This is a genomic window from Microbulbifer maximicatervae (SeqCode) (assembly GCF_052467955.1).
Map to the genome: position 1 here is coordinate 5087843 of NZ_CP174329.1, position 57671 is coordinate 5145513.

Below are 57671 nucleotides of genomic sequence, written 5' to 3' on the forward strand. Positions count from 1 at the left end.
ATAACCCGGCGCGATCTTTATCGCCTTCACCCATTCCCACAATGCCACCAGCACAGACCTTCATTCCCGCTGAACGCACTCGCCCCAAGGTTTCCAGGCGATCCTGGTAAGTGCGAGTGGTAATAATCTCACCGTAATATTCCGGCGAAGTATCCAAATTGTGGTTGTAGTAATCGAGGCCTGCATCCGCCAACTCCTGGGCCTGATCATCATTTAGCATGCCCAGGGTCATACAGGTTTCCATACCCAACGCCTTTACTTCTCGTACCATCTGGGTCACGTAAGGCATATCTTTTTTCTTGGGAGAGCGCCAAGCGGCCCCCATGCAGAAGCGGGTAGCACCACCGGCCTTAGCCGCCCTTGCCTCCTGCAACACCTTTTCAACCTTCATCAGTTTTTCCCGCTCCAGCCCGGTGTCATAGCGGGCGCTTTGGGGACAGTAGGCACAGTCCTCAGGGCAAGCACCGGTCTTGATAGAGCAAAGGGTACTGACCTGTACCCGATTGGCATCAAAATAAGCTCTGTGCACTTGCTGCGCGGTAAACATCAAGTCGCTAAACGGCATGGCGAAGAGGTCCAGTACCTGCTGGCGGGTCCAGTCGTGGCGGATCTCTGCGGCGGGCATTTGCTGGGCGGCAGTCACAGGGCGTACTCTCTCTGTTGCTTATTAAAATCGGATACTCACAGCCTGTTAGCAGGCTCTAGCGGCATCGATCAGCGAGCTCTAATTCGGCATCTGCCGTTCAATCCACCAGACTGGCCAGTTTAGCCACGGCCAAACCGCTGTCAACTCAGAAGAGACGATATGGTTTACAAGCTTTTCAGTAGAAAACTTGCCCAAAGTCTGGCCCGCTGCCTGCTGTGCGGCGGAGCATCGGGAGAGGTTGGAATCTGTTCTGCCTGCACTCAGGAACTACCGGCGCTAGGCCGTGGTTGCCGCTACTGCGCCCTACCCTTGGCGGCGGCAAAAGATAATATTTGCGCGGCTTGTTTACAGAGGCCACCCGCCTTAAAGAAGATCAGCGCTGCCTGGCAATACGCTTACCCAATCAACCACTTAATCCAACATTTCAAATACCACCGGAACCTGGCCGCCGGACACAGCCTTATACAGCTAGCTGCCCGCCAATTGGGGCTTCCAGAGGATATGCCTGACATACTTACCCCGGTTCCTCTGCACTGGCGTCGCTATTGGCAACGCGGTTACAACCAGGCTCAACTTATTGCCAGTGGGCTGGGGCAATACTGGTGCCTGCCAGTAGATCTGCAACTACTGCGCAAAACAACATCCACCAAAACCCAGTCTCAACTCAGCCGCAACCAACGGCTGAAAAACCTGTCTGACAGCTTTACCGTGCGCGGAGAAATATCGGGTGCCCATATCGGCCTGGTAGACGATGTTGTAACCACGGGAGCGACCCTTGAAATCATCACTCGCCAGCTACTCAAAGCCGGGGCAAAACAGGTCAGCGCCTTCGTTTTGGCCAGAACGCCATGACTGTTCGGCGCGACTACAAATAGACCCATAGTCACCCCAACGTCACAATAGCTTACCTTGCCGTTCTGGCGCCTCAGTCCCTCATCTGCCAGCACTGCTAAGGTTCTAACAGCGACTAAATTGCCCGCATTTCTGTTGTCGCGGGCCAGGAATTCAGCGATGAGTGAATACAAGTTGCCACGGGGCATTGTCATCAGCGGCACAGGCCTGTGGACCCCACCGGAATCTATTAGCAATGAAGAGTTGGTAGATGCCTATAACACCCATGCCCAGCAGTACAATCTTGAGCATGCTCAAGAGATTGAGGCCGGTGAGCGCGCGGCAAAACCTTTCTCTTCTGCAGAATTTATCGAGAAGGCCTCGGGCATCAAGAGCCGCTATGTGGTGACCCGCGATGGCATCCTTGATCCGAAGCGCATGCGCCCCCTTATTCCCGAGCGCGCAGATGACGAGCTAAGTGTACAAGCCGAAATGGGCTTAAAGGCCGCCAGACTAGCCCTGGAGAAAGCCGGTAAGCAGGCGTCTGACATTGATTTGGTCATTGTCGGTGCCTCCTATATGCAGCGCGCCTACCCCGCTATTGCTATTGAAATCCAAGGTGCACTGGGTATCGATGGTTTTGCCTTTGATATGGAAGTGGCCTGCTCCTCAGCCACCTTCTCACTTCAGCGTGCGGTGGATGCGATCTGCTCAGGCTCAGCCAAAACTGTACTGGTCATCAATGCCGAGCTGGCCTCACCACAAGTGGATTACACCGACCGAGACAGCCACTTTATCTTTGGCGATGTAGCCGTAGCCAGCATTATCGAGCGCAGAGAAACCTGTACTGTCGAAAGCGCCTGGGAAATTCTCGGCACCAAAGCGAAAACCGTTTTCTCCAACAATATCCGTTCGAACTTTGGCTACACCGCTCGCGCCGCCGATGTGGACCCTTTTGGCCCCGGTAAGTTGTTCCGCCAGAATGGCCGAAAGGTATTTAAAGAAGTTTGCCCCATGGCGGCGTCTCATATTGAGGCCCACCTGCAAGAGACAGACACCGATCCTCACAGCGTGCGCCGCTACTGGCTCCATCAGGCCAATATCAATATGAACAACCTGATCGCCAAGAAGCTAATGGGTGACAATGCAAGCGTTGAACGCGCGCCCATCGTTCTGGACCGCTACGCCAACACGGCAAGTGCCGGCTCAGTTATCGCATTTAATTTGCACAGCGATGACTTGCAGGTCGGTGACCGGGGAATTATCTGTTCCTTTGGCGCAGGCTATTCTATTGGCAGCTTGGTATTGGAAAAAATCTCCATTTAATTTTGAAATATTTTCGGAGTTCGGGAATAAATACTGAACTCCGAAACAAGCACCAAAAAGACCGGTGGTTCTCACTACCACTGACACCAGGATTTTATTAACCGGCGACCTGGCCTTCACAAATATCTATTAAAACTATGCGCGATCCAGCCGCAGCGCATAGCAACCATAAGCAGCGAAGCGCAGCAGAGCGAAATCAATCTCATCCTGCATAAAATATTCACTCACTTCTGTTTTTATTTGTTCAGGGCCCACCAATTTCGCAGACACGATGTGCTCTTCAGCGCTATAGGCGCGAAGCACTAGTGGCACACTACTCTTGAAATAATCTTCCGCATTATTATTTAGCGGGGGGAAGCTATTCTGTGCTCTGAAGTCTTGTTCCGGCTGCGCCAGTACAAATACAGGCCCGTATTCCCGGTAAGGACCGGCAAAAGAGAAAGGGCAGTAGCTCGCCAAGAGGATTTTCTCCCCCGGCCGTGCGCGCCGTCGCACATCACGACATGGCTCACCGCCCTGGGCGCTCAGCTGCCGTACCGGCTGCCCTAGATCATCTAGACCTGCTTGACGAACCTTTTCTAAAAAATCTTCGCGGATAGGTGTTACAGTAAAAGTCATGGCTAAGGTCACCCCACTTGCTAAAATAGCGAGGTTACTGAACACCAAACAGCATCGCTGGCCAGATTCGGGCACGTCATTCCAAGCGAGTAGCGGTTATTTTTTTACAGACTCTTGAAGCTCACTCAGCAGACCTTCCGCCCAACTGATCCAGGTCTTTTCCGCCTCAATACCCAAAAGCAGGGTTTGATGTGCCAACCAGTAGCGCTCCTGGAGCGCTGTATCACTCTTTAATACCCGCTCATTTTGCTCCTGGTAACTTTCCAGGGAGCTGCGATGTTGGCGCAGTTGGGCCTCCAGAGCATCTCGCATTTCATCCTTGCTCAGGTTGTGACCGGCGAACATACGCACCAGGAAAGGCTCGCGAATCTTCTGCGGCGCACTGGGCTGAATGACCCAGTCACGCAGCTCGGCGCGGCCTAGATCCGTGAGGCTATAGACCTTCTTGTCCGGCTTGCCTTCTTGGGCTTGCTCTTCACAGTCCAGCAGGCCCTCCTCATGTAACTTGTGCAGCTCGCGATACATTTGCTGATGGCTGGCACTCCAGAAGTGGGAGACGCTGCGTTCAAAGCGCCGCTTAAGGTCATAACCACTGCCGGGCTCAATATCCAGCAAGGTGAGAACGGCAAAGCGCAAGGACATGAAAACTCCAACTCATCTTATGCAAAGAGTTGCATATTAACCGGTGCCAGCTATTCGTGACCAGCAGTCAGATTTCCATAACAAGATAATTAGATTAAAGAAACATTAAAAAATAGGACAAATGTATCGAGAGAAACTGGCAGTCGAGATGTAAGGCTAGCTTTTATGCAAATTGGAGATATAATCGCCGGCCTGTCGCCAAAGTCGTTTAGGCGGCCACTGTCTACGAGGTTGTTTGCCCAATGTCCGCGCCCGCACTATCCCCATCCAGTCCAGATGCCCCAGATGAAAAGGCTTCTGGTGCGCGCCGCTGGGACTTTATGCTGGACATCTTCGCCATGAATAGCTTCTCTTGGGCTGTAGCGATCCCCATCGAGCTGGTTCTGGCGGGTATGAGTTGGAATGAACACCTGAAAGTTCGCCTGATGGCCCTGGTATTCAATACCCTCATCGCCCGTCCATTCAGTATGTATCGCAACTGGATTGTGAACCGTTTTGGGGGCGGCGGCTTTATCAATGCCTATCTGGTAGACACCTTTGTATTCCTCAGCTTCCAGTTCCCGCTATATATGGCCAATATGCGCCTCGGTGGGGCCAGCTGGGACGAAATTGCCACCGCCAGTATTACTTTTATGCTCATCGCGGGAGCTCTTGGCCGTCCCTACGGAATTTATCTCGACTGGGTGCGCCGAGTGTGGATTAATACGCTTGTCCCCCTGTGGAGCAAACGCGCTGCCTGAGGGGTCACCGATACTCGATTAGGCATTACGAGAGAGGAACATGACTGTGTTGACCGATAACGCCATTGAAAACAGTTCCATGACCGTTGGCGTGGTCGCCGGCACCCCCACAGATACCCGCTTCGGGTTGGACTTCCTCGCCGCGCGCCAACTTCGTGGCGTGGGCCTGTCCCTATCTTCCTCTCCCCAGGCCCAGACTCAATTGCAGGCGCTGGAGCGCGACGCCCTTACCCAACAATTGATCGAAGCCATTGAGCAGCTGTACCAGGCCGGTGCAGAAGCGGCCATGATCTATTGCAACTCACTTTCCGGTGCTGTGGATATGACGGCGGTAAAAGCTGCCTCCCCCATTGAGGTGGTATCCCCTCTCGAGGTCTACGCTGAGCTTACCCAGCGCTATCGCAACTTTGGACTGCTGGCCGCCAACTGCCAGAGCTGCGCCAATATCGAGCGGGAAATACTCGAGCGCAATACAACCGCCAAAGTCATCGGTATTGGCAACTTGCAAATTGTGGAAGATATCGAGGACGGCCTCGCCGCAGAAATGATCGTTCGCCAACACGCCCTTGATGACTTGGTCGCGGCATTGGTGAAAAGTGGCGTACAGATCCTGATTTTGGGCTGCACCCATTTCGATTATTTTTATCGGGAACTGCTCGCACACTGCGATGGCATTCGCCTTTTCCTTCCCTCAGAGCGTATGTTGCAATTGCTGCAAGAGCGCATTCCCCAGGCTGCCTGAATACTATTTCCTCACGACAGCTCCGGCGTAATTTGTTCAGGAGCTGTCGCTAATCTACCCATATAATCTAGTAAATTGCTGCTAGATCCCTCTATGTAATCAGATGCAATCTGCTGATTAACTTCACGCCCAACAACCCGGCCGCTCAACCTCAAGGCAGAACAGACGGGGCCAGCCGGCAACTCTTCTATCGGCAAGTTAACTGAAGCGCCTCTGCTCCCCCCACAGCAGAAGCAAAATTTTTCTTGTACCAAAAGCGGGCTTATTGCAGTATCAAAAATCTCCGGTGTGCCTGGGTATTCATTACAACAAGTCGTATAAACCCTTTTTGGACTGCAGGATTTAGTCCAATTTAAATAACGTTGGTTACAAGGATGATAGAAACCACTTTGTCTGGGGGAATTCCCTCTCGTCACGTATTCTTGCGTGCCATATGCCTCGGCCTATTGGTCTCGGGTTCGGTATTTTTATCGAGTACTGCACAGGCCGATGTTATTACCACACTAAAAAGTCAGGTCCCGCTCTTTTGGATGGGAATACCTGCTGTGCTTCTACTGCTAATTTGTGCGTTTGCAATAAATAGGCAAGTTAAATTACGCCAATTAACTCTCGATACCAATGCTCGGCTTAAAAATTTGAGCAAGGAAAATAGCAATCTTTTCCAACAGGTACACAGTCGTAACAGCGAATTTATCGCACTGGAAAAACAACTTGCCGATGCTCTCAGTGAGCTGGAACAATTGCGCCAGGAGAAATCTGATCTCCTCACCATAACCCGGCACCACTTACAGCATCCCCTGGATACACTTCTCGGCACTTTGAATTTATTGGCTCGCAGCGAAGACAACAATACGCGCGCCCTGGTAGAAATCGGGAAAAGACAATTAAACAGCGCCCTTAAATCCCTGGAGAACTTACATCAGTGCGGTAATGTTGAAACAGTAGAATTAAAACTCCCCACTGAAAGCCATCGTGCACCCGGCAAACAGCTCTCTGTATTACTCGTTGAAAACAGTAAGCATGACTCCCTTCAGCCCACCCTGGAGACCATGGGCCATAACGTGCAACGGGAGTGCAATGGGATCGATGGGAGCAGCGCGGCACTGCAAAAAAATTTCGATCTTATTTTGGCAGATACCCATCTTCCGTTGATGGATGGTGTTGAAGCAGTGCGGGAAATCCGCAGGGAGAGAGGTGCAGAACTACCTATTTTTGCCCTTTTACAAAATGCCAGCTCTGGCGATAAGGAGCGCTACCAAGCCAGAGGCTTTACCGGGGTATTGACCCACCCGATCGGCGACCGACAGCTGATGCAATTATTGAGTTGGGCTGTTCGCCGAAGCCAGGGCATTGCAGGCCCCCAGGGAGCAAAGCCCACTCGACTCCTTAATACCAATACCCTATTTCGCCTGCGGGATACATTGGATCACCATACGTTTGCCGAATTACTCAGCGAGCGCACCGCCACCCTGCCAAAACAAATAACGTCATTAACCAGCGCTATTACTGGACGCCACTGGCTTGATGCAGAACAGCAGGCACAAAGACTGGCTCGCTCAGCTATTGAGGTCGGCCTCGAAACAATAGCTTCTCGCTTGCGTACCCTGGCCGCAAACCTCTCTATCGATAGTGAAAGAGAACATTGTCGCCAACAGCGCACAGAGCTTTTACAGCTTATGCGCGAATCTGTACGCCAGCTAAAGGCCTGGCGCGAACGCAATGTTCACACCGAGTGGGCATTAAAATGAACTACCCTACTGTGACCCAATTTCGAGCCACAGTACTCTTACTGGGAAACAATAGGGCGGAAAAAGCGTCTGCAATCCACCGCGCAAATAACACATCCCAGCGCAGCTAAGTTGAAATGCACTATTTGCACCACACTATATTGGAGTGAATAGTAAAGAGAACAAGTTATGTCAGAGCAGTATCCCGAACGCAGTCAGGAAGCCCGAGAACAAAGCGGGCGCGACCTGGCCATCATGGTTTACCTGATCCAGGCGATCAGCTTATTTACTGCAGTACCATTTTTTATCGGGGTATTAATCAACTATTTTAAGCGCAGCGATGTTCGCGGCACCCTGGCCGAATCCCATTTCCGCTGGCAGATTCGCACCTTCTGGTTCTGGCTGCTGTGGACCATTGTTGGCTCATTAACCATCTGGGTACTGGGGCTAGGCTACCTAATCCTTGCGATTAACTGGATATGGGTAATTTATCGGGTTATTCGCGGCTGGCTGACACTGGTCGACCGGCGCCCAGCTTATTAATGGCAAATATTTCATTTTATGGGCCCAGTATCTTGGGCCCATTTACTTCTCAGTAAGAAATGAACCCAAGATTCCCTGACTGAAATTACCGACTTTCACACCTCGTAAAAGACAAAAGCAGATTGACTAGCCAAAAGGCTGTACCAACTTTTCCTCATTTACTTTCTCAAGCCCTTATTCGCCAAAAGTTGCAGCTGCAACATTGCATGCTTCATCACAAAGTGTGCGAATATGCCTATCCGATTGACTTTCACCGCGTTGTTAACAGGGAGAAATAGATTCGTGAACCAGGACCAGAATGCCCCCTTGCGGGAAGATGTACGCCTGCTGGGTGAAGAGCTCGGCGCAGTATTGCGAAACCAAGTTGGCGAGCCACTATTTGATACCGTTGAGAATATTCGTCAGGCGGCCGTTGAAAGCCGCAGCAAAGGGGCGATGCAGGCCGATCACTTGCGAGAGCTACTCGACCCCCTGGATGATGCGACCCTATTGGAAGTTGCCCGGGCATTCAGCCAGTTTCTAAACCTGGCCAATATTGCCGAACAGCGCCATCGCGAGAGACTGCACCGCCAGCACCAGCGCTTTCCCGGAGATCCCGATACAGACCGCGGCCTGCGACAGGTACTGGCAGAGTTAAGCAAAGCGGGGAAGTCTCCCGAGGAAATCCACGGGACACTAAAAGAGTTATCCGTAGAACTGGTCCTAACCGCTCATCCCACCGAAGTGACACGCCGTACCCTAATTCGCAAATACGATCGAGTTGCAGACCTGCTCAACACACTGGACAGGCCCGACCTGACCCTAGAAGAATCCCAGGATTTACGTCGCCACCTACAAGAGCAGATCCTTTCCGCTTGGAGCACAGACGAGATCCGTCGCTCCAGGCCCACTCCGGTTGATGAAGCCAGATGGGGCTTTGCCACTATCGAACAGTCCCTGTGGCAGGCGGTTCCCAGAAGCATGCGGGAAATAGACAGTGAATTGGCCCTGGCCAAGCTTCCCCCATTACCGGTTGATTGGGTTCCCATCCACTTTGCCTCTTGGATGGGGGGAGACCGGGACGGCAACCCCAATGTCACCGCCAGCGTCACCCGGGAAGTTCTGCACCTAGCCCGCTGGATGGCCGCCGACCTCTATCTGCGCGATGTGGAAAACCTGCTCGCAGATTTGTCCATGCATCGCGCCAGCGAAGAACTTTTACAGCGCACTGGCCCCAGCCACGAGCCCTATCGCCTGGTGCTGCGCCAGGTTCGCGACCGTCTCAAAATAACCCGGGAAAAAATGGAGGCCCGCATTGGTCGACGCGCAGAGCCTTCCGGCCTCGCGTTTACCAGCAGCGAGCAGCTGGCCGACGAGCTGCGCCTGATCGACCGCTCCCTACGCGATGTGGGCCTCTCAGCCATCGCCGATGGCCAACTTAAAGATACCCTGAGGCGACTCAACTGCTTCGGCATCACTCTATTGCGTTTGGATATACGACAGGAATCCACCCGCCACGCTGACACCCTGGATGCCATTACCCGCTATCTGGGTATGGGCAATTACAGTAGTTGGAGTGAAGAGGAGAAACAGGAGTTCCTGGTGTCCGAGCTGGACAGCCGCCGCCCACTGGTGGACGAGAGCTTTTACCGCAGTGATTTTTGTGACGAAGAGGTAAGCGAAGTCTTACAGACCTGCAAGGTCATTGCCGAACAGGGTCCCGAAGGATTAGGTGCCTACGTTATCTCAATGGCGACCACACCTTCCGATGTTCTCGCTGTAATGCTGCTGCAAAAAATTGCCGGGGTGCAGGTGCCAATGCGAGTGGTTCCCCTGTTTGAAACCCTCGACGATCTCGATGGTGCAGCTACCACTATGAGTACCCTGCTGAATATCCCCCTCTACAAGCAGCGTGTGCTCGATGGCCAGGAAGTGATGATCGGCTACTCGGACTCCGCCAAGGACGCCGGCTTCCTGGGCGCCGCCTGGGCCCAGTACCGCACACAGGAAGCTCTCACCGGAATATTCCGCAACCACGGTATCCCCCTAACTCTGTTTCACGGCCGGGGCGGCTCCATATCCCGGGGCGGCTCGCCGACTCGTATGGCCCTGCTGTCGCAGCCACCGGGATCAATAGCCGGGCGCATTCGCGTTACCGAACAGGGAGAAATGATTCGCTTCAAATACGGCCGCCCCTCTGTAGCTGCTTACAACCTGGAGCAGTATGTCGCCGCAACTCTGGAGGCGACACTGATGCCCCCGGCAGAGCCGCGTTCGGAGTGGCGCGCGGAGATGGACCGGCTCACGGAAGTCTCTGTCGGCAATTATCGGGAAGTCGTGCAGGATGATCCGGCCCTGGTGGCTTACTTGCGCACTGTCACCCCGGAAACCGAGCTGAGCCGCCTGGCCCTGGGCAGCCGCCCGGCAAGGCGTAAACCCGGTGGCGGTGTCGAATCATTGCGGGCGATTCCGTGGGTGTTTGCCTGGACCCAGATACGACTGATGCTACCGGCCTGGCTGGGCACTGGCGCCGCCTTGGAGAATGCCCTCAAACATGCAGATGAAACCGATATCTTGCGGGATATGAGTCGCCAATGGCCCTTTTTCCAGGGCGTTGTGGATATGCTAGAAATGGTACTGGCCAAGGCCGATCCCCGCGTTGCCTCCTGGTACGAAGAACGACTCACCCAGGATGCAGAACTAATCCAACTGGGTGTCAGTTTGCGAGAGCGACTGGCTCACACCGTAGAGGCCCTAAAACAGCTTACCGGGCGGGAGAGCTTGTTGGATAACAATCCCGTAATGCGCTGGTCCATCCGCGTGCGCGATCCCTACACTGACCCTTTGCACCTATTGCAGGCCGAGCTGATGGCACGTTTGCGCGAACGGGAAAGTGATGCGGTACTGGAAAGCGCACTGATGGTCACTATCGCCGGGATTGCAGCGGGCATGCGCAATACGGGTTAGAAGGAGACTCCGGCCGCTTTGTTGCACTGGGATTTGAGGCCTGCTTTTTTCACAACAGCAGGCCCCCAAGCAATCAGAATCTGCCGGTAAGTGCCATCACGAACAGGTCTGCCGGCAACTGCTCTCCATTCACCTCCAACTGGCCGCGGTTGACCTTGAGATACATTTGCAGCTCACCCTTGTCTTCGATCAGCAGGCCATAATCTCGCAGAAGCATTGCCTGACCTACCAGGGGGGACTGCAAGAGCGCCTGCTCTGCAGCGCTAACGGTCATACTACCTACCAGCGGTTTGAGCCACTGATCGATCTCACTGGCACCTCGGCGAGAGGATTTGCGCATACCCCGCCAATCGATATCAGCATCTACTAACACCGGGCCATTGCGAGATTGAATCGCCAGCTGTTGCTCCAGGCGCAGCGGGCGACTCATTTCATGGGCCCAATTCCGCTCAGGGGCCGGCAACAATACACGCAGGTAGTGTCCCAGATCCGCAGTCTTAATTCTCGGCAAGGTCATCTGCTGGCGCACAGAGGTAATCGGTGTTGCTGAGTCCACGGTGGGGAGCTTCAGGTCACTGATAATTTTCAGGGTCTGGGCAGCCAACTCTTCCAAGGTCAGGTCCAGGGTAACATCGCGCAATTGAACCGGTCCGGAATCTGATTCTGCCCTCAGCAACGACAAGCGCAGCTCCGCATTACCGCCCTCGCCAGGCATATATTCAAACTCGCCTTCAAGGGGCTCGGTAAACAGTACTTCGATACCTTCGCGAATATGGCGCAAGCTTCCCAGCTCCACGACACCGTTCAGCACAGCACCGGTGTAATCCGTAGATACGGCAATCTCCCCACCGTCAAACTCCAGCTCCCCGAGTGGGCCAGTATTTTTGAAAGGGTCTAAGCGGAGGGTATTCAGCACCCGGTTGTCGGCGGTAACCAGGGTTTCCAGAACTACCGGACTCGCCTGTAAAGCGCCATAAATGGACTCCAATTGAGCGCGCAATTCAGTCTGTAGTTGATCCAGCTCCAGCCGGGTCTCGGTATAAACCACACCCAGGCGCGGCCCCTTGGAGGTAAGCAACACCGGCCCATGATGGATCTCGGTATTGAGCTGGGTAGTGCCATCCGGCAATGCCACTTCAGTATTGGTTTCAGCACCAAACCATCCGCGTTCGTAACCCGTGGAATTCCCCCCCTGCAAGCGGCCCAATTGCTGCTTCCAAATTTCCTCTACTTTGGGGCCGATAAAACCCGGCGCAGCCAGGGCAGATATCACCATTAGGGCAAGCACAATAAATAGAAGTGAACGCAGTAGTTTCATAAAAAATCATCTAGCGAAGGGGTTTGCGCCGATGGTATCAGATTATGAGGCTATTAGTGCGACAAGAGCCTCGTTACTTGGTACGAGTGCTGAACATTCATCAACCACGGCATAAGGACCTACGACCCATTTCTAAAGAGCAGAATCTCGGCTTGTAAATTAGTAAATCTATATTTCAAAAGCTCTGATCAAGCCTAAGAAGAGGGGGTTGTAAGCGGCCATAAATTGAAATTGACCATTATCGCTAGAGATCAGCTCACAAGTCTCTTGATCTCCTGTGGCACGCCTGAGTAATTTTATGGCTCGATGACAGTTTTAAACAACAATGTAATTTTTTAAACCACTCTTTAACTTTCCCTAAATCAGAGCAATTTAAAATGGTAGGTAACAATCTATTTTTCTTGTATTTCAATCTAACCCAGATTCTTATCTCCACGATTTAGCTTTCTTACAAATACCTCCGCAAAATAAAGGTCCTGATTACTATAAGAAAACCGCTATCTAGGAAATTTTTTTGTTTTCTACCTATTCATGTAAAAAATAATTATTGAATTCATAACCGTTATCTCGATCGGATCTTAAAAGATACCTTTACAACAACCGAAACTTCCATTACCGCACGTTGGGACACTCCCCCAGTTTGAGTAGACTTGTGGCCAAACTAGGAGAAGGAGAAGACGTTATGCGATATCTTGTTTCAATGGTGCTCTTGTGTTCTCTCGCAGGTTTCAGTTATGCAGATGACCGCATGACGCGCCTCCCATCCAACGCTGAACCCGTGCAAATTCTCGGCAAGACTTATTATCAAAGTGGTAATACTTTCTATGCCTTTAATGAGCAGGGCCGTTATTTCTACAGAGTACAGCCCCCCACCTCTATTCGTAGTTATGAGAATCCCCGGGATATGTATATCCGCGGCTCACAACCTCGCCCCCAAACTTGGGGTCTGACTAGAGACCAGGTAGAAGGCTGTATGAATGCCGCTGCAGATATGGCAAATGCTAACCCTGCGGTAGGTGGTAAGATTTATATTCGCGAATATAACCGCTGTATCAGTAACTTGCGCTAGCCATTGTGGCTATATTTACTGCTACAAGGGGCCTTCGGGCCCCTTTTTTCAATCGTTATTTTTTATAGTTACTAAACTAGCAAGTCTTTCAACACACTAAAGCTATCAATCCTCTAATTTTAGAGCTGTGAAATATGCAAGCCGCTATTATCAGGTCTTATGGCAGCCCCATCGAAATTGCACAGATGCCTAAACCTTCACCGGATAAAAATAGTATTTTAGTAAAGGTACAATCGGCCAGTATCAACCCCCTCGATAACTGGGCAATATCGGGGGCTTTACAAAACGTAATGCCTGTAAAAATGCCGCATATTGTCGGGTACGATGTTACTGGGAAAGTAGTAAAAATTGGCAGCGCTGTCAGAAATTTTAAAATTGGCGATCTGATATTTGCACGCCCCGATACAAATCAAGCGGGTACGATTGCCGAATACACTTCAATCAAAGCAATGGACGCAGCTATCCGCCCCTGCAATCTTTCCAACAATGAGTGTGCCGCTTTCCCTCTCGTGGGTTTAACAGCCTGGCAATCTCTCATTGAAGTGGGAAAATTACAGAAAGGGCAAAGAGTTCTTATCCACGCTGGCTCCGGCGGAGTCGGAACTATCGCTATACAAATAGCGAAATATATTGGCGCCTTCGTAGCCACAACCACCAGTGATGCCAACTTTACATTAGTCAAACGACTCGGTGCCGACACTGTTATCAATTATAAAACCGAAAAATTTGAGGAATTACTCGAGGATTATGACCTTGTACTCGACTCTTTAGGCGGAGAAGTATTAGAAAGGTCTGCCAAAGTTCTTAACAAACATGGTCTATTAGTATCAGTCTCCGTCAAAACTAAAGGGTCAGATACCTTAATTGAAAAGATGAGGCAGCGTCTCCAACTAGTCTATTCATGGCCAAGTGGCACTACTCTCGCAGAACTTGCTTCATTACTTGAGAAAGGATTTTTGAAACCGGTTATTGATAGAGTCTACCCCATACATGAAACTCAAGCCGCACTCGACTACCTAAATAAAGGAAGAGCCAAAGGTAAAATAGTTATTGATGTGTTGCAGGGTAAATAAACGATAGTATAGGATTTCAACCTAGACTCAAAAAAACTGGAGCCCTAGTGAAACGGATATTTCTATTTTTGGGTACCCTGATTTCTGCCGCCAGTTATGCACAAAATATAACTTTGGCCGAAGCTGCTCTGGAGCGAACCTATCATAAGGTACGCTACGATCCAGCTTATGTGTCTATTCCCTATCCAAATGGAGATGTGCCGGCTGATACCGGTGTTTGTACCGACGTAGTGATTCGATCATATAGGAAGCTGGGGATCGATTTGCAAAAAGAAGTTCACGAGGATATATCGGGTCATTTTCAAGCCTACCCATCTAAACGCATTTGGGGACTTTCCAGGCCAGATAAAAATATTGATCACCGGCGAGTACCCAATCTACAGGCTTTTTTTACTCGCAAAGGACAATCACTCTCAATAAGTGACAAGGCAGCGGATTATCTACCAGGGGACATCGTTACCTGGATGCTGCCCGGTAATTTACCACATATCGGTATTGTGACTGCGAAACGCTCTCTAAAGACCAACCGGTACTTGGTCGCACACAATATCGGGGCTGGACCCGTGCTGGAAGACATGCTGTTTTCCTTTAAAATTACCGGGCATTACCGATACAACGCCGGCCAGGCAACCGAAAAGATTGAGTAGCGAAAAAACTACGCTAGTGCCAAGCGATTACGGCCTTTCTTTGACCGGGATATGGAGAAACATTTCCGCTGTCGGGCTGGTAACCTGGTATCTGGGTGGGTACAGCTCAAAGTCTGGCCTCTCAATATAGTCGTAATTGGACTTTGGCAACCAGCTTCCCCAAATATACTTCAATGTCTGTTCCAGGGTGGTAATAGATCCACGGTGAACAAATTTTGCATATAGCTGCTCCGGTAGTTCCCGCGCCACCATACCCTCGGGTACCTGAGTCAAGTCGGCAACCGGCGCACAGCAGACATACTTAAACTGAATTTCATCACCCGCTTCCTCATAACATTCATAGATACCAAAAGATTCATCGCTGATACGATTGAGGATTTTATCCCTGTAGGGCCGAAATGCAGACCAGAGCTTTGGCAAGCTGAGATTTTCATGGTCGTATTCCTGCGCTACCCCCACCAATTGCATCGCTGGCCGCGAAATAATTTGTGGCTCCATGGACAACTCATTTTGCAAGAAGTGCAGCATATGAGGGCTAAATTGATCCTTATACAACAACCGAAAAGGATCCTGCTGCTTTCGATACTGTGCCGGGGTTACGTTAAATAAAGCTTTAAACGCGCGAGTAAACGCTTCTTGGGAGTCAAATTGGCACTCCATGGCAAGCTCAAGAATACCAATATCTTCACTCAACAACCTCTTTGCGGCGACGCTCAATCGGCGCTTACGCAAATACTCTTTCGGTGAGTCCCCCACTAATGCCTTAAAAATACGGCTGAAGTGGTAGGTGGAGTAATGAGAGGCAGCAGCAATTTCGTGAACAGAAATTTTGTCATATAGATGCTGCTCTACGAAGTTAATACTTTTAAAAAATCGCTGCATGAGAGGCTCCTTTACTGCCAGTCTACGTTGGGACGGTGAAATTTTCGAACAATACCTTCCCGGTTTAGTATGCCTTTAAATTAAATTCGCTCACTAGTGATAAAAAAGCGTAAATGGGCAAATGCTTTGTCCCTCAAAGGAATAATCGCCTGGTAGGCTGGATCATTAAAGAATGCATAGATCGCCTCCCGATCCGGAAAAGATACCACAACAAAAGCCCTTGGTGACCGCCCCCCGTCCAGGGCCTCTTCCACATCATAAGAAGCAATAGGCACCCCCCCATACTGTTGCATTAATTGCGGTGCCAGACCACTATACTGCTGAAGAGCCTGCAATTCCTGTAAGTTTGGTGAAGACTCTATATGTAAAAATACTGGTAACAAAGTAATAACCTCTTAAGTGTAAATAAATTTTAGTTGCTTAACTAAGAGCTTCTAATGACTAACTTTGAGAGGCTACTCGCCTATGCCAAAAAACCAGAAGTGGAACTATCGCAAGCTCAATAATCGTAGGGGGTAAGACCTGATCATCCACCAATCCAAATTCCAGAATATTGCTTAAGCGGCCCAGACCGCCAATAAAGAGGGATAAAGCCACGAAGTAAAACAATGCTTTTGTTTTTCGATATTGCTCAGGAAATACAGTAGAACCAATCCCTGGGCAAAGAAAACACCAAAGGCAAATCGATATTGATTATCCCCAAATCCTCTCAAGGGGCTATCCGGGCCAAAAATTATAGCACCACCACTCAGGGCAGCACTGCCATTCAGCCCTCCAAATGCACTGATACCACCGGGTACAAAACAGATCACCGCTAGCGCTACCACTAACAATTGGAAAATTTTTCTTTCTATAGAACTCGCCTGATTCATAGTGTCACCTTAGTTTGCCGTATTTGGAGTGATGACCTAATCATATTGGCCAGTAAGGCCCTATTTTTGATATTTCTTGCGGTCTTGGTATCCCACTAAGACAGCAAGAAATGTCAAAAGACGAGGCGCTTAACCGCTTATCTTTCTCTCCAACAGCCGGGTATATCCATATCCGGGCACCAGTTCCCAATATCCACAGAGACAGAAAGATGATTAAGAGTGTTTTGATTACCGGAGCGAATGCAGGCTTAGGCAGGGAATGCGCCAAGCAACTGGCGGAATACCAGCAGATTAACAAGATCTATCTCGGCTGCCGCAATCTGCACAAAGCCAAGGAAGCCCAAGCCGATCTGGTGTCGGTAACAGGCAGGAATATCTTCGAAGTATTGCTGATCGATGTCGCGGATCAACAATCTGTGAAAGAGGCAGTTAAGAACCTGGACTCCCCAGTTGATGCGCTGGTTATGAATGCTGGCGGTACCGGGGGGAAAGAGTTTTACAACAAGACCCCCGAAGGAGTCACACAAATTTTCGCCGTCAACCTGCTTGGGCATGCTTTACTGACTAACGAGTTACTGAAAGCCAATAAATTAACCCAGACTGCTATCTATGCCGGCTCCGAGGCCGCTCGCGGTGTAAAAGAGATGGGTATGAAGCGACCAGAGCTGAAAAGCGCCTCTGTGGAGGAATTTATGCAGATCTGCGAAGGAGAGCTCTATGCCAGTACCAAAGACGCTACGGTACCCTATGGTCCGATAAAGTATATGGGCGCCCTATGGATGTCTTCCATGGCACGGGAATTCCCCCATATCCGCTTCGTAACCATGAGCCCCGGGGCTACTGTAGGCACAGAGGGCTTCAATACACTGTCGTTATTCAAGCAATATATGATGAAGGGCATGATGCGGATTATGCTGCTACTTGGCAAAGTCCACAAAGTAGAAATAGGCGCCAAGCGCTATATCGATGCCCTACTGGATACAAGATCCTTCCGCACAGGTGTTTTTTACGGCAGTGAACACGGATTGACTGGACCTCTTGGTGAACAGCGAAAGCTTTTCCCGGACCTGGACAACCCTACCTATCAGGACAATGCCAAAACGGCGCTCAATCGCTTTATCTAATGAAAGTTCGCATCAGGGAAGGGCCCTGTACACCCTTCCCTGCCCCCAAGTTAACGCCACCGATACCGCTTGTTTACCTATACTTGACTGTTAAATACTTACTGCTAAAAACAGCCAATGTTTCGGGTAATCTTTTCCCTGCTGTTGTTAATTCCCCTTGCCCTGACTGCTGCTGAAGATGTAGCTAAAGCAACTCCCCTGCGGCTGCTGGATCCAGCAACTGTGGATAAGTTCGTCAATGAACTGCCAATACCCGCAGAAATCCGCCCTCAGGGCTCAGCCTCGATTAAACTACCCGCCCGCCCCACTGAAGTTTGGATGGGGCTACGGGATAAGGAAGGCAATCGTTTAATGACAAAAGCCTGGGGTTTTGAATATGCAGGTCGCATCCACTCTCCTGGCCCTACTATTCGCGCCCGAGAAGGCCAACCGGTATTTGTACACTGGGCCAATGAGCTACCGGGTCCGCATCTATTTCCTGTGGATCGATCCATTCACCTCGCCGACGTAAAAGATCCAAAAGCTGTACCTATGGTTATCCACCTTCACGGCGGGCATACAGAGTGGAAAAGTGACGGCAACCCCCTCGCTTGGTACACCCGCAATTATCGTGAGACGGGACCATTATTTGAGAAAAAGGTTTACGAATACGACAACTCCCAGGATGCCGCCACTATCTGGTATCACGACCACACCCTGGGCATGACGCGCCTTAATGTTTACGCAGGTCTATTCGGTTTTTACCTGGTTGGCGATGACAATGAAGACCGTCTGATACAGGAGAAACTGCTCCCTGCAGAAGAGCGCACTTTTGTAGCCGCTATTACAGACAGCTTGTTTAGCTCCGATGGGCAGCTGTATTTTCCTGGCTGGAGGGACCAGCCTCCATCACCGGTTTCCCATGAGGTGGTTAAAGCCAATTGGCCCAATCCGTCCCATCTCGACGAATTTTTTGGCAATATTATTCTGGTAAACGGCATGACCTGGCCCAAAGTCAGTGTCACTCCACACGTCTATCGATTTCGGTTACTCAACGCATCCGATACCCGCACACTGATACTCAGGATCGACGAAAATACACCCTTTGTACAAGTCGGCGGTGACGGCGGATTTCTCGATTACCCTGTAAAATTGAACGAGTTGATATTGGCACCCGCAGAGCGAGCAGATGTTTTAGTAGATTTCAGCGGTTATGAAGGGCGTGAACAAACACTGCGAAACTTTGGACCGGATGTCCCTTTTAAAGGCTTTGTAGAGGCCAATGATCCAAAGAGTTCAATTCCACTTGTCTATAACCCGGATGGTAAACGCGTATTAAGCGATGGGCGCGGCGGCATCACACCAGCTACCGATCCAAATACTACAGGCCAGATCCTACAATTTCATATTGCTTCAACACCGATCCCCCCCCCTTCTAATAAACAGAAATCAGAGATTAAAAATACCATTGGAGATTTAAAACTCACCCTAAATACTCCCTTGCGCACCCCACTTAATAGGCTTAACCAAGCCAGTCGTACACGACAACTTGCCACCTACCGATTGGACGATCCCTACGGCCGCAATCTGCTCATGTTAGGTCCAGTAAAGGAGGGCTCCCTATTTTTTGAAGACCCTACTACAGAAATAATCCAACACAACGCCGTTGAGATCTGGGAGATATACAACCCTACAGTATCGGCTCATCCAATCCATATTCATCTGGTGGAATTCCAGGTACTGGATCGCCAGCCTTTTAAAGGAAAACTTATTGCCAAGCAGCAGAAATTTATGCATACAGATAAGATATTTCAGGGTGCACGCCTGGAAATAGAATCTCTACAGGGAAAACCCCTTCCACCACAACCAGAAGAAAGCGGCCCCAAAGATACGGTCATCGCCCTTCCTGGCCAAGTAACACGGGTAATAGCCCGCTTCGACCGCGAAGGCCTTTATGTATGGCACTGCCATCTACTCTCCCATGAGGATTACGATATGATGAGGCCGTTTAGGGTGTTGGCACCAAAACATTCTGCCAACGATTAATCTTCTTCACGAACGAAGGACACTATCTCGAAATATAAACTACGTAACAGAGGAGCTCCTTGCCATGCTAATTGGGTTCTTCTAAAGACTTAATCTTTATTAGAAGAACATCTAGAGAAGGTTGCTCGGATATTGATCATAGACAAAATCTGGATAGCTTAAGGCTCTACTGCATAAGCAATACAGCGATATATCTATACCAAGTTTGAACCGGCCACAAATTTCACGTTAATAGATTACAACAACCTAAATGTGAAGAGATAGTAAAGCTAGCCACAGCAAAGCCCAACACCGGGGCATACCTTTGTACATGCAGGCGATACGGAAAATCGAATAACCTGATGATCACTTTTATTTACCTAATCGGCAAAATTTAATAACCGTGGGGGTTTCATAATTTTGCGACTACAACGAAAATACCGTCACATAAAGTATGCTAGTAACAACCACAGATAAGCCATCCTGTCACCTTTGGCCAAAAATGACCTGCCTGTTGTTTAATAGCCTTGAGGAAGGGTTCTTTTGAAAAAGAAAAAATCATACCTGGCAGATTTTGTAAAGTTTAGTATTTTTGATTTGTACATGAGGGAAGTTAAATGAAAGGTTGCAAGAAACCTTCAAGGAGCATATTTAGCAGCAGAATTTTCTGCATTGCATTAGCACTATCCGCATGTAGCGGCGGCGGGGGATCTGGAAGTAACGACACAACAAATCAAACCACTACGGAATATAACATAACCACGAGCCTTGGCGATGGAGGGGACATTGAGCCGAAGTCTGTAAAAGTGGGGCCAGGCCGCAATGCTCAATTCAATATTACATTAGATGAAGGATATGTAATCGAGTCTGCAGCTGGCTGTGGTGGGAACTTGGTTGGAACAACTTATACCACAAGTGTTATCGCCGACGATTGTGAGATCTCTGTTATTTTTAAACAAGAGTTTTTTAGGGTGACGACCGTCGCAGGGCCTGGAGGAAAGTTTCAATCTGATTCTCTGATCGGTAAAGGATCTATATCACTACACCTAATCCCAGACTCTGGATATGTAGTTGACCAAGTTAGCGGCTGCTCCGGTACACTAGATGGCAATATTTATAAGACAGGTCAATTAATAAAAAATTGTGAAGTCTCAGCCACATTTAAACGAGGAACAACTTTAGATGTATCTGTTGAGCCAACGAAATCATTATATTTCACTTGGGTCGATACTCCTGGCGCCTCTCACTATAAATTACATGAAAATGTAGATGGACAAACAGGGTTTGTTCAAGTTGGCGAAGATATTACTCAGGGAACACAAAACTACAAGCATATTGTTCCTCTCTTCGCACGTGTTAACGCCTCATATTTCTTAGAAATTTGTTTTGGGCAGGTTTGTGAAAGTAGTAATACCGTATACGTAAGAGACTTATTAGCTAATGGTATTGGAGAAATATATCCAGAGAATTATGACCCTGTAGATGGCTACCTTTGTGACATGCAAATAAGCTCAGATCACTCAACCTTGGCAATTAGCCCATGCACCGAGAGTAGTTCTGCTGCAGGTATCAACAGTGATAGTAGTGATGAATCTTTTTCGCAAGCCGGAGCCGTGTATATCTTTTCTCTTAAAGACGGAGAATGGTTACAAGAAGCATATATAAAGCCAACTCACCCAGGTAATTATGATCACTTTGGTTACTCCATCGACCTTAGTGCAAATGGTTCTAGGTTAGTTGTTGGAGCTCCTGGTGAAAATAGCTTATCAACAGGCATCAATGGCGACAGCAGTGACGATTCAGGTTCAAGCGTAGGAGCAGTATATATATTCGAGAGGGAGCATTCAATCTGGTCACAGGTCGCATATCTTAAGCCCGATATAGCACCACCAAGTAATGAAAGAAGGTATTTTGGTAGATCAGTTTCAATCAATGATACTGGAACCCGAATTGCCGTCGGCTCTCCTTTTTCTGAAGGGCATGAGAGTGCAACAGGTAATGTTTATATTTTTGAACTAGTGAGCAAAGCTTGGGTGCAGTCTACTAAGATTTGGGCTAAAAAGAGTGACTCGCTGGATCAATTTGGTGAAAGCTTAGAGTTTGACTCATCTGGTAACATCCTGCTGATTGGTGCAATAGGAGAAGACAGCGCATCTGGTGGGGTAAACGGTGATGAGAGCAACAATTCAGAAAATAGCTCAGGAGCTGCGTATATCTTTAAATACGACGGAATAGAATGGTTGCAAAGAGCATATTTAAAACCAACTAGAGCCCGTGAATATGAGCATTTTGGAGAATACCTAACTATAAGTGGCAACGGGAAGTATATCGCCATTGGCTCTAAGGAAGAGAGCAGCCGGTATCAAAGCGCCGGAGCAACATATGTATACCATTTTGATGGAGAGACGGCTTCACAAGCTGGGCTTTTACGAGCATCCAATCCCGATGAATATGATAAATTTGGAAGCAGTGTAAGCCTGAATTACGATGGTTCAAAATTGCTTGTGAGTGCTCCCGGCGAGGATAGCTATAGCAGTGCATTTTCAGGGAATCAAAATCACAATTACTATAAACTTGATGCTGGTGCACTCTATCTCTTTTCGCGGGAGGGCAATAGTTTTACTCAATCATCTTATATAAAATCTAAAAATGTCGATGAGTTTAAGATTATAAACTCCATTATTAGCCAACATAATGAGTCGATATTTACAGATGCATATAAACTAAACCAGGAAGATAGAGGGCGGCCTCTGATCTTAGTCTATTGATTTCCCACTAGTGGCAAAAAGCTCATGAAGAGTATAGAAACGATAAACTTTAATTATCAATGATAGAACTTGATACTTATTATGTAACTGGCGTCCAGTATTTCAGCCGGTTATCCTCAGTGTTCTGTCATTACTTAATCTCTTGCCAGAAAAGAAGTACTAGATGCTATCTTCAACTGGCAGTTCTTTTCTAAGTGATTGATTAAGGTAATTCAAAACTAAATGCAGGAATTCACATCAGGACCATATATAGTCCTGATGTGAATAAATCAAAACCGCACTCAGCAGGGCACCAAAGCCTTAGCCACACGGGAGTTAGTCTCCCGCCCCAGCTGTTCAGAAATAAAGTTCCCAGCCTCTGCCAGCAACTGTAAATCCACGCCGGTTTCAATACCCATGCCATTGAGCATATAAAGTACATCCTCACTGGCAACATTACCGGAAGCGCCACGGGCATAGGGGCAGCCGCCCAGGCCGGCTACGGCGGAATCTACTACTGCGACACCCATTTGTAAGGCCGCGTAGATATTGGCCAGTGCCTGGCCGTAGGTATCGTGGAAATGCACCGCAAGTTTTTCCACAGGCACGCGGGTCATTACCTGCTCCAGCATACGCTTGGCGGATTCCGGGGTGCCGACACCGATGGTGTCGCCGAGGGAAATTTCGTAGCAACCCATTTCCAATAGAGCGGCACTAACTTCTGCCACTTTGGCCGGATCAATATCGCCTTCATAGGGGCAACCAAGTACGCAGGATACGTATCCGCGCACGGGTATACCGTCTTGCTTCGCTTTTTCCACCAGTGGACGGAAGCGCTCAAGACTCTCAGCAATACTGCAATTAATATTTTTCTGGGTGAAGGCTTCTGAGGCCGCGCCGAATACGGCGACCTCATCCGCTTTGGCTTCCACTGCGCGCTCATAGCCTTTTAAGTTTGGCGTGAGCGCGCTGTAGATAACTCTGTCTTTGCGCTGGATACCCGCCAGCACTTCCTCGCTGGCGGCCATTTGCGGTACCCACTTGGGGCTGACAAAACTGCCGGCTTCAATAACCGACAGCCCACTGGCGCTGAGCTTGTCCACCAGAGCGATTCGGGTCTCCACAGAGATAGGCTGCTTTTCATTTTGCAGCCCATCGCGGGGGCCCACTTCAACGATTTTGACCTGTTTGGGCAAAGTCATTATTGCTCCTCCCCGGCAAAATCCACCAGCAGACTACCGCCATCCACTAATTCACCTTCAGCACAGAAGAACTGCTGCACGGTGCCGGCGGCTGGAGCCCGCAGGGTGTGTTCCATTTTCATGGCTTCCATTACCAGTAGCGGCTGGTCTTTTTCCACCGTAGAGCCGGGCTCAACCAGCAGCGAAATTATGGTGCCGTTCATGGGGGCATCGAGGCCGTGGGCCTGGTCATTGCTCTCACCGATATCCGGTGACAACAGCTTGAATTCCACCTGGGTGCCATCGATAAATACAGCACCGCCATCGCGGGTATCCACGGCGGAGAAACTCATGCGGCGGCCATCCACCAACATCAAGTCACGTCCCGGGAGCAGGCGAATCTCACCGCTGTTTTGTTCCTCAGGCAAGCCATCGCAAGTCCAGCGCAGGCTATCGCCCTCCGCAACAAAGCGAATTTGAGCGTGCTGGCCACGGTAGTCCACCGTCTGGGTGCGACTGCCAGCCAGAGCATTGCGCCAGTTATCACCATTGTGCCAAGGAGAGAAAGGATCCCGCTGAGGTGCGCTATTGCGCAGATCGCGCTCTTCACGCTGCTGCAAATAACCGGCAATAGCAGCACATTTCAGCGGCGTCAGTGTCTGCTCCTGGTGCAGTACTTCCGCCTCGTAGTCCTCGATAAAGTGCGTCGAAATACAACCACTGGCAAATGCCTGGTGATTGATCACTCGGCGCAGGAATTCGATATTGTGGCGCACACCGGCAATTTGATAATCACGCAGTGCGCGATCCAATTTGGCCAGGGCTTCTTTGCGGGTGCGGCCGTGGCAGATCAATTTGGCGATCATCGGGTCGTAATGCACGCTGATTTCATCGCCGGTCTGCACACCGGTATCCACCCGCACACCCTCGCCTTCCGCCGGGGGCTGGTGGCGCACCAACACGCCCGTTGCCGGCAGGAAATCATTGTCCGGGTCTTCGGCATAGATGCGCACTTCCATGGCGTGGCCGTTGATCTGCAGCTCATCCTGGCTCATGGGCAGGGTATCGCCAGCGGCAACTGACAGCTGCCAGGCCACCAGGTCCTGGTCGGTGATCATTTCCGTCACCGGGTGCTCCACCTGCAGGCGGGTATTCATTTCCATAAAGTAGAAGGCACCGCTGGCATCCAGCAGGAACTCCACCGTCCCGGCACCCACGTAACCAATCGCGTGGGCCGCGCGCAGGGCCGCTTCACCCATGCGGGCGCGCAGCTCCGGAGTCATGCCCGGTGCGGGGGCCTCTTCCACTACTTTTTGGTGGCGGCGCTGCACCGAGCAATCCCGTTCAAACAGGTAGACGCCATTGCCCTGCTGATCACAGAACACCTGGATTTCCACATGGCGGGGACTCACCACATAGCGCTCTAGCAACATAATGTCGTCGCCAAAGGCATTCATGGCCTCACGCTTGGCAGCGGCCAGAGCTTCGTGGAATTCATCGGCACTGTCGACACGGCGCATGCCCTTACCACCGCCGCCGGCAGCAGCTTTCAGCAATACTGGGTAACCGATGCGATTGGCATGGCCTTCCAACAGCTCTTCATTTTGATTGGTGCCATGGTAACCGGGCACCAGGGGCACATTGGCCTCTTCCATAATACGCTTGGCGGCGGACTTGGAGCCCATCGCCTCAATCGCGCCGGTGGGTGGGCCGACAAAAATAATGCCGTTGCTATCGCAGGCGCGGCAAAACTCCGCGTTTTCCGACAGGAAGCCATAACCCGGATGGATGGCATCGGCACCAGTCTGCTTGGCAGCACCCAATACTCTGTCGATATCCAGATACGAATCCCTGGCCGGGGCCGGACCCAGGTGCACCGCTTCGTCCGCCATCTGCACATGCAGAGCGTCGGCATCCGCATCGGAATAAACGGCGACAGTGGCCACCCCCAGGCGGCGCGCGGTCTTGATAATGCGACAGGCAATTTCGCCGCGATTAGCTATTAACAGTTTGCGAATCATAAAAATTACCCTTCGCTACCATTCATCCAACTGGGTGCACGCTTTTCCAAAAACGCACTCAACCCTTCCTGTCCTTCCGGCGACACACGCACGGCAGCGATCAGCGCGCTGGTCTGGCCCTGCAATTCATCGTTGATAACCCGGTTGGACATGGACATAGCCAGTTGCTTGGCCATGGCGACGGCCTTGGGGCCATTGTCGGCAATGGCATTCACTAATTTCTGCACATGCAGGTCCAGATCAGCCTCGGCACAGACTTCGGATACCAAACCGATCTGTTCCGCGCGTTCAGCGGGGAAACGTTCCGCTGTGACAAAGTAACGACGCGCATGGCGAGTGCCGATAGCATTGATGACATAGGGACTGATGGTGGCGGGCAGCAACCCGATTTTGACTTCGGATAAACAGAAGCTGGCGCGCTCAGAGGCCACGGCCATATCGCAGCAGCTCACCAGGCCCACGGCCCCGCCAAAAGCGGCGCCCTGTACTCGCGCAATGGTGGGCGCAGGAAAAGTGTCGAGCTTGTACAGCATGGCAGCGAGCGCAGCTGCATCGCGGCGGTTTTCCTCTTCTGAATAAGTCGCCATGCGCTTCATCCAGTTGAGGTCGGCTCCGGCAGAAAAGCTCTTGCCATTGGAGGCTAGTACCAACACACGTACAGCGGGGTTTTGCGCCAGGGTGTCAAAGGTGGTGGCCAGCTCGTGGATCAGTTCATCATCAAAAGCGTTGTGGATTTCCGGCCGGTTCAGGGTGACCGTGGCCACGCCCTCGCTATCCACTTCGCACAGCAATTTATCGCTCATTGTAATTCCTCGATTGGGGCGTCTATCAAAAGCGGCACCGGAACATTTCGCTGGCGCCGCAACCACGGTTCCTTACATGCGGAACACGCCGAACTTGGTCTCTTCCGGTTCCTTGTGGCTGGCCGCCGCCAGGCACAGACCGAGCACGCGGCGGGTATCCGCCGGATCGATAACGCCGTCATCCCACAAGCGCGCGGAGGCGTAGTATGGGTGCCCCTGGTGTTCGTAGTTATCCACAATCGGCTGCTTAAACTGGCGCTCTTCCTCTTCGCTCCAGGATTCACCCCGGGCGGCCATCTGGTCGCGCTTCACCTGGGCCAATACGCCAGCAGCTTGTTCACCCCCCATAACCGAAATGCGCGCATTGGGCCACATAAACAGGAAGTTGGGATCGTAGGCGCGGCCACACATACCGTAGTTACCGGCGCCGAAAGAGCCGCCGATAAGGATGGTAATTTTGGGCACCTTGGCGGTAGCGACAGCGGTCACCATCTTGGCGCCGTGTTTGGCGATACCGCCCGCCTCGTACTGTTTGCCCACCATGAAACCAGTGATATTTTGCAGGAAAACCAATGGAATCTTGCGCTGTGCACACAACTCAATAAAGTGCGCGCCCTTCTGCGCACTCTCCGCAAACAGAATGCCGTTATTGGCAACAATTCCCACCGGATAGCCCTGGATACGGGCAAAACCGGTTACCAGGGTGGTGCCGTACAACGCTTTAAATTCATCGAACTCAGATCCGTCCACAACCCGCGCGATAATCTCGCGCACGTCAAACGGCTGGCGCGAATCTTTGGGCACCACGCCGTAAATGTCTTCCGGTGGATAAATCGGCTCCACAGGCTTTTGGATATCCAGGCCAGGATTTTTGATACGGTTCAGGCGAGCTACAGAGCGGCGCGCTAACTGCAGGGCGTGTACATCATTATTGGCGTAGTGATCGGAAACCCCGGAAGTGCGACAGTGCACCTCGGCACCGCCAAGTTCCTCAGCGGAAACTTCTTCACCGGTGGCCGCTTTCACCAGGGGCGGGCCCGCCAGGAAGATGGTGGCCTGCTCTTTCACCATAATGGATTCGTCTGCCATAGCCGGCACATAGGCTCCACCGGCGGTGCAGCTACCCATAACCACCGCAATCTGCGGAATATTCTGTGCAGAGAGATTGGCTTGGTTAAAGAAGATGCGACCGAAGTGCTCACGGTCTGGGAAAACGTCGTCCTGGCGCGGCAAATTAGCACCACCGGAATCCACCAGGTAAATGCACGGCAGATTGTTCTGCTCGGCGATGGTCTGCGCGCGCAGGTGTTTTTTTACTGTGAGGGGATAATAGGTTCCACCTTTTACAGTGGCATCGTTAGCTACTATCACACAGGGCTGACCGGAGACGGTGCCGATGCCGGTAATAATACCCGCAGCCGGAACATCCTCACCGTAAACCTCGTGAGCGGCCAGCTGGGAAAATTCCATAAAAGGGCTACCCGGATCGAGCAGCGCATCGATACGGTCCCGTGGCAATAATTTTCCTCGCGCCAGGTGTTTTTCCCTTGCGCGCTCGCCGCCGCCCTGGGCGATGGCTTCCACTTTCTCGCGCAGGTCTGCCACCAGCGCCTGCATCTGCTCGCGGTTTTCGCCAAAGGCGGTATCGCGCGTGTTTATTTTGCTCTGCAACTGATTCATAAAGTCCGATTCACTTTCCCGGAGAAAAGACCTCCACAGGGCGCAGCTTATTGCCGCAGTGCCCGGCTGGAGACAGCTGCCGCCGGCAGGCGCCGGCGGCGAGAAGAAATGCCCAGCCTTAGCGGGTCTCTTTAAACAGCTCGCGACCAATCAGCATACGGCGCACTTCAGAAGTGCCCGCGCCAATTTCGTAGAGCTTGGCATCGCGCAGCAGACGACCAGTGGCGTACTCGTTGATGTAGCCATTGCCGCCCAGTGTCTGGATAGCCTGCAGGGCCATCTGTGTTGCGCGCTCCGCAGTAAACAGGATTACAGCGGCGGCGTCCTTGCGCGAGTCCTCACCGCGATCACAAGCCCGGGCCACAGCGTACAGGTAAGAGCGGCTGGCATTCAGGTCAGCGTACATATCGGCGATCTTGCCCTGCATCAGCTGGAACTCACCGATGGCCTTGCCGAACTGCTTGCGCTCGTGAATATAGGGAACCACCACATCCAGGCAGGCCTGCATAATTCCGACAGGGCCTCCAGAGAGAATCGTGCGCTCGTAGTCAAGACCGCTCATCAATACGCGTACACCGCCGTTCAATTCACCGAGGGTATTTTCTTCCGGCACTTCACAGTCTTCGAACACCAGCTCACAGGTGTTGGAACCGCGCATGCCCAGCTTGTCGAGCTTTTGCGCCTGGGAGAAGCCGGCAAAGCCGCGCTCAACGATAAATGCAGTGATACCACCGGAGCTGATGCCCGGCTCAGTGCGGGCGTAGATCACGTAGGTATCGGCATCGGGACCGTTGGTGATCCACATTTTATTGCCGTTCAAAATAAAGCGATCACCGCGCTTCTCGGCGCGCAGTTGCAGACTTACCACGTCGGAACCGGAGTTGGGTTCACTCATGGCCAAGGCGCCTACATGTTCACCGGAACACAGCTTGGGCAGGTACTTGAGCTTCTGCTCGCGGGTACCATTTTTACGGATCTGGTTTACGCACAGGTTGGAGTGGGCACCGTAGGACAAGCCCACAGAAGCAGAGGCGCGGGAAATCTCTTCCATGGCCACAGCGTGTGCCAGGTAACCCATATTGGAACCGCCGAACTCCTCTTCCACGGTCATGCCCAGCAGACCCAGCTCGCCAAACTTTTTCCACATGTCCGCTGGAAACAGGTTGTCTTCATCGATCTGCGCCGCGCGCGGGGCCAGCTCCGCCTGGCAGAACTTGTAAACCATGTCACGGAGCATATCGATGTCTTCACCGAGACCGAAATTCAGGGTTGGGTAGGAGGTGTTCATAACGGCTCCACTGATATTTAAAAATGTCTTTAATTCAAATAACCGCCTTGGCGGCTGTTCAATACCACATGAGGCAACTGCGCCACTCTTGGCACAGTGCCGAAATCTGTTTAGGAAACGCTGCTGCCATCGCTTTGCGCCAGGGACTCACGGGCCCTGGATTCAGCTTCATCCAGCTCTTCCATGAGGCTTTCGATATCCCGCAGTTGCTGTTGTAACTGCAGTCGCTTTTGCGCGATGCGCTCCAATAGACGGTGCAACTGCTCTACATTGCCGTGGGCCGGGTCGTACATATCGATAATTTCGCGGCTCTCATCCAGGGAGAATCCCAGCCGCTTTCCGCGCAGGATCAGCTTTAGGCGCACACGCTCTTCGGGACTATAGACGCGAGTCTGGCCGCGACGCTCCGGATTGAGCAGGCCCTTGTCCTCATAGAAGCGGATGGCGCGAGTAGTGATATCGAACTCCCGCGCCAGCTCGGAAATGCTGTAACTATGGGGCTCAATTTGGCTTGCTTCTGCTTTCATAACGACTTCCTCAAGATGCCATCAAGCCTAACAAGAGTTTACGTTAACGTAAACGTAAAGCACGCGCCAAAAAAGAACCCTAAGGCACTTCCGGTCACTTAGCCTACGGGGGTCCTGTGGGGAGTAGACTCAGCGCCGAGCAGCTGTTGTAGCTGATTATTGAGAAGTTTTTGATAGGAAGGGGTTAGGCCGGTCACCTCCAATGCCCAACCGGCACCGTGATGCTCAATTCGCCCCACCAGGGAACTGTCCTCAAGAAGTTCCGGGTGCAAAAACAAGCCACGGGACTGGTTGAGTAGCTGATCGGCACAGAAATCCGGACTCTGTGGCTGGGATGGGACTACCGCCAGAGCCAGTTTCAAACCGGTCGCACGGCTAACGCTCTGCATCTCCCGCAGCAATAAACCACAGCAGACTGCGCGGAAGGCCGCATCAGTTCCAGAGAAATCCAGGCCGATCTGTGGCCCGGCGCAACTCAGGGGGGTGGCACCGTATATGCGCTGCAGCAAACGCATACGTCCATCTAGCTCCCGCTGCAAACCCTCCAGGGCGCTGCGACTTAACTGGTTGCCCAACTGCGCCCAGTTGAGGGGGCGAAGATAAAGCCCAACGCTGGGCTCGGTAACTTCAGCTACAGCTTGAGCAGACTCAGTAACTTGTGCGGGCAATTTGCGCTCCCGAGACAAGCTACCGGTAAGCAGGGCCGCAGCTGCACTAAATGGCAGGGCAAAAACGAGGGTCAGCAACAAGCTGGCCCAAGGGAAGGTAACGGAATTACCGGGCTCAAACGCTACGGTAATATTGCCGGCAATACTATCGTGCAGGACCACTGGCTCGGTGATCGTCTCCCCCTCTTTCAGGTCCCCCACTTCGGCCAGGGAATTCGATTCCACATCCTCAATTAAAATGCCGGAAACCATTGGAAGCTCCAGCAGTTGGCGAGCGATCAGCTGTAAGCTGATACGATCCCCGGCCACAATACTCTCCAGGCTCTGCCCCGCGAGAATAGTCGCTGCCGCCTTCGCGGTAACTCTGTCCCGCTCTATCTGGCCGGTGCGCTGCTGACCATAAAAATGTCCCAGTGCCGCCGCACAGAATATTGCCAGTGTTAGCCAGATAACCAGTGCCAATAAACGCTGGCGGGCGCGTTTGGACAACTGTGCTAATTGAGCCGGTATTTTGCGAAGAATAGATACAATGGAAACTGACATAAACGGCGGCAGACATCTTGCGTATTGTTTTTTTACTATTGCCCCAGCTGTTTTGGAGCAGCGAGCATTTTAACGGTAGGCACCAAAATTGTGCATACCCAATTAATTCCTGAGCGATTGGTAAAGCAGACGGTGAAATAGTTCAATTCAACTCGCACAATTCGAAAAGGAATTTTACTCCCCATTCGAACTGAGCCCATTAAAAACCCTGCTGACCGGCAATCAATGAAATTAAAGCCCGGCAATTTTAGCGAAGAATCTCATAAGAGCTATAATGCGCCGGACATTTAATTCAATCGGGACAGAGCTTATGGGTGATCAAATAAATTCACAGGAATTCCACCTCTCCCTGAAACAGATTTCCCAGGCTCCAGGAAGTGGCACCCTGCGCTACCTGAGCTATCGAGATCAAGTCGCCAAGCTCGGCCTGGAGTATTCCGGTGTAGCCCCTTTTCCCGGTGAGGCTACGGACTTTACCCCGCCCCCCGAAGAACCGAGTGCACTTGAAGCCATTTGGTGTATCACCCTGCTGAGCCCCTCTGCCTCCCTATCCCAACTCCAATACCTTCTGCGATTTTTTGATGAACAACAGTGGAGCCTATTCGCCGCTGATACTTTGGCACAAAGACGCGATCGCACCGTTATCCGCTTCCAAATTGATGGCGACCTCGATTTTGACAGCGCGCGCCTGGCCTGCCTTGGAGTGGCCGATGAGTTGGGAGTAGACCTAACAATCCAGGCTTCTGTTACCCAGAGAGTGCCAAAGCTGGCGGGCTTTGATATGGATTCAACCCTGATTGATGCTGAAGTCATTGACGAGCTGGCAAAAATTACTGGTATCGGTGATCAGGTTGCCGCCATCACCCAATCTGCCATGGCAGGGGACATAGATTTCTGCGAGAGCTTTAAGCGGCGTATGGCCCTGCTAAAAGGTTTTTCCGAGCAGCGTTTGGCAGAAATTGCCCGGGAATTGCCGTTAAAAGAAGGGGCCTATGAGTTACTGGCAGCCTTGCACGCACTGGGCTGCAAAACGGCACTGCTTTCCGGCGGCTTTACCTACTTCGCGAAATTCCTGCAGCGAGAGCGCCTGCCCCTGGATTATATCCATGCCAATGAACTGACATTTGCCGAAGGGGCCCTCACCGGAGAAGTAGTGGAACCCATTATTGATGGCGATCGCAAACGCAAGTTACTGCAGGAAATTGCCGGAAGCTTAGATTTGGCACTGGAAAGTGTGGTCGCTATGGGTGACGGCGCCAACGATATTCCCATGTTGAATTTAGGGGAAATGGGTATCGCCATTCACCCCAAGCCCAAGGTGAGGCTACAGGCCCCCCAGGCCATCAATCTGTTTGGCCTGGACGCCGCCCTCTACTTATTTGGTCTCAATGACCAACAAATTGCCAAGCTCGGGGTATAACCCGGCTTAGCTCTTAAAGCATCGCGTGAGGAAAAGGGAAACTCGGCCGCTTGTTGTGATCCGTGCAAGCACTGGGCCCGGGTTTCTGCCCACAACTGGCAAGAAAAAGCCCCAGGACAACTATTAGTAAAGCCCGTTTATACATAGGTGCCTCCCTTCCTGAGTAAAATCTCTGGGCAGCAGAGTACGCAAAGGCAATCCATTTGAACAGCCGTTTAATGATTTTTATGCCAGAAATCTGGCGTATTAATCACGCTATCGTACCAGTTCACTTAGCCATAAAAACAAACTGAAAGAATGCCCATAAAAAATATTTTGTGGAGCAAACTTTAGCATTAGCCAAAGTGGAAAGGAAAAGAAAGGGTAGAGTTGTCGCAACTCTCATATTGACCTATAGGAATTGCGACAACTGGGAAAAGAGAGCGATTAACTCTCTTTTTTACCGTAAATAACCAGGCTATTTACTTTTACCGTCAGCGGGTGATAACCCACCTTGGCGCGCTCAAAAATGCGTGCAGCCACGTCTTTTTTACCGGTCTCAACCATATTGCGATATAGCGGGCGCAGGAACTTGTTGCGGCCGATACTGGTGAGGAAATTCTCAAGGCGCTCGAAGGCCGGCTCGTAGTCGTTGCGCACTGCGATCATCAGCCAGCTGAAAGCCACCTCGTTATTGCGGGATTCGGTCAGGCCAAAGGCGCCGTCCAATTCCTTCAACTGAGCTTCCGTCAGTTTTTCCGGCATACCATCGAGGAAGTACTTCCACTGGTGGAAAGTCCAGCCTTTGGTATCGATATCCTTCGCCGCCAGTTTGCCGTCCAACCACTGTTGACGCACTGGATCCAATTTAGTGAAGGCATCGGACTTCGGATGCGGCGCACCTTCGGGAATACCCGGATCGAAGATCCACTGAAGAATGCGATCGCGGTCCAGCTTGTCGGCGTGCTCAACCAACAGGGTCTTGTCGAGATACTTGACGAAATCCTCGGTAGTGATGCTCTGGAAGGAGAAGTGGTTGAAGTACTCCATCAGGAAGCGGTCAAACGCTTCGCGACCTACTTTCTGCTCCAGCTCATACAGGAATAGGGAGCCTTTCTCGTAGGGAATATTGGAGAAAACTTCATCGGGGTCACGTCCGCGCAGGTCGATCGCCATAATCTCATCGCGGGGCTCTCTATCAGCCAGATCCGCTTGCAGATCGTCATAGCCCAGGGCCATTTCCATCTGGTAGCGCTCATCACCGTAGACGAACTGCATGATGCGGTTAGTCAGGTAGGTGGTGAAACCTTCATTCAGCCAAAGGTCGCGCCAGCTGGCATTGGTCACCAGGTTACCGGACCAGGAGTGGGCCAGTTCGTGGGCAATCAGGGCTACCAGGCTCTTATCGCCGGCGATTACCGTCGGAGTGATAAAGCTAAGGCGCGGGTTTTCCATACCACCGAAGGGGAAGCTGGGTGGCAGAATCAGCAGGTCGTAACGATCCCAGTGATAGGGACCATACGCCTTTTCGGTCACTTCCAGCATGGATTCGGTATCGGCAAACTCCGCCGCTGCAGATTCCAGCATGGAGGGCTCGGCGTAGACACCGGTGCGCTCACCCATGGGCTTGAACTGCAGGTCGCCAACCGCCAGGGCAATCAGGTAGGAGGGAATGCGCTGGGGCATTTCAAACTCGTAGACGCCATCTTTGGCCGCCTGCGGGTCATTGTTCGCACTCATGACTGCGCGCAACTCTTTCGGGGTGCGTACAGTGGCATTGTAAGTGATACGAACTTTCGGGGAGTCCTGCAGCGGAATAAAGCTGCGCGCGTGAATCGCCTGGGCCTGGGTAAACAGGAACGGATGCTTTTTACCCGCAGTCTGCTGAGGCTCCAGCCACTGAACGCCGGAGGCGCCCGGCGCTGTACGGTAGCGGATAGTAATGCTGTCGGCATCTTCCGGCAGCTCAATATTCAGCGGAATGCCCAGGTGACTGTCTTTCTCGCCCATGGAGAATTTTACTGGCGCGCCATTAGCGGATACAGAAACCACTTCCAGTTCGCGGGTATCCAGTACCATCGGCAGGTTCTTGTCGTTGAGACGCTTGAAGTCCAACTTGGCTTCACCTTCAAGAACCTTGCGGGAGAAGTCGACAGTCAGGTCCAGATCCAGGTGTTGCACCTGGTAATCATTGCTGTTGGCAAAAGAGTGGTAATCCACTCCGGACTGGGGCGCTTTTTCAACACCCGGCTTCTTCTCGATCACAGCGGACGCCTTCATCGGCGCGCTCGCACTGTCTACTTCGGCCTTGGAAGGCTCCGACTTGGAACAGCCACCGGCAACGGCAAGGCCGCCAACGATCAGACTGGTACACAGTAAACGGGGCAACATGGGTCTACTCCCTGAGTTCAGCTTTTCAATTTGCGCCACAGGATACCTGACAGAGCGCAGATGAGAAACGACAGGGGACTCTGCACCCGCCGTAAGGGGGCTCACTGATCACCCGCTCGAGCCACGGGTACCGACGGTCATGCCGCGTTTTGCCAATAAACCAGATTAATGTCTCAGTTTCGTCGCCTTAGGACGAATTTCATGACTAATAGCAGCGAGGGAAGAAAAATACTGACCGGGAATTAATACATCGTTCACTTTCCAGATTCAGACTGCGGCTCTTTTATAACAAGCACTATAAGGAGAACCCCATGTCTCTGTCCCGGAGGCGGTTTCTACAATTTTCCGGCGCAAGCCTGGCGGCCCTGCCCCTACTGAAAGCCTACGGTTCCGGCCAAGAGCCCTTCCAGCACGGCGTAGCCAGCGGTGACCCCCTGGCAGATCGCGTAATTCTCTGGACCCGTATCACTCCGTCCGCCGATCCAGAATTCCAGTCCATGGTGCCCTACACCTGGCAGGTCGCTCTGGACCCGGAAATGGCCATGGTGGTCAATAGCGGCAGCGGTATTACCGGGCCTAATGTGGACTACACCATCAAAGTGGATGCCAGCGGTCTGCAACCCGGCACCAGTTACTACTACCGCTTCTACTCTAACGGTATCGACTCGCCCATAGGCCGCACTCGCACACTGCCCATCGGCCATGTGGATAAGCTGCGCTTCGCGGTGACCAGCTGCTCCAACTATCCCATGGGTTATTTCAATGTTTACCGGGAAATTGCCCTGCGTGCAGACCTGGATGTGGTACTGCACCTGGGAGATTACATTTACGAGTACGGACCCGGTGGCTACGGTACCGGCACGGGCCTGGGGCGAGAGCCAATCCCCGCCAAGGAAATGGTGGATATCCAGGATTACCGCCTGCGCTACGCCCAGTACCGCTCCGACCCGGATTTACAGGAGGTACACCGCCAACACCCATTTATCTGTGTCTGGGACGACCATGAAACCACTAACAACGCATGGGCTGGCGGTGCTGAGAACCACAATGTCCAAGATGGCGAGGGCGACTGGTTTGTACGCCGCTCGGTAGCCAACCAGGCCTACTTCGAGTGGATGCCCATCCGCGATAACGGCATCTTTGATCTATTTGGTGACAGGGCCATCTACCGCAGCTTCCGTTTCGGCAACCTGATGGACCTGATGATGCTGGATACCCGCATCGCCGCGCGCTCCGAGCAGGCCAACTGGTTCGATCAGCAGACCGCCGACGACCCGGAGCGCAGCATCCTTGGTACCCAGCAGGAACAATGGCTGCACAACAGCCTGACCCAGTCCCAGTCGGATGGCGTGCGCTGGCGGGTATTGGGGCAACAGGTAATGATGGCGCAACTCACCCTGGCTCGGGATTTGTCTGTGAATATGGACCAGTGGGATGGTTACACCGCATCCCGCGAGCGTCTGTTCGACCACATTGCCGACAATAATATCGACAATTTTGTCGTCCTCACTGGAGATATCCACAGCTCCTGGGCCTGGGACCTGGCCAGCAATCCTTTCAGCATCTTGAAATACGGGCGCCTGACCGGACGCGGTGCCCTCGGCGGTGAGTTTGTCACTCCCGGAGTAACCTCCAGCTTCCTGGACAAATCCCACCTGACGGATATTGCAGCGATTGCTATGGACGGGTTAATACCACACCTCAAGTGGGTGGAGATCACCCAGCGCGGTTACCTGTTAATGGATGTTTCCCACTCCCGCGCCAAGGCCCACTGGTATCACGTGGATACAGTCACCAGTCAGAATTACAACGCCAGCCTGGCAAGGATTTATAAGCAGGAAGCGGGGCAGAACCATATCCAGCGTGCCTGGAGTGAAAGCACAGCTGATGAGTTGGTACCGGCACCGGCACCGCAGTACGGCGCCCTAGCGCGCAATACCATCGCCGCCCTTCGCAGCCGCTACAACGTCTGATTTGCAGGCAATAAAAAACCGCACCCCTGTTAAGGCGGTGCGGTTTTTTAAAAGCTTACAGAGAGAAATTATTCGAGACTGAAATCGAAGTTCATATCCTCCGCCGGCGCCTGCACATAGTACCCCTGAATATAATCAGTACCGGTCTGCCACAAAGTCGGCAGCATACTGGCCTGCTCAATATGGGGCACTATCACCTTGGTATCCGCCTCACCCAAGCGCTGTACCAATCCTGCCAGGGAGTCACTGCTCTCGCCTTCATCCTGGACCTCGCGCACGAAGGAGGGATCGATCTTGGCGATATCCACTTTCACATGCTCAAGAGCCTTGAACGGATTGAGTCCGGTGCCGAAATGACAGACCGAAACGCGACAACCCAATTGCTGGACCTGAGTGGTAAAGTCCCGGGCCGCGTGCAGGTTGCTGTTGATATCCTCCTGACGCAACTGGAAGATCACCGTTCCCGGCGCAACCTTGGCAGCTTTGAAGGCAACCCCCAGCCAGCCGGGTAAGCTGCTGTCCACCAGTGAAGCAGTGGTGATATGCAGCACCAAAGAAATATTCTTGCCCTCAGCCCTGGCGGCTGCGGCGGCCTTGATCGCGGTAATAATTACCCAGCGATCCATTTTCGCCGACAGGCCCGCATCGCCGAGTTCCTGCAGGAAGGCCAGCGGCGCCAGCTCTTCCTTGTCATCGAGCATACGCACCAATACTTCGTACAGTTGCTCACCAGTTCCCTGCAAACTGAGAATTGGCTGATAGAGCAGCTTCAGGCTGCCGGCCTCCAGCGCCTGAACCACTCGTGCACGGTGATAGGTATCGGCATCGGCGCCACCTTCAGTATCCGGCTCGTAGAGCGCAAAATTCCCACCTTTCTTTTCTTCACCCTGAGCCTGCTTGTGAGCAGATAGCGCTTGGTCCAGCACCTGTTGCGCACCGCTGGAGGCCTCACTCATCAGGGAAATACCAATAGAGGCGGTAATTTGCAGGGTTTTGCCATCCGCATCGAAAATGGTGTCGGAAATCTTCTTCAATATATCCTGCGCGCGTTGCTCAATGCTGTCCGGAGTTGTATTCGGGCTGAGCAGGCAGAAAGCATCTTCACTGTACCGGGCCAGGGTATCGCCACTGCGTTGACAGGATTTGAGTAATTCCGCCATACCTTTTTGCAGGGCGTCGGCGCCGGCCACCCCAACAACTTTCAACACTTCATCTTCAAAGCGATCCACTTCTATCAGCATCAGACCGCCAGTATTGTGGGAGTCCGCTGCAGATTTGATGCTGGAATCCAGTACCTGCAGGAAGTGCTGACGGTTGAAAAGCCCGGTCAGCGAATCGCGGTTCTTGATATCGCTGAGCTGCGCTTCCAATTGCTCCGTATCCCCCCGGCGCGAGGCAATACGCACCTGCAGACAGCGCTCATCGTCGTAGGTGGTGCTGAGTACTTCTGCGCGAGTGGGTAGAGATTCGCCAGAGGCGGTCTTAGCGATAAATTTCCACTCTTTCGCCTCCAGCTCATTGTTGTCGATGGCGCAGCTTTTGAGGAATTCACGCCCCTCTTCCTGTTCACTTTCAGCCAGCATATCAATCAGTGGCTGGTATTCGATGTCCTCGCCAGAGTCGTAACCAAAGCGCTCTGCAAGGGAGTCATTGGCGTAGACGATCAAGCCATCAGAAATATAAGCGATGGCATCTTTAGAGCTATCGAGTAGCTCCTTGGCACGGTTAAGGGTCGCGTGATAGCGGCTGTCGTGTAGGCGAGCTTGACGGCGATTGGCGAGCGCCCCCAGCTCCCGCTGTATCACAAAGAGAAGGTGCTGGTCTTCATCCACCACTACGACATCGCGGGCTCCGAGCTTCAAACCTTCCACCACGGGTTGGGCACCGGTGCGCTCGGTCAGCATAATTACCGGGACATCTTTTTGCAGCTTGCTGATGGTGCGCAACGCCACTGAGGGGGGCACCTGAGTACTGCTTTCAGTCGCGATCACTAAATCCCAGGTTTTATCCTGGAGCAGGCGGTTAAACACAGCCTCGCTGGCCACATGCTGTGCTCGGTTGGGACGGCCTGCGTTGTGCAGCATACTCACAAGGCGCTGGGCTTCCGACGGGGTATCGTGAATCAGGAGAAGTCGTATTGTGTCGTTGCTACTCATTATTTGCTCTATTTTTTTAATGGCGGCACACAGCTACCGCTGGTGGTAATTTTAGGGGGCGTAGAGGATCGCGCACAAGAGCAGATAAAACTGGTACTTGTGACCTAAATCACACAACACTCTCCACTAAAAGCTTCCACCTTTTTTTATTTGCGAAGCCAAAGCCACCAATCAAACTATCCAAACCTAAAGAGTCCCTAATTTCAACGCTATAAAGTGAAACAGCAGCTGCTGAATGGGGCGATCCGCCAACTATATCTGCCACCGATATCACACAATTAGCCTAGATCAATTTGGCGATATTTACCCACCCGACAATCCCCTCGTAAAGGCCTCTACCAAATAGGTAAATGGAGCTAGTAATTTTGCACTGTTTCAACAACTCTCAGCAAAGATCGGGGATTTTGATGGAACGCCGGGGACTTCACGCACCAGTTTTGGTACCAGATAACCGGGTAGCTGCTGGCGGAGATGTTCGATTAGCTCCAGCGCTTTCGCATCAGAGACTTCAAAATGTGCGGCACCATTTACTCGATCCAGCTGATGCAAATAGTACGGAAGTACTCCTGCTGCAAAGAGGGATTCGCTCAACGCACCCAGCGCCTCGCGACTATCATTGACACCTTTTAATAGCACCGCCTGGTTGAGCAGGGTGACCCCTGCGCTTCGCAACTTTTGCAGAGACTCTCGCACCTCACTATCAATTTCATTGGCGTGGTTGCAGTGCAACACCAGCACGGGCTTCAAGCGGGAACCGGTAAACCAATCCAACATTTTCTGGTTTACCCGGCTGGGAGCAACTATCGGGAGGCGGCTGTGAATTCGCAGCTTATCTACATGGGGAATCTCGGCCAGCTCATCGGTGAGCCAGGCCAGTTGACGGTCACTCATTACCAAAGGATCACCGCCGCTCAAAATCACTTCGCGCAGCTCAGTGCGCGCGCGAATGTAGTCTAGAGCTGCCAGGCTCTGTCTGCGAGTTAAGTGGTTGTCGCCGTAGGGGAATTCACGTCGGAAACAGTAACGACAATTAACCGCACACTGGCCCGCAGTGATCAGCAGTAGGCGCCCGTGGTATTTGTGAACAACTCCAGGTAGAGGGTTAGCCTCTGCCTCTTCAAGGGGGTCTGAACTAAATCCCGGCACTTTCTCCAACTCATCCGCACCGGGTAAAACCTGTAACAACAATGGGTCTTCGGGATCGCCGCAACGCATGCGCCGGACAAAGGGGCGCGGCACGCGCAGGGAAAAGCCAGAAGCCGCTTGCAAGGCCTTCGGGAGGTTACGCGGGTCTAGCTGTAGTAATTGAATCAACTCTGCCGGATCAGTGACCAGATCAGACAACTCATCCTGCCAGCAGCGGGATTCCTGTGTGTCGATAAGCTCTATACCGGGGGCCGATGATGACGCCATCATGGAGATACACTACAAAATAAGAGATTGTATCAGATCCCCCACTACAATCTCCCGCCACCACTGACAGTGATGCCCCACAAAGGGTGCCGTGACCAGGTAGACATGGGAATGCGTACAAACCCATTAGAGAAATGGCATCTGTTTCAGACCCTATCTAGTGAGTTAGTTGAACCCTCTAATAGATTCCCTAGGGTAATTACATAAACTGAATTTATTTTTGCAGAAACCCTATAAACATAATCAAAAAACCTTCACCAATCTTCTGTGGAAAAATATCGGATAGTTGGACTGTATCTTTAAGCAACCAGAGCCTTAACTCTTCTTTACCTGAATTTAGGAATAGACTCATTATCGGCGAAGCAAGTATTCACTCTACCTACCAATAAAAACCCTTACCCCACAAAACACTCCACTGCAACAAAGAAAATCTACACAGTCGACATTTCCACAGTGAATTCAGGGAGCAAAAAACATTTTCCTTGAGAAATTCGGCAAGGATAAAGCAAAGCAAAAATTATTTATTAATAAAATTTTTATCACTAGAAAAAACATCCTCCAAAAACCATCAACAAATATCAAAAAATTCATAATTCCCTTATTCACAATAGGGATAATTCGGTGTTAATTTAAACGCCGACAAAGAAAAACCATTTTGTCGATCCCGCCAAAGGCGGGCACTATCAAGAAATAAATAAAACACCTAAAAGGTGTTCAAACAGTAAGTTTAGAATTACAAAAAGGAATTACCCAATGGAAATGCAGCTTGAATTGCTTGAAGCCAATAAAGACCTACTGATTGAGCAAACTCGCGCACATCCTTTCTTGAAGCGTTGCCGTGAAGGCTCCATTACGCTGGACGAATTAAAAATATTTTTGGTTCAACAAGGTATTTACAGTGGATTTTTTGTTAGATATCTCTGTGCAATGATGGCAAACCTCCCGAGTAACCACGAAGTCCTGGAGCTCGCCGAAAATCTAATGGAAGAGCTGGGCCTGGAACCAGATAGCCCCAAACCCCACGCAGAAATCTATCGCGAAACCCTCGAGCATTTTGGTTTGACCCTGGAAAACGCGGAAGTTTTACCAGGCACTCAGCACCTGATCGATACCATGTTCAAAAACTGCCGGGACCTCAGGGCCAGTGCAGGATTAGGTGCCCTATGCCTGGGAGCCGAAGCTCTGGTACCCGATTTATATACAGATATTGTTGCCGGATTCCGTTCTTGCTGCGTAACCGATGCAGAAATGCAATTTTTCCTGCTGCATATTGAATGTGATGACGGCCATGCAGAAACCATTCGCGATATTATGGTAGATATTGGCTCCAAGGATCCCAGCCAACTGGACATAATGCTCGAAGCCGGGCGCCACCTTGTAGAGGCCCGCTTACAATTCTTCGATTCTATTGAAACCACCTACCACTCCACTAAACATAAAAAAGTTGAAGCTGTTACAGCTTAATGAGCAAGCACTTATCAACCCACTCACAGGTGTTGTTGGAGAAAGCACGGGCATAGGGAAATGCCACCAACATAAATTCGACAGAAATCGAATCATTTTGAGTTAGGTTTTTAAAAATTATTCTGCGATAAGAAAATAAAAAAGGAAAATTTATTAAATATCGCAGAATTAATATGACTTGCTGTGAGAATTGGAGATAACAATGGCTGAAACACTATCACTGGCAAAAAACGAACTGGTTGAGCGAGCCAGTGAAGCAATGAAACAGCACCTCAGCACCCCCGAGTGGTCTCTGAGAGAAAAGCTTGCGCTGACTTGCCGAATTTTATTTAACGATGGTCACGACTCCGGCCTGGCTGGGCAAATTACCGCCCGCGCGGAAAAACCCGGTACTTATTACACCCAACGCCTGGGCCTCGGCTTCGATGAAATTACCTCATCCAACTTATTGGAGGTCAACGAAGACCTCGAAGTACTGTCCGGAGAGGGCATGGCCAATCCGGCCAACCGCTTTCACTCCTGGATCTACCGGGCACGCCCCGATGTGAACTGTATTGTGCATACCCACCCCATGCACGTATGTGCACTTTCCATGTTGGAACGCACGCTAAAGATTTCCCATATGGACGCCTGCATGTTGTATGAGGATATTGCCTTCCTCAAAGACTGGCCGGGTGTACCCGTGGGTAACAGCGAGGGCGAGCTGATTTCCGCCGCTATTGGGGACAAGCGCGCAATCCTACTGGGACACCACGGCCTGATTATGGCCTGTCGCTCTGTAGAGGAAGCCTGTGTAATGGCGGTTCAGTGCGAGCGCGCTGCCAAACTGCAAATACTGGCTGAATCAGCCGGCACCATCCAGGATATTGATCCCGAACTGGGCCGCGAAGCCCACGACTGGATTCTCCAGGAAAAACGCACGCAAGCGACTTTTGCTTACTTTGTGCGCCGCATGCAGAGAAAAGGTTATGGCGGCGGGGACGATCCATTAAGTTAAGTGCTTTTGTGCAATGGGCTAAAGCCCATTGCACTGCCGGCTGCCGCAATAATTGCAGCTTGGCTATAACAACCGGAACGCCTCCCCTCCATTTCTCTCTGGTATTCGTTCAAGCTCCCACCCTCCTGTATAATCCCGCTCCATCATGCAGGGCTGGCGGTGAAGTCTCTTTTCCCCAGCCAGACGAGTTACCTGCGGCTACCATTTGTGGCGGAAGCGGAGGGCGTTAGCCCAGCCTTGGCCGGAATCGGCTAGAAACAAAAAACTCGTTAAAAATCATATAGATAAATGACTTAAAGGGCTCTATTTGCTATGGCTAGTTACTCCACTAACGAATTCAAGGGCGGCCTCAAGGTGATGCTGGACGGCGACCCCTGCTCAATCGTGGAAAACGAATTCGTCAAACCTGGTAAGGGCCAGGCGTTCAACCGCGTGAAGCTTCGCAATCTGAAAACCGGTCGCGTATGGGAGCGCACCTTCCGCTCCGGTGAAAGCCTGGAAGCGGCGGATGTGATGGATCGCGAAATGGAATACTTGTACAACGATGGCGAGTTTTACCATTTCATGGAGCCCGAGACTTTTGAGCAGCACCAAGCCAGCAGCGATGCTGTGGGCGATGCTTCAAAATGGCTCAAAGAGCAGGATATCTGCACTGTAACCCTGTACAACGGCTCACCGCTGGCAGTTACTCCGCCCAACCACGTTATCCTGGAAATTACCGATACCGATCCGGGCCTGCGCGGAGACACCGCCCAGGGCGGCACCAAGCCGGCCACTTTGGCTACCGGCGCCGTTGTGAAGGTTCCTCTGTTCCTGGAAATCGGTGAAACCATCAAGGTAGACACCCGCACTGCCGAATACCTGGGCCGTGCCAAGGAAGACTAAGCACCTCCTCCCCTCGAGCGGCCTACGGCCGCTCGTCTCCAGAGCTACCCCCCATGAGCACAGATACCTGGCGCCCCACCGCCACTATTGCAGCCCTGCGCCAACGCGCTGCACTACTCGCTGAAATACGCACATTTTTTGCTGAAAGAAACGTTGTGGAAGCCGAAGTTCCGGTGCTATCCCAGCGCGCCACCAGCGACCCCCATATCGAGTCCATCACCACCGAATGCCGGGGCGAAAACGCCTACCTGGCCACCAGCCCTGAATTTGGTTTAAAGCGTTTACTCGCCGCAGGACTCGGAGATTGCTACTACTTGGGCAAGGCTTTTCGCCAGGGCGAATCCGGCGGTCGACACAACCCCGAGTTCACCATGTTGGAGTGGTACCGCTGCGGTTGGGACGATCACCAACTGATGGAGGAGGTCGCCAAGCTGCTCTGCGGTATTTTGGCGACGGACCAGGTTCAGTCCCTCAGTTACCGGGAATTGTTTTTAAGGGAGCTGCAACTGGACCCCCACAGTGCCAGCGAAGCCGAGCTGATTTCCTGCGTTAAGCGGGAAATGGAATTGTCTTTTGTACCCCGTGAACGCAGTGAGTGCCTGGACCTGCTGATGAGCCACCGCCTGGAACCCACCATGAGGGAGGGCATCACCCTGCTCTACGACTTCCCCGCAGAGCAAGCGGCACTGGCAAAAGTGGTGGCAGACGAACAGGGGACCCCCGTAGCCAGGCGCTTCGAAGCCTATGTGGGTGGATTGGAACTGGCCAATGGCTATTGGGAGCTAACCGACAGCGCGGAACAGCAGCGCCGCTTTGAAAAGGATCTGGAATACCGCCGTGCTAACCAGCGCCCTGTACACCCCTTTGAAGAACGTCTGGTTGCGGCCCTGGATCAAGGCATGCCCGAGTGCGCCGGGGTCGCGCTGGGAGTCGACCGACTGCTGATGTTAAAAGCCGGTTACCAATCGATTGATGAAGTTATCGCCTTCCCTTTCAGTCTGGCTTAGCGGCCGCCGGCGCCGGAGTGTATTGATAGCGGGCAACCTCGCCAACTGCAAAAAAGCCACTATCGAGCAGTAGCTGCTGACGATCCGCCGGCACTAAAGCTACAAGATTTTTATGGTGGCTACCCTGGGCAGCGGTTAGCAGATGCTTGAACAGGGCCCGACCAATCCCGCGACCCCGGTAATCCGGAAGTGTCACCAGGTCATAGAGCCCCAGTGCATCCGCTGCCGCAAACAGGCAACCGGCGGCCACCGGTACACCATCCAGCTTAGCGAGAAATAATTTCAGTCGCCCGCGTCGCTGCTCGGGGATTTCCTGCAGGCCCTGATAGAAGTGCGCCAACTGTGCCCCCTCCAGCTCCCCTGCCGCCGCTGCCTGCACCGCGCCGTAATCAGGCAAGGCCTCCTTTTTCACCGCACTAATAGTCAGCTGTTCCACTACCGGAACCTCGGCAGCGCTGAGTCGGGGTATCTCGGCGGCCATAGCTACCAGGGACTGGCGCCGCTTTAGCCCAAGCTCATCCAAAGCGTCATTGTCCAGGGGTTTGGTGGCACTGTGCCAAAGGGTGAAGGGGCTGTGCCGCTCGGCAAAATAATCCAGCGCAAAACGCTGAATAATGCGCGGCGGCATTACCATATTGGAAATCACCTGATTGAGCCCAATGGAAGGCAGGCCGCTATCACTGCGGACAATACCTGTAATTTCCTTGGTGCAATCCGGAGTTACCAGGCTCGCGCGGTAGTCCGCATAAGCCTCCAAATTTCGGCAGGTAAGATTTTTCGCGCTGAGACTATATTTCATGGGTCAAAGGATAGTGCCAAGAACAGTGCCGTTGCATCATTTCCCCAGTGATCCCAGCCCCGCAGCCGGTGTTCGCTACGGGGCGACAAGCCTTATTTCTGTACTTGCGACAGGGCACACTGATCCATGGATAATGCCGGTTCAGCACAGGTGGCTGCCCCGACAACTTTTGCCGGCACTCCGGCCACTAACACCTTTGCCGGTACCGTTTTAAGAACCACACTTCCGGAAGCAATTTGGGCGCACTCGCCAATTTCAATATTGCCCAGCACCTTGCTGCCCGCACCGATTAAAACCCCGTGGCGGATTTTCGGGTGGCGGTCCCCGCTCTCTTTGCCAGTGCCGCCCAGTGTAACGGACTGCATGATGGAAACATTGTTTTCCACCACAGCGGTCTCGCCTATAACGATACCGGTCGCGTGGTCCAGCAATATACCGTCACCCATACGCGCAGCCGGGTGGATATCCACACTGAATACGACAGAGACACGGTGCTGTAAGAACATAGCCAGGGAGCGGCGCTGCTGCTGCCACAGCCAGTGGGCCACACGGTGAACCTGCAAGGCGTGAAAGCCCTTAAAGTACAGGAAGGGCTCGTGCAGGGAGTGGCAGGCGGAATCCCGCAGGTAAATTGCGTTCAAATCCGCTCGCGCCGCATGCCCTATGGAAGGGTCAGCTTGTAGCGCCTCATCGATAACCTCGCGAATTAACAGCGCCGGTGCCACCGCATTGTCCAGCTTGTTGGCCAGGTGAAAGCTGAGCGCCGCCTCCAGGGAATTGTGGTTCAGGATGGTCGCGTGTAGAAAGCTGGCCAGGATCGGCTCCCGCTCTACCTGCTGCGCCACCTCTATACGAATCTTCTCCCAGATCAGATCCGCCTCAGCTTCGGTGCATGTCGCATCCATTATTGCTTTCTCCATGTTACACAGCCCCCAGGGTCAACGGGGGCTCCAGCAGCGCAGACTGCTGCTCGCGCAATGCCAGTATATGCTCTGCCCAGTAACGGGCAGTATTAAACCAGGGAAACGCCTGGGGAAAAGCCGGGTCCTGCCAGCGTCGCGCCAACCAGGCAGCGTGGTGCATCTGCCGCAGGCAGCGCAGAGGCTCCACCAGCTGCAACTGCTGGGGATCAAAACTATAGAAGGTTTCATAGCCTTCCAACACTGCATCCAGGTAAGCGGTTTGCTCTGCGCGATTGCCGGAAATCAACATCCAGATATCCTGGATCGCCGGCCCCATCAGGCAGTCGTCCAAGTCCACAAACCAGGGAGTCTCATCCCGCCACAGGAAGTTGCCACTGTGACAATCACCGTGCAAGCGCAGCATATCCCAGTCCCGCTCAAACAGCGGGGCTATCTGTTCGATAATGTGGCCCGTGACGGAAGCATAGGCCTCGCGGTTCTCACGTGGCAGGAAATCTCCATTCAGGATAAATTCCCGGCTATCAATTGCGAATCGCTGCAAAGTGAGGGATGGGCGATAGCTGAAAGGTTTGGCGCTGCCGGCTGCATGAATGCGACCCAACATGGTCCCCACCTGCTCCAGGTGATCAAAGTTATCCAGCTCCAACTGGCGACCGCCCCGTCGGGGGAAAAGCGCAAAACGGAATCCAGCGGACTCCATCAGGGTGCGCCCATCAAACTGTATCGGTGCCACCACAGGAATTTCGGCCTCTGCCAGCTCCAGAGTGAACTGGTGCTCCTCCATTATCTGCTCATCACTCCAGCGCCCCGGGCGATAGAACTTGGCAATCAACGGCTCGGCATCCTCAATACCCACCTGATAGACGCGGTTTTCATAACTGTTTAGAGGGAAAATACGCGCATCGGAAATCAGTCCGGTAGTCTCGACACAGTCGATCACCACGTCCGGCGTGAGGGCTTCATAGGGATGATGATTCGAGGTCATAGTGGGTACCAACTGGATTGCAGCTGGCTATGCTAACGCGGTCGCGGGGGCCGGGACAAACTGAGAAATGTGCCGCAAGCTAAAGCGGCCAACTCAAGAGGATTTCACGCAGGACAGGAGCGGTGACACCATCCAATGCCAACCGCACAAAAAACTGTCTTAGTCGCCATTTGCCCGCTGTTGCTGCAATAGCTGAACCATTTGGTCACGACCAAAAACTTCGGCAAAATCCTCTGCGGAGTGGCCGGCCTTATTCACCTGCTGCGAATCGCAATCCTGCTTTAGCAGGGTTCGTGCAAGGGCAAACTCACCGCGAAAAATCGCTGCCATCAGGGCAGTATTACCACGGCGATCCTGGGCACAGGCATCTGCACCTCTCTGCAACAGGTAGTCCACAGCCTCCCCGTTGCCGTTGTAAGTGGCAATCATCAGTGCGGTGTAACCTTTCGGGTTGCGGACATCCAGGGGAAAACCCGCTTGCGAAAATTCACGCAGCACCTCGGTATCGCCAATCCTGGCCGCGGCAAAATAATACTGGGAGAGTTCGGTAAAATCAGATTCCGTTTTTTCCGGCTCTCCTGCCTGAACCCCCAGGGTGAGAAAGAGTAGTGCGAATAAAAATGATCTCATAATTTCACCTGTATAAATTTAGCGGGCGACCTCTGTCGCCCGCACTTGGGTAAAAATTACCGGGCCAGTTTTTTCACGCGATCCAGATCTCCACCAACTGCTTTGGTTAAGCGCTGTCCGTAGTCCTTGTCCGCTTGATAGAAGTGGCTCAGCATAATGTGCTTAGTGTTTTCATCACTCACTTTACCCAGATCACCAGCGAGGTTTTCAATCAGGTTCTGACGCTCTTCAGGACTCAGGCTGCGGTAGAAAGCACCCGCCTGGGCAAATGGCAGTTTCTTTTCAATGGCCTTTTGCTGGGTGCTGCCATTCAATGCCTTGTTGCTATAAAGACCTTTGGGGTCCTCGTTGCGCGCATCGATGCGGCTCGGCTGATAGTTCACATCTGAAGTCTGCTGGCCGTAGTTACCCGCTCCATCCTGGTTCCAGTTACTTACTGCAACGAGGGGCCGGTTGATAGGCAATTGCTGGTGATTGGCCCCCAGGCGATACATTTGCGTATCAGAATATGAGAACACGCGGCCTTGTAACAAGCGGTCTTCCGAAGGCTCAATACCCGGAACAATATTGGCTGGCGCAAACGCGGATTGCTCAGTTTCCTGGAAGAAATTAGTGGGCACACGGTTAAGTGTCATGGTGCCCACTTTGGTTTCCTTCACGTCCAACCACATTTTGGTGGCGTCCAGGGGGTTGTAATTAAAGCTGTTAAGCTGAGAGGGCTTCAGAACTTTAATAAACAGATCCCATTGGGGGTACTCGCCTTTTTCAATCGCGGTATACATGTCGCGAGTTGCGTGACTGAAGTCCTTGCTCTGAATTTCTGCTGCCTCTTCCGCAGTCAGGTTCTTAATGCCCTGGCGAGTTTTCCAGTGGAATTTCACATAGTTCACTTCACCCTTGTCATTGATAAATTTATAGGCGTGAACACCCCAGCCATCCATCTGGCGCAGGTTAGCCGGTGTACCGTAATCGGAATAGACCCAGCTCAGCATATGGGTGGATTCCGGCACATGGCTAAAGAAATCAAAGAAACGGTTGGGGTCCTGTTGATTAGTCACCGGGGAGGGCTTCAGGGAGTGAACCATATCCGGGAATTTAATCGCGTCGCGGATAAAAAATACCGGCAGGTTGTTACCCACCAAATCCCAGTTACCCTCTTCCGTATAAAACTTGGTGGCAAACCCACGGGGATCACGCAGAGTTTCCGGGGAACCTTTTGAGTGGATTACTGTTGAAAAACGCACAAACACTGGCGTTTTACTACCGCGCTCAAACACCGCTGCGCGGGTTAAATCACTGAGGTCAGCCGTCGCAACAAATTCACCGTGAACACCAGTTCCACGAGCATGAACTACACGCTCGGGAATACGTTCACGAGCAAAACGCTGCAATTTTTGAATCAGTTGAACATCTTGCAGCAAATTACCGCCATTTTCTCCAGCAGTTTGTGCGTTCTGGTTGTCTCCGACAGGTGCGCCATTATCGCGAGTCAATGTCTCTGCATTGGCACCGCCTATCAGACCGATAGTTAATGCAAATAAGGGTAAGTATTTCATGGGATTATTTATCTCTACTGCCATCTCTATTACAGGAGTAGAGCTTATAGGGGAGAACAATAAGCGGGAAATTAGACCTTGTTATCGCTCTTATAGCAGGGATCAATAACGGTGAGTCAGAAAGAGCAATTCAGATTTTTTAGCAAGTCAAAATAAAGTAAATGCTCAATCAGATTTTTTTCGCCTGGGCATAAGGTACCAAAGCACAGCGGCAATCAAAAAAAGTGCGGGAATATCTCCCATCAAATTGATTCGCTCTGTTTTATCCACCAATGCCTGCACCAACATAATGACGGCGTGTACAAGGCTGGACCATATAGTGAACCAAATTAAACTGACATTTGCGGCGGGATTTTTTGCAGCGCGTATTAAAAACACCCCCAAGGTGACATAAATACCGATAATCATTTGCTCGTATTCTGGCTGCCGCGGAGTCCAGCCCCACCCTTCCGGCCAAATCCACATCATCATCGGGTAAATCGCCAGAATAAAAAGCACTCCTACAACGACCAGCGCTATTGGCAGGTATTTTGCTCGAGTTGCCTCGTTCATAAATTACTCCCAAATCTCGATCGACTTATTCCTGTAAGTCCCCTGGTAAATGACACACCACTTCCAGGTTATGTCCATCGGGATCAAGTACGTAGGCGGCGTAATAATCCGGGTGATATTGTTCGTAGACAGCCGGTGCGCCATTGTCCTTGCCCCCAGCCTCCAGGGCCAAGCGATAGAACTCCCTGACCACCTGCCGCTCTTCAGCGCGAAAGGCGATATGCAATTGTGGAGTGGTGCTGGTCCCTCCACGAATCCAGAGTTCCGCTTTATCCGCCCAGCCAAAGCCCGCCCAATCCTCAAACTCCATCACCAACTGGTATCCCAGTGGCATCAGCGCCTGCTGATAGAAGTCCTTACTGCGTTCATAGCTGTGCACATAAAGGCGAATATGATCAAGCATCGTATAAACCTCGGGAGAGAAGCGGATACTTCTGCAAGATAGCCTAGAGAGGCCGGCAGCGCCGACTTTAAAACGTACGAGACAAAGAGGAGGTTGTGGCAGGTGGTTCACTTCATGCAATCATACCCGCCACTGCAAGGTTGGGATTAGGGGGAGATATACCAGTGATAAATACCGTAAGAAGCGACGCCCAGACCAAAGAACAGCTGCCCCACCAACAAAACCCTGAAAGCGAAAGTGTAACGGGCCAAGTCACCTCGGCGAATGGCATCGTTGGAAAAAATTCTCGCTTCCTCCGGGAATCCCATTTCCAGGGTTTTCAGTGCCGGAACTGCAAGCTTGAGAAGCTGGCGGCTGCGAATGTCCATCAGCCAAAATACAGTGACCAGTATGACCACAAACCCTCCCAGCAACGCCAGGATTAGAGGGTGGAAGTCTTTCTCCATGGCAGTGAAAATCCCGCCCTCAACAAACATGGTTAACACAACAAAAAAATTAAAAACCTTGAGGCGCTGATCGGCGGCGAAGCGGTAGTGATCGCAGAGGTACTGTCCCTGTTCCAAACGGAATCTCCTTAACTGTAAATACCCTTAAAACAATATCCGGAGTTAGAGGGTTACTAACTGTGCAAAGCAGCAGGCATTTACTTGTCTATTTAGCTGAAAATGGCGCAAAAATCGGGGAGGAATTTAACCTCTTGCCCCAATGAAAAGGCCGGGCTATGCCCGGCCAATAAAACCTTCACGCGCCACACCTATGGTCAGCGATTTTCGCGGTGATCAATCAATGCGTCAACCACAGTGGGATCGGCAAGAGTGGAAACATCTCCCAGATTATCCAGCTCATTGCAGGCAATCTTCCTCAGGATACGCCGCATGATTTTGCCGGAACGGGTTTTTGGCAGTGCAGGCGCCCATTGGATAAAGTCAGGCTTGGCAATTGGCCCTATCTCCTTGCGGCAGAGCTCAATTAATTCAGCCTTCAGCTCATCACTGGGCTTATGGCCAGATTTGAGCATTACAAAGGCATAAATCCCCTGCCCTTTGATATCGTGGGGATAACCTACCACCGCGGCCTCCGCCGTATCATTGTGCAGTACCAGGGCGCTCTCAATCTCCGCTGTTCCCAGGCGGTGTCCAGAGACATTTAACACATCGTCAATGCGCCCAGTAATCCAGTAATAACCGTCACTATCGCGGCGGGCGCCATCGCCGGTAAAGTAATAACCGGGGAATGCAGAAAAATAAGTATCCAGCATTCTCTGGCGATTGCCGTACACATCCCGAATCATCGAGGGCCAACTCTTTTTAATCACCAGAGAGCCCTCGCCCTCCCCTTCAATCTCCCGGCCTTCACTATCCAGCAGCGCGGGCTGTACCCCAAAGAAGGGCCGGGTTGCCGACCCGGGTTTCAGAGCCATGGCACCGGGCAGTGGCGTGATCATCTGCGCACCGGTTTCAGTCTGCCACCAGGTGTCCACAATCGGGCAGCACTCATCGCCCACTACGCTGTAATACCACTCCCAGGCCTCCGGGTTTATGGGCTCACCCACGGTGCCTAAAAGTCGCAGGGAGCTGCGCTCGGCGGCTTTTACAAACTTGTCACCCGCTCCCATCAACGCCCGAATCGCTGTCGGCGCAGTGTAGAAAATATTGACCTGGTGCTTATCCACAACCTGCCAAAAGCGTGAAGCATCCGGGTAAGTGGGCACTCCCTCAAACATCAGGCTGGTGGCCCCGGCACACAATGGCCCATAGACGATATAGCTGTGCCCAGTGATCCAGCCCACATCGGCAGTACACCAGAAAATCTCTCCCTCGCGATAATCAAAGGTATATTTGAAGGTCATGGTGGCCATCAGCAGATAGCCGGCAGTGGTATGCAGGACCCCTTTGGGTTTACCGGTAGAGCCCGAGGTATAAAGGATAAACAGCGGGTCCTCCGCTCCCATCACTTCAGGCGCGCAGTCCGGCTCCATCTCACCTATGGATTCGCCATACCAGATATCCCGCTTGCTATCCCAGTCTACCGGTGTGCCCGTGTGTTTAACCACAATTGTCGTATGCACATTGGGGCAGTCCACCAGTGCTTTATCCACATTGGCTTTTAGCGGTACTCGCTTACCGCCGCGAACTGCTTCATCAGCAGTGATCACCAGACGACAATCGGAATCGAGAATACGGTCTTTCAGGGACACCGGGGAGAAACCACCAAATACTACCGAGTGCACAGCGCCGATACGGGCACAGGCGAGCATGGCGTAGGCCGCCTCCGGGATCATCGGCATATAAATACACACCCGATCTCCCTTTTTAACTCCCCGGGATTTCAGCAGGTTGGCCAAGCGGCACACATTTTCATAAAGGCTCTGATAGCTGATTGCCTTACTATCAGCGGGATCATCTCCCTCCCACAGAATCGCAGTCTGCTCGCCACGGCTTGCCAGGTGCCGATCGATGCAGTTTACGGTTACGTTCAACTGGCCATCGGAGAACCAGGCGGTATGACCTTTGTGCAGATCCTCCTCAAGAACCTGAGTGAACGGCTTGTCCCACTGCAAAAAGTCCTTGGCCTGTTGTGCCCAAAACGCCTCTGGGCTTTCCACCGACTGGCGGTACATTGTCTCGTAGTCTTCAGCGCTAATAAGCGCATTGGCAGCAAAACCGGGGGAGACTGGGCGGGTATGTACTTCAGACATCATCTTCTCCTTTATTATTAGCGCGGCATGGCTAGCCTAGAGAAATCTGAGTTTATTAGAGCTTTATTCTTGTCACTTTATAACATAGCCGCTGCGAAACAGTCCCCTCATCTCAAAATTTGGCATGGGGCGAAGACAATCCAACGCAGGCCCTGAAAGGCGCAAGTTAATCAGACAAGCAAACAGTAAAAGAAAGTTGATTAATAGCTCAATCACTTAAATCCAGACATCATTTTTCGCAGTTAGATCTCCACCGGCATCGCCCGTATTAACGACCCCTTTAGGCTCAATCAATAGTACTTCACATTCCTGTTCAGCTCTGGGTTTATGCTCCACACCCTTTGGTACTACCGTCATCTCACCAGGTCCAAGGGATATGACACTATCGCGAAACTCGATCTGCATATGCCCGGAAACTACAACAAACACCTCATCGGTATCGGGATGATCATGCCAGGTAAATTCACCCTGGATCTTAACCAATTTAAACTGGTAATCGTTCATCTCGGCAATCACTTTAGGGGACCAGTGCTCCGAGAACAGGTTCAATTTTTCTTTAAAATTGATAACTTTAGAATTCACTTTTATACCTACCTTTAATATGACTATATATCTGGAAAGCTCAGTTATCTCTGGATACTTCCAAAAGCTTCCTAAGCCTGCCCACAATATTCTGGTTAAATACCTGTATACCCTCCCTCCTAAGTAGTGCAGACACAACGCCAGAACCAACTATTTTCGCACCAGAAAAACTACCATCGTAAATATAATCACTACCACATGATGGGCTATTTTCCGTAAGTACTGCGTATTTAATATTGTGCTGCAGACATAGCTGTAATGCCCGTTTAGCTCCCCGTATAAATTGCTCAGTTAAGTCTTCTTTATTTATCCCTAAAACTTTGGCTGAGCCCGCTAAAACCTCTGCACCTCTACCGCCGCTAATCTCAGCCGGAACCCTGGGAACAGGCAGTCCGGCTGCAACCTCAGAAAACAAATCAACTTAAGTTTGCCTGTACCGGGTTACCAGCCCGGTACATTTAACAGAGAAAACTAACGAGATTGGAAAATAAGAAAGCGGTTATTACCCGAGTCGTTGATAATCAACTTATCTTCATAAGCGGTAATACCGTCGGGCCATTTCAGCGTAGCTGCACTTGGCAACTCCCCCTCGTCAGCAACCCCATTTTGGTTGCTGTCGTTGAAGGCACTGCGATCAAAATCTTCCTGCCCCAAGACAATATCTGCCGGAGCGAAATTTTCCTGTGGCCACTGGTTCCAGATCAACACTCGGTTATTTTCGCCGTCCACCACAAAAAGCTGAATGCCGTTAGACCAGATACCCCGCTCTAACAAACTCAGGGTTTGTCGACTCGGGGGCTGACTTTCATCACTGACAAAATCTGCTTGCCCCAAAACTATATCCGCCGGAGCAAAGCTACTAGTAGGCATTGAGTTCCACAGAAGTACCCGGTTATTTTCCGAGTCGGTGATAGCTAACTTTTCTCCATCGCTCCACACATCTCCGGGCGTAGCCAATGTGCGAGCACTGGCCTGCATAACCGAGCCATCTTGCTCACGGTCGTTAGGGGTGCAGTTTTCCAGTGTGGATTGGCCCAGCAGCCAATCCGGTGCCGCATCTTCCATTGAGGGCAAGTCATCCCACACCACCATTCGAGCTTTAGACCACGAGGCCGCGAATACGCGTCCCTCCGCAATCATTGCACTGGAATATACGGAGCCGTTACCCTGGCAGCTGTCCTGCGGCAGTTTGGCACTAGGCAGTGCCCGACCATCTACGGGAATAGTATCGTAAACAAAAATACTGTGGCCCCGAGTACCAAACAAGTAATTTATTAAAAGTTTTCCACTATCAAAACTTATGCTTGTGGGCCCGCCACCAAACTCTCCCCCGCTGCTATCGTCAAGACTATCTTTGTTAAGCGCCGCATTGGCCGGCGCTCCATTGCTTGTGGGGACCGAATTAAAAATTAACACCCGATTATTTGTATAATCGGGTACGAACAACTTCCCCTCATCAGTAACGGCAGCGGAACCCAGGGGCCCCTCGCCAAGATTTTTTGCATTGATGGCCGTCAAAGTACTGGAAAAATCATCCTGGCCTATCACGACCTGCGCACTGTCAAAATTCTCAAAGTACAATGGCACAGTAAAATTGTGCTGTTCAGCGGGGAGATCCAGGCCAGCGGGATCTTTGGCTTCAAGGTGCAGGCTGCGATCCTGCCCGGACAGCCAGCGGCTCTTGGGAGCTATCACCAAGGTGTCGTCATTAAAGCGCGACTGGGACCAGGTCAAAGTGTATTCATCATTCAGCAACAAACCGCTAATTTGCAGGCTGTCGCGATCCATCGACTCAGAAAACTGTACCGTGATTGCGCCATCCTTCTCCAAACGCTCCTGTGCTGGGGATACACTGACTACGGAAGGGGCAATTTCATCCACGGTATAGTGAGCATCAACCTCTGCCATCTGGTTGCCAGCCGCATCCTGCGCGGCAATTGTCAGGGAGAGTTCTAGTCCCTTTGCCCACTCCGCTATCGGGGTTAAGATCAGGGTGTCCTGATCGACTTGAGAGAGCTCTCCCATTTCCTGCATGGCGCCACTTAGGGACACATCCTCCAATGCCACCGCTTCGCTAAAATCCAGCAGTAGGGTGTCGGTTGCTGCAATAGAGGCCCCGCTGGCGGGAGTCAGTGTCAGGCTCGGCGGAGTGGTATCCACAGGCGCAGGATCTTCACCACCACCGCTGCCACCGCTGCAGCCATAAAACGCGGAACTGATCGCCAGTACCAATGCGGCTTTGATAAACTTGCTATCGGCTTTAAAAAACTTGCCTTCCACCACTGCCTCCTGCAGCCATTTAAATAGCCAACAGGGTATTCAGTCTTACCTGTTTATTGCCACAGCAGTCACTGCCAATCTGGACCCTAAAAATGACAAAACCTAACAAGCTGGGTGCTGCGTCACAAAAGGATAATTTTCAGGGACTCTGCGCTAATCGTACCGACATCTGGCAGCCACCGGCTTCGCCGGTATTAATCAACCTACAGGGCCTAACTGTGACCAATGCCCTTTTTGCCGATCTAATTTTATTAATGCTAACAACTTAGTTAGCTCTGGATGCACTTATCAATTCTCTAAGTTGCCCAACAGTATGTTGACTAAAAACTATTATTCCCGTCCGTTGAAGAAGCGCAGATACAACACCAGAACCCATTATTTTTGTTCCTGAAAAACTGCCATCGTAAATATAGTTACTTCCGCAAGAGGGACTATTTTCCGTAAGCACTGCATACTGGATATTGTGTTTCCTGCATAATTCCAGAGCCAGTTTGGCCCCCAGCATAAATTGCTCAGTTAGATCTGTTCTATCACTACCTATAACCCCGGCAGTTCCATCTAACACCTCTGTTCCATTTGCGCCACAGATCTCAGCCGGCACCCTCGGAATAGGCAATCCCGCCGCCACTTCCGGACACAAGGAAACAATTTCCTGAGTATCCACAAGCCACTCAAAATCATCGCTACAAGCCTCAACACTACTACCGTCATAGCGCACGGCGCAGTTCAAAAGGCAGGAACTAACAAGTATTTTGGCCATATACATCTGAAGCTATAGTGGACACAATAGGAAGCCGTACTCTACCGCAACTGAGCCTAGGCTACTTGACAACGCAGGTTATCTGACCAGTAAATTAAGACAGAAAACCTGAATAGAAGGACAACTAAATCCTAGCCTGGCGAACAGCTCGTAATTAAACTCATTAGAGTAATAAACCATGCAGCGTTCAGTCATATTATTGATAATTTACTTATTGGCAATCCCAGTCGCTAACGCCAAACAACTGGCAATTACTTTCGATGATGCCCCCCGTAAAGCCGATGGTTATTTTGATGGACCAACTCGGGCCAAAACATTAATTGAAAACATAGAAGAATATAAAGTTGGCAAAGTAGCCTTCTTTTCCAATACTCAATCCTTCGATAAGGAAGGGGTGGAGCGGATGAACCGCTACGATAAGGCTGGGCATATTATTGGCAATCACACCCATAGCCATCCCAATTTTCTGGAAACAGGGCTATCCACTTATCAAGCGGATTTTTTGCAGGCCCACCAGCTGCTTCAACAATTTGACAACTTTAAACCCTATTTTCGCTTTCCCTATCTGCGCGAGGGCGAAACTGTCGAAAAACGCGATGGTATCCGAGAT

52 protein-coding genes (2 of these 52 running past the window's edge) are annotated in these 57671 nt (G+C 51.7%); 21 read left to right on the forward strand and 31 right to left on the reverse strand.

The annotated features are described in order from the left end of the window. Positions 1-625, reverse strand: the 5' portion of a protein-coding gene (gene bioB, locus ACJJI5_RS21995; RefSeq protein ID WP_445356336.1) for a biotin synthase BioB. 425 nt of this gene lie to the left of the window's left edge; the window shows 625 of its 1050 coding nt (coding positions 1-625); its start codon is at positions 623-625; the stop codon falls past the left edge of the window. 180 nt (positions 626-805) lie between these two features. Between bioB and ACJJI5_RS22000 the strand changes: the two genes are divergently transcribed. After that, positions 806-1498: a ComFC family protein gene (locus tag ACJJI5_RS22000; protein ID WP_445355182.1), complete on the forward strand. Its 693-nt coding sequence runs from the start codon at positions 806-808 to the stop codon at positions 1496-1498. 159 nt (positions 1499-1657) lie between these two features. After that, a complete protein-coding gene (locus ACJJI5_RS22005; RefSeq protein ID WP_445355183.1) occupies positions 1658-2803 on the forward strand; it encodes a beta-ketoacyl-ACP synthase III in 1146 nt (381 codons plus the stop codon). 135 nt (positions 2804-2938) lie between these two features. On the opposite strand, the gene ACJJI5_RS22010 is transcribed toward ACJJI5_RS22005, so the two are convergent. Together ACJJI5_RS22010 and ACJJI5_RS22015 are read right to left on the reverse strand one after the other, a co-directional pair. Continuing rightward, the gene (locus ACJJI5_RS22010; protein ID WP_445355184.1) at positions 2939-3421 is read right to left on the reverse strand and encodes a DUF1203 domain-containing protein; all 483 of its coding nucleotides are present in this window, start codon (positions 3419-3421) and stop codon (positions 2939-2941) included. A gap of 96 nt (positions 3422-3517) precedes the next feature. Further along, complete coding sequence (locus tag ACJJI5_RS22015; RefSeq protein ID WP_445355185.1) at positions 3518-4063, reverse strand: PadR family transcriptional regulator; 546 nt, start codon at positions 4061-4063, stop codon at positions 3518-3520. A gap of 242 nt (positions 4064-4305) precedes the next feature. Here ACJJI5_RS22015 and alaE point away from each other — a divergent pair, with 242 nt between their 5' ends. The 5 genes from alaE to ppc all read left to right on the forward strand — a co-directional run bounded on the left by alaE (position 4306) and on the right by ppc (position 10761). After that, entirely contained in the window at positions 4306-4803 is a 498-nt protein-coding gene (gene alaE / locus ACJJI5_RS22020; protein ID WP_413664185.1) for an L-alanine exporter AlaE, read from the forward strand. A gap of 40 nt (positions 4804-4843) precedes the next feature. Then, positions 4844-5545, forward strand: coding sequence for an aspartate/glutamate racemase family protein (locus tag ACJJI5_RS22025; protein ID WP_444895362.1), 702 nt, complete (start codon positions 4844-4846; stop codon positions 5543-5545). Positions 5546-5919: 374 nt separating this feature from the next. Then, positions 5920-7293 carry a response regulator gene (locus ACJJI5_RS22030; protein ID WP_444895363.1) on the forward strand — a complete coding sequence of 458 codons (1374 nt, stop codon included), beginning with the start codon at positions 5920-5922 and terminating at the stop codon, positions 7291-7293. A gap of 168 nt (positions 7294-7461) precedes the next feature. Beyond that, positions 7462-7815, forward strand: a complete 354-nt coding sequence (locus ACJJI5_RS22035) for a DUF4870 family protein (protein ID WP_444895364.1) — start codon at positions 7462-7464, stop codon at positions 7813-7815. A gap of 282 nt (positions 7816-8097) precedes the next feature. Then, on the forward strand, positions 8098-10761 hold the full coding sequence (gene ppc / locus ACJJI5_RS22040; RefSeq protein WP_445355186.1) for a phosphoenolpyruvate carboxylase: 2664 nt from the start codon (positions 8098-8100) through the stop codon (positions 10759-10761). A 73-nt stretch (positions 10762-10834) separates the two neighbouring features. Here the strand turns inward: ppc and ACJJI5_RS22045 are convergent, their stop codons facing one another. Further along, positions 10835-12079: a DUF945 family protein gene (locus ACJJI5_RS22045; RefSeq protein ID WP_445355187.1), complete on the reverse strand. Its 1245-nt coding sequence runs from the start codon at positions 12077-12079 to the stop codon at positions 10835-10837. Positions 12080-12761: 682 nt separating this feature from the next. Here ACJJI5_RS22045 and ACJJI5_RS22050 point away from each other — a divergent pair. The 3 genes from ACJJI5_RS22050 to ACJJI5_RS22060 all read left to right on the forward strand — a co-directional run bounded on the left by ACJJI5_RS22050 (position 12762) and on the right by ACJJI5_RS22060 (position 14868). Then, positions 12762-13148 (forward strand): hypothetical protein, encoded by a 387-nt coding sequence (locus ACJJI5_RS22050; RefSeq protein ID WP_282934530.1) that lies wholly within the window; start codon positions 12762-12764, stop codon positions 13146-13148. Positions 13149-13282: 134 nt separating this feature from the next. After that, positions 13283-14221 carry an NADP-dependent oxidoreductase gene (locus ACJJI5_RS22055; protein WP_444918872.1) on the forward strand — a complete coding sequence of 313 codons (939 nt, stop codon included), beginning with the start codon at positions 13283-13285 and terminating at the stop codon, positions 14219-14221. A gap of 47 nt (positions 14222-14268) precedes the next feature. Next, positions 14269-14868 carry a DUF1287 domain-containing protein gene (locus ACJJI5_RS22060; protein WP_445355188.1) on the forward strand — a complete coding sequence of 200 codons (600 nt, stop codon included), beginning with the start codon at positions 14269-14271 and terminating at the stop codon, positions 14866-14868. 27 nt (positions 14869-14895) lie between these two features. Here the strand turns inward: ACJJI5_RS22060 and ACJJI5_RS22065 are convergent, their stop codons facing one another. From ACJJI5_RS22065 to ACJJI5_RS22080, 4 genes are all read right to left on the reverse strand, one after another. Beyond that, on the reverse strand, positions 14896-15750 hold the full coding sequence (locus tag ACJJI5_RS22065; protein ID WP_445355189.1) for an AraC family transcriptional regulator: 855 nt from the start codon (positions 15748-15750) through the stop codon (positions 14896-14898). 80 nt (positions 15751-15830) lie between these two features. Continuing rightward, entirely contained in the window at positions 15831-16133 is a 303-nt protein-coding gene (locus ACJJI5_RS22070; protein ID WP_444940163.1) for a DUF1330 domain-containing protein, read from the reverse strand. A 58-nt stretch (positions 16134-16191) separates the two neighbouring features. Further along, a complete protein-coding gene (locus tag ACJJI5_RS22075) occupies positions 16192-16347 on the reverse strand; it encodes a hypothetical protein (RefSeq protein WP_445355190.1) in 156 nt (51 codons plus the stop codon). Next, positions 16308-16622, reverse strand: coding sequence for a hypothetical protein (locus ACJJI5_RS22080; RefSeq protein ID WP_445355191.1), 315 nt, complete (start codon positions 16620-16622; stop codon positions 16308-16310). The genes ACJJI5_RS22075 and ACJJI5_RS22080 overlap by 40 nt, the downstream gene beginning before the upstream one ends. Positions 16623-16831: 209 nt before the next feature. Here ACJJI5_RS22080 and ACJJI5_RS22085 point away from each other — a divergent pair, with 209 nt between their 5' ends. From ACJJI5_RS22085 to ACJJI5_RS22095, 3 genes are all read left to right on the forward strand, one after another. After that, entirely contained in the window at positions 16832-17746 is a 915-nt protein-coding gene (locus ACJJI5_RS22085) for an SDR family NAD(P)-dependent oxidoreductase (RefSeq protein ID WP_445355192.1), read from the forward strand. Between the two features lie 117 nt (positions 17747-17863). Then, positions 17864-19771 (forward strand): multicopper oxidase family protein, encoded by a 1908-nt coding sequence (locus tag ACJJI5_RS22090; RefSeq protein WP_445355193.1) that lies wholly within the window; start codon positions 17864-17866, stop codon positions 19769-19771. Positions 19772-20367: 596 nt separating this feature from the next. After that, positions 20368-22518, forward strand: a complete 2151-nt coding sequence (locus ACJJI5_RS22095) for a hypothetical protein (protein ID WP_445355194.1) — start codon at positions 20368-20370, stop codon at positions 22516-22518. A gap of 281 nt (positions 22519-22799) precedes the next feature. Here the strand turns inward: ACJJI5_RS22095 and ACJJI5_RS22100 are convergent, their stop codons facing one another. From ACJJI5_RS22100 to ACJJI5_RS22130, 7 genes are all read right to left on the reverse strand, one after another. Next, positions 22800-23699 (reverse strand): hydroxymethylglutaryl-CoA lyase, encoded by a 900-nt coding sequence (locus ACJJI5_RS22100; RefSeq protein WP_445355195.1) that lies wholly within the window; start codon positions 23697-23699, stop codon positions 22800-22802. Further along, positions 23699-25699: an acetyl/propionyl/methylcrotonyl-CoA carboxylase subunit alpha gene (locus ACJJI5_RS22105; RefSeq protein WP_445355196.1), complete on the reverse strand. Its 2001-nt coding sequence runs from the start codon at positions 25697-25699 to the stop codon at positions 23699-23701. The genes ACJJI5_RS22100 and ACJJI5_RS22105 overlap by 1 nt, the downstream gene beginning before the upstream one ends. Positions 25700-25704: 5 nt before the next feature. Next, positions 25705-26502, reverse strand: a complete 798-nt coding sequence (locus ACJJI5_RS22110; protein WP_282934596.1) for an enoyl-CoA hydratase/isomerase family protein — start codon at positions 26500-26502, stop codon at positions 25705-25707. A 72-nt stretch (positions 26503-26574) separates the two neighbouring features. Beyond that, positions 26575-28182: a carboxyl transferase domain-containing protein gene (locus ACJJI5_RS22115; protein ID WP_444918863.1), complete on the reverse strand. Its 1608-nt coding sequence runs from the start codon at positions 28180-28182 to the stop codon at positions 26575-26577. Between the two features lie 118 nt (positions 28183-28300). Continuing rightward, on the reverse strand, positions 28301-29470 hold the full coding sequence (locus ACJJI5_RS22120) for an isovaleryl-CoA dehydrogenase (RefSeq protein ID WP_445355197.1): 1170 nt from the start codon (positions 29468-29470) through the stop codon (positions 28301-28303). A gap of 110 nt (positions 29471-29580) precedes the next feature. Beyond that, positions 29581-29997, reverse strand: coding sequence for a MerR family transcriptional regulator (locus ACJJI5_RS22125; protein WP_445355198.1), 417 nt, complete (start codon positions 29995-29997; stop codon positions 29581-29583). 98 nt (positions 29998-30095) lie between these two features. Continuing rightward, on the reverse strand, positions 30096-31208 hold the full coding sequence (locus ACJJI5_RS22130; RefSeq protein ID WP_444895379.1) for a hypothetical protein: 1113 nt from the start codon (positions 31206-31208) through the stop codon (positions 30096-30098). Positions 31209-31518: 310 nt separating this feature from the next. On the opposite strand from ACJJI5_RS22130, the gene serB reads away from it, so the two are divergent. Beyond that, a complete protein-coding gene (gene serB, locus ACJJI5_RS22135; protein WP_445355199.1) occupies positions 31519-32628 on the forward strand; it encodes a phosphoserine phosphatase SerB in 1110 nt (369 codons plus the stop codon). Between the two features lie 426 nt (positions 32629-33054). Here the strand turns inward: serB and ACJJI5_RS22140 are convergent, their stop codons facing one another. Continuing rightward, a complete protein-coding gene (locus ACJJI5_RS22140) occupies positions 33055-34998 on the reverse strand; it encodes a M1 family metallopeptidase (protein WP_445355200.1) in 1944 nt (647 codons plus the stop codon). A 311-nt stretch (positions 34999-35309) separates the two neighbouring features. Between ACJJI5_RS22140 and ACJJI5_RS22145 the strand changes: the two genes are divergently transcribed. Next, a complete protein-coding gene (locus tag ACJJI5_RS22145) occupies positions 35310-36971 on the forward strand; it encodes an alkaline phosphatase D family protein (protein WP_444895382.1) in 1662 nt (553 codons plus the stop codon). Between the two features lie 68 nt (positions 36972-37039). Here ACJJI5_RS22145 and ACJJI5_RS22150 read toward each other — a convergent pair whose 3' ends face one another. Then, positions 37040-39127, reverse strand: a complete 2088-nt coding sequence (locus ACJJI5_RS22150) for a GGDEF/EAL domain-containing response regulator (protein ID WP_445355201.1) — start codon at positions 39125-39127, stop codon at positions 37040-37042. Positions 39128-39502: 375 nt separating this feature from the next. After that, positions 39503-40543, reverse strand: coding sequence for an EF-P beta-lysylation protein EpmB (epmB, locus tag ACJJI5_RS22155; protein WP_445355202.1), 1041 nt, complete (start codon positions 40541-40543; stop codon positions 39503-39505). Positions 40544-41293: 750 nt separating this feature from the next. On the opposite strand from epmB, the gene ACJJI5_RS22160 reads away from it, so the two are divergent. The 4 genes from ACJJI5_RS22160 to epmA all read left to right on the forward strand — a co-directional run bounded on the left by ACJJI5_RS22160 (position 41294) and on the right by epmA (position 44893). Continuing rightward, positions 41294-42004: an iron-containing redox enzyme family protein gene (locus ACJJI5_RS22160; RefSeq protein ID WP_445355203.1), complete on the forward strand. Its 711-nt coding sequence runs from the start codon at positions 41294-41296 to the stop codon at positions 42002-42004. 202 nt (positions 42005-42206) lie between these two features. Next, on the forward strand, positions 42207-43001 hold the full coding sequence (locus ACJJI5_RS22165) for an aldolase (protein ID WP_444895386.1): 795 nt from the start codon (positions 42207-42209) through the stop codon (positions 42999-43001). A gap of 312 nt (positions 43002-43313) precedes the next feature. Next, entirely contained in the window at positions 43314-43886 is a 573-nt protein-coding gene (gene efp / locus ACJJI5_RS22170) for an elongation factor P (protein WP_108731510.1), read from the forward strand. A gap of 53 nt (positions 43887-43939) precedes the next feature. Beyond that, positions 43940-44893, forward strand: coding sequence for an EF-P lysine aminoacylase EpmA (epmA, locus tag ACJJI5_RS22175; protein WP_444895387.1), 954 nt, complete (start codon positions 43940-43942; stop codon positions 44891-44893). Here the strand turns inward: epmA and ACJJI5_RS22180 are convergent. The 12 genes from ACJJI5_RS22180 to ACJJI5_RS22235 form a co-directional block, all read right to left on the reverse strand. Then, a complete protein-coding gene (locus ACJJI5_RS22180; protein WP_444934729.1) occupies positions 44880-45692 on the reverse strand; it encodes a GNAT family N-acetyltransferase in 813 nt (270 codons plus the stop codon). The two genes, epmA and ACJJI5_RS22180, sit on opposite strands and share 14 nt — an antisense overlap. Before the next feature lie 92 nt (positions 45693-45784). Further along, on the reverse strand, positions 45785-46612 hold the full coding sequence (gene cysE, locus ACJJI5_RS22185; RefSeq protein WP_413664156.1) for a serine O-acetyltransferase: 828 nt from the start codon (positions 46610-46612) through the stop codon (positions 45785-45787). Position 46613: 1 nt separating this feature from the next. Then, on the reverse strand, positions 46614-47600 hold the full coding sequence (locus tag ACJJI5_RS22190) for an SrkA family protein kinase (RefSeq protein ID WP_444918853.1): 987 nt from the start codon (positions 47598-47600) through the stop codon (positions 46614-46616). A gap of 159 nt (positions 47601-47759) precedes the next feature. Next, complete coding sequence (locus ACJJI5_RS22195; protein ID WP_444934727.1) at positions 47760-48230, reverse strand: ankyrin repeat domain-containing protein; 471 nt, start codon at positions 48228-48230, stop codon at positions 47760-47762. Between the two features lie 56 nt (positions 48231-48286). After that, entirely contained in the window at positions 48287-49786 is a 1500-nt protein-coding gene (locus ACJJI5_RS22200; RefSeq protein WP_445355204.1) for a catalase, read from the reverse strand. A gap of 165 nt (positions 49787-49951) precedes the next feature. After that, complete coding sequence (locus ACJJI5_RS22205; protein ID WP_445355205.1) at positions 49952-50338, reverse strand: DUF6632 domain-containing protein; 387 nt, start codon at positions 50336-50338, stop codon at positions 49952-49954. Between the two features lie 25 nt (positions 50339-50363). After that, on the reverse strand, positions 50364-50741 hold the full coding sequence (locus tag ACJJI5_RS22210; protein WP_444892625.1) for a VOC family protein: 378 nt from the start codon (positions 50739-50741) through the stop codon (positions 50364-50366). 146 nt (positions 50742-50887) lie between these two features. Then, positions 50888-51304 (reverse strand): hypothetical protein, encoded by a 417-nt coding sequence (locus ACJJI5_RS22215; protein WP_444906581.1) that lies wholly within the window; start codon positions 51302-51304, stop codon positions 50888-50890. Positions 51305-51501: 197 nt separating this feature from the next. Next, positions 51502-53439, reverse strand: a complete 1938-nt coding sequence (acs, locus tag ACJJI5_RS22220) for an acetate--CoA ligase (protein WP_445355206.1) — start codon at positions 53437-53439, stop codon at positions 51502-51504. Between the two features lie 216 nt (positions 53440-53655). After that, positions 53656-54021 (reverse strand): cupin domain-containing protein, encoded by a 366-nt coding sequence (locus ACJJI5_RS22225; protein WP_413664150.1) that lies wholly within the window; start codon positions 54019-54021, stop codon positions 53656-53658. 40 nt (positions 54022-54061) lie between these two features. Beyond that, positions 54062-54436 (reverse strand): 2-thiouracil desulfurase family protein, encoded by a 375-nt coding sequence (locus tag ACJJI5_RS22230; protein ID WP_444918848.1) that lies wholly within the window; start codon positions 54434-54436, stop codon positions 54062-54064. A 56-nt stretch (positions 54437-54492) separates the two neighbouring features. Next, a complete protein-coding gene (locus ACJJI5_RS22235) occupies positions 54493-56301 on the reverse strand; it encodes an Ig-like domain-containing protein (protein WP_445355207.1) in 1809 nt (602 codons plus the stop codon). 92 nt (positions 56302-56393) lie between these two features. Between ACJJI5_RS22235 and ACJJI5_RS22240 the strand changes: the two genes are divergently transcribed. Continuing rightward, positions 56394-56570 (forward strand): hypothetical protein, encoded by a 177-nt coding sequence (locus tag ACJJI5_RS22240; protein ID WP_445355208.1) that lies wholly within the window; start codon positions 56394-56396, stop codon positions 56568-56570. Here ACJJI5_RS22240 and ACJJI5_RS22245 read toward each other — a convergent pair. Beyond that, positions 56567-57061: a 2-thiouracil desulfurase family protein gene (locus ACJJI5_RS22245; RefSeq protein ID WP_445355209.1), complete on the reverse strand. Its 495-nt coding sequence runs from the start codon at positions 57059-57061 to the stop codon at positions 56567-56569. The two genes, ACJJI5_RS22240 and ACJJI5_RS22245, sit on opposite strands and share 4 nt — an antisense overlap. Before the next feature lie 178 nt (positions 57062-57239). Here ACJJI5_RS22245 and ACJJI5_RS22250 point away from each other — a divergent pair, with 178 nt between their 5' ends. Continuing rightward, positions 57240-57671, forward strand: partial view of a polysaccharide deacetylase family protein gene (locus ACJJI5_RS22250; RefSeq protein ID WP_413664144.1) — the beginning only. It continues 486 nt past the right edge of the window; only the first 432 of its 918 coding nucleotides appear in the window; it begins with the start codon at positions 57240-57242; its stop codon lies beyond the right edge, outside the window.

Bases quoted from the DNA above. Each gene is read 5' to 3' on its own strand.
- ACJJI5_RS22000 (WP_445355182.1), top strand. From the start codon at position 806: ATGGTTTACAAGCTTTTCAGTAGAAAACTTGCCCAAAGTCTGGCCCGC.
- ACJJI5_RS22005 (WP_445355183.1), top strand. From the start codon at position 1,658: ATGAGTGAATACAAGTTGCCACGGGGCATTGTCATCAGCGGCACAGGC.
- ACJJI5_RS22010 (WP_445355184.1), bottom strand. From the start codon at position 3,421: ATGACTTTTACTGTAACACCTATCCGCGAAGATTTTTTAGAAAAGGTT.
- ACJJI5_RS22015 (WP_445355185.1), bottom strand. From the start codon at position 4,063: ATGTCCTTGCGCTTTGCCGTTCTCACCTTGCTGGATATTGAGCCCGGC.
- alaE (WP_413664185.1), top strand. From the start codon at position 4,306: ATGTCCGCGCCCGCACTATCCCCATCCAGTCCAGATGCCCCAGATGAA.
- ACJJI5_RS22025 (WP_444895362.1), top strand. From the start codon at position 4,844: ATGACTGTGTTGACCGATAACGCCATTGAAAACAGTTCCATGACCGTT.
- ACJJI5_RS22030 (WP_444895363.1), top strand. From the start codon at position 5,920: ATGATAGAAACCACTTTGTCTGGGGGAATTCCCTCTCGTCACGTATTC.
- ACJJI5_RS22035 (WP_444895364.1), top strand. From the start codon at position 7,462: ATGTCAGAGCAGTATCCCGAACGCAGTCAGGAAGCCCGAGAACAAAGC.
- ACJJI5_RS22045 (WP_445355187.1), bottom strand. From the start codon at position 12,079: ATGAAACTACTGCGTTCACTTCTATTTATTGTGCTTGCCCTAATGGTG.
- ACJJI5_RS22050 (WP_282934530.1), top strand. From the start codon at position 12,762: ATGCGATATCTTGTTTCAATGGTGCTCTTGTGTTCTCTCGCAGGTTTC.
- ACJJI5_RS22055 (WP_444918872.1), top strand. From the start codon at position 13,283: ATGCAAGCCGCTATTATCAGGTCTTATGGCAGCCCCATCGAAATTGCA.
- ACJJI5_RS22065 (WP_445355189.1), bottom strand. From the start codon at position 15,750: ATGCAGCGATTTTTTAAAAGTATTAACTTCGTAGAGCAGCATCTATAT.
- ACJJI5_RS22080 (WP_445355191.1), bottom strand. From the start codon at position 16,622: ATGAATCAGGCGAGTTCTATAGAAAGAAAAATTTTCCAATTGTTAGTG.
- ACJJI5_RS22085 (WP_445355192.1), top strand. From the start codon at position 16,832: ATGATTAAGAGTGTTTTGATTACCGGAGCGAATGCAGGCTTAGGCAGG.
- ACJJI5_RS22090 (WP_445355193.1), top strand. From the start codon at position 17,864: ATGTTTCGGGTAATCTTTTCCCTGCTGTTGTTAATTCCCCTTGCCCTG.
- ACJJI5_RS22095 (WP_445355194.1), top strand. From the start codon at position 20,368: ATGAAAGGTTGCAAGAAACCTTCAAGGAGCATATTTAGCAGCAGAATT.
- ACJJI5_RS22100 (WP_445355195.1), bottom strand. From the start codon at position 23,699: ATGACTTTGCCCAAACAGGTCAAAATCGTTGAAGTGGGCCCCCGCGAT.
- ACJJI5_RS22105 (WP_445355196.1), bottom strand. From the start codon at position 25,699: ATGATTCGCAAACTGTTAATAGCTAATCGCGGCGAAATTGCCTGTCGC.
- ACJJI5_RS22110 (WP_282934596.1), bottom strand. From the start codon at position 26,502: ATGAGCGATAAATTGCTGTGCGAAGTGGATAGCGAGGGCGTGGCCACG.
- ACJJI5_RS22115 (WP_444918863.1), bottom strand. From the start codon at position 28,182: ATGAATCAGTTGCAGAGCAAAATAAACACGCGCGATACCGCCTTTGGC.
- ACJJI5_RS22120 (WP_445355197.1), bottom strand. From the start codon at position 29,470: ATGAACACCTCCTACCCAACCCTGAATTTCGGTCTCGGTGAAGACATC.
- ACJJI5_RS22125 (WP_445355198.1), bottom strand. From the start codon at position 29,997: ATGAAAGCAGAAGCAAGCCAAATTGAGCCCCATAGTTACAGCATTTCC.
- ACJJI5_RS22130 (WP_444895379.1), bottom strand. From the start codon at position 31,208: ATGTCAGTTTCCATTGTATCTATTCTTCGCAAAATACCGGCTCAATTA.
- serB (WP_445355199.1), top strand. From the start codon at position 31,519: ATGGGTGATCAAATAAATTCACAGGAATTCCACCTCTCCCTGAAACAG.
- ACJJI5_RS22140 (WP_445355200.1), bottom strand. From the start codon at position 34,998: ATGTTGCCCCGTTTACTGTGTACCAGTCTGATCGTTGGCGGCCTTGCC.
- ACJJI5_RS22145 (WP_444895382.1), top strand. From the start codon at position 35,310: ATGTCTCTGTCCCGGAGGCGGTTTCTACAATTTTCCGGCGCAAGCCTG.
- ACJJI5_RS22150 (WP_445355201.1), bottom strand. From the start codon at position 39,127: ATGAGTAGCAACGACACAATACGACTTCTCCTGATTCACGATACCCCG.
- epmB (WP_445355202.1), bottom strand. From the start codon at position 40,543: ATGATGGCGTCATCATCGGCCCCCGGTATAGAGCTTATCGACACACAG.
- ACJJI5_RS22160 (WP_445355203.1), top strand. From the start codon at position 41,294: ATGGAAATGCAGCTTGAATTGCTTGAAGCCAATAAAGACCTACTGATT.
- ACJJI5_RS22165 (WP_444895386.1), top strand. From the start codon at position 42,207: ATGGCTGAAACACTATCACTGGCAAAAAACGAACTGGTTGAGCGAGCC.
- efp (WP_108731510.1), top strand. From the start codon at position 43,314: ATGGCTAGTTACTCCACTAACGAATTCAAGGGCGGCCTCAAGGTGATG.
- epmA (WP_444895387.1), top strand. From the start codon at position 43,940: ATGAGCACAGATACCTGGCGCCCCACCGCCACTATTGCAGCCCTGCGC.
- ACJJI5_RS22180 (WP_444934729.1), bottom strand. From the start codon at position 45,692: ATGAAATATAGTCTCAGCGCGAAAAATCTTACCTGCCGAAATTTGGAG.
- cysE (WP_413664156.1), bottom strand. From the start codon at position 46,612: ATGGAGAAAGCAATAATGGATGCGACATGCACCGAAGCTGAGGCGGAT.
- ACJJI5_RS22190 (WP_444918853.1), bottom strand. From the start codon at position 47,600: ATGACCTCGAATCATCATCCCTATGAAGCCCTCACGCCGGACGTGGTG.
- ACJJI5_RS22195 (WP_444934727.1), bottom strand. From the start codon at position 48,230: ATGAGATCATTTTTATTCGCACTACTCTTTCTCACCCTGGGGGTTCAG.
- ACJJI5_RS22200 (WP_445355204.1), bottom strand. From the start codon at position 49,786: ATGAAATACTTACCCTTATTTGCATTAACTATCGGTCTGATAGGCGGT.
- ACJJI5_RS22205 (WP_445355205.1), bottom strand. From the start codon at position 50,338: ATGAACGAGGCAACTCGAGCAAAATACCTGCCAATAGCGCTGGTCGTT.
- ACJJI5_RS22210 (WP_444892625.1), bottom strand. From the start codon at position 50,741: ATGCTTGATCATATTCGCCTTTATGTGCACAGCTATGAACGCAGTAAG.
- acs (WP_445355206.1), bottom strand. From the start codon at position 53,439: ATGTCTGAAGTACATACCCGCCCAGTCTCCCCCGGTTTTGCTGCCAAT.
- ACJJI5_RS22240 (WP_445355208.1), top strand. From the start codon at position 56,394: ATGACAAAACCTAACAAGCTGGGTGCTGCGTCACAAAAGGATAATTTT.
- ACJJI5_RS22245 (WP_445355209.1), bottom strand. From the start codon at position 57,061: ATGGCCAAAATACTTGTTAGTTCCTGCCTTTTGAACTGCGCCGTGCGC.